The sequence below is a fragment of the Streptomyces sp. NPDC051172 genome, from assembly GCF_040682555.1.
In the GTDB taxonomy this organism is placed as follows: Bacteria; Actinomycetota; Actinomycetes; order Streptomycetales; family Streptomycetaceae; genus Streptomyces.
The window spans coordinates 123,901-172,626 of the sequence record NZ_JBFBBE010000008.1; the positions used below are offsets into that span (position 1 = coordinate 123,901).

General features: G+C 69.4%; 39 protein-coding genes (1 of these 39 only partly in view). 17 read left to right on the forward strand and 22 right to left on the reverse strand.

Features of this window, described 5'->3' with window-relative positions; translation table 11 throughout:
• Window positions 1–1,608 carry the 3' portion of an alpha/beta hydrolase gene (locus tag AB0N07_RS07050; RefSeq protein WP_365832888.1) on the forward strand. The gene continues 33 nt to the left of window position 1, outside the view, so the window shows 1,608 of its 1,641 coding nt (coding positions 34–1,641); its start codon lies beyond the left edge, outside the window; the stop codon is at window positions 1,606–1,608.
• 22 nt (window positions 1,609–1,630) lie between these two features.
• Here AB0N07_RS07050 and hemQ read toward each other — a convergent pair whose 3' ends face one another.
• Together hemQ and hemG are read right to left on the reverse strand one after the other, a co-directional pair.
• Window positions 1,631–2,362, reverse strand: coding sequence for a hydrogen peroxide-dependent heme synthase (gene hemQ / locus AB0N07_RS07055; protein ID WP_365832890.1), 732 nt, complete (start codon window positions 2,360–2,362; stop codon window positions 1,631–1,633).
• Between the two features lie 4 nt (window positions 2,363–2,366).
• Window positions 2,367–3,827, reverse strand: coding sequence for a protoporphyrinogen oxidase (gene hemG / locus AB0N07_RS07060; protein ID WP_365832892.1), 1,461 nt, complete (start codon window positions 3,825–3,827; stop codon window positions 2,367–2,369).
• Window positions 3,828–3,986: 159 nt separating this feature from the next.
• On the opposite strand from hemG, the gene AB0N07_RS07065 reads away from it, so the two are divergent.
• Window positions 3,987–4,952, forward strand: coding sequence for a DUF4349 domain-containing protein (locus AB0N07_RS07065; protein WP_365832895.1), 966 nt, complete (start codon window positions 3,987–3,989; stop codon window positions 4,950–4,952).
• A gap of 48 nt (window positions 4,953–5,000) precedes the next feature.
• Window positions 5,001–6,389, forward strand: coding sequence for an FAD-dependent oxidoreductase (locus tag AB0N07_RS07070; protein ID WP_365832897.1), 1,389 nt, complete (start codon window positions 5,001–5,003; stop codon window positions 6,387–6,389).
• A 16-nt stretch (window positions 6,390–6,405) separates the two neighbouring features.
• Here AB0N07_RS07070 and AB0N07_RS07075 read toward each other — a convergent pair whose 3' ends face one another.
• Window positions 6,406–6,726 carry a hypothetical protein gene (locus tag AB0N07_RS07075; protein WP_365832899.1) on the reverse strand — a complete coding sequence of 107 codons (321 nt, stop codon included), beginning with the start codon at window positions 6,724–6,726 and terminating at the stop codon, window positions 6,406–6,408.
• A 125-nt stretch (window positions 6,727–6,851) separates the two neighbouring features.
• Here AB0N07_RS07075 and AB0N07_RS07080 point away from each other — a divergent pair, with 125 nt between their 5' ends.
• Entirely contained in the window at window positions 6,852–7,676 is an 825-nt protein-coding gene (locus AB0N07_RS07080) for a rhomboid family intramembrane serine protease (protein WP_365832901.1), read from the forward strand.
• A 16-nt stretch (window positions 7,677–7,692) separates the two neighbouring features.
• On the opposite strand, the gene hemE is transcribed toward AB0N07_RS07080, so the two are convergent.
• A complete protein-coding gene (gene hemE / locus AB0N07_RS07085) occupies window positions 7,693–8,769 on the reverse strand; it encodes a uroporphyrinogen decarboxylase (RefSeq protein WP_365832903.1) in 1,077 nt (358 codons plus the stop codon).
• A gap of 126 nt (window positions 8,770–8,895) precedes the next feature.
• On the opposite strand from hemE, the gene AB0N07_RS07090 reads away from it, so the two are divergent.
• From AB0N07_RS07090 to AB0N07_RS07110, 5 genes are all read left to right on the forward strand, one after another.
• A complete protein-coding gene (locus tag AB0N07_RS07090) occupies window positions 8,896–9,564 on the forward strand; it encodes a DUF3000 domain-containing protein (protein ID WP_365832905.1) in 669 nt (222 codons plus the stop codon).
• 222 nt (window positions 9,565–9,786) lie between these two features.
• The gene (locus AB0N07_RS07095) at window positions 9,787–10,449 is read left to right on the forward strand and encodes a response regulator transcription factor (RefSeq protein ID WP_030939825.1); all 663 of its coding nucleotides are present in this window, start codon (window positions 9,787–9,789) and stop codon (window positions 10,447–10,449) included.
• Window positions 10,450–10,692: 243 nt separating this feature from the next.
• A complete protein-coding gene (locus tag AB0N07_RS07100) occupies window positions 10,693–12,009 on the forward strand; it encodes a ribonuclease D (protein WP_365832907.1) in 1,317 nt (438 codons plus the stop codon).
• Window positions 12,010–12,297: 288 nt separating this feature from the next.
• Window positions 12,298–13,524 carry an acetyl-CoA C-acyltransferase gene (locus AB0N07_RS07105; RefSeq protein WP_365832909.1) on the forward strand — a complete coding sequence of 409 codons (1,227 nt, stop codon included), beginning with the start codon at window positions 12,298–12,300 and terminating at the stop codon, window positions 13,522–13,524.
• The gene (locus tag AB0N07_RS07110) at window positions 13,521–15,647 is read left to right on the forward strand and encodes a 3-hydroxyacyl-CoA dehydrogenase NAD-binding domain-containing protein (protein WP_365832911.1); all 2,127 of its coding nucleotides are present in this window, start codon (window positions 13,521–13,523) and stop codon (window positions 15,645–15,647) included. Before AB0N07_RS07105 ends, AB0N07_RS07110 begins: the two co-directional genes overlap by 4 nt.
• Before the next feature lie 52 nt (window positions 15,648–15,699).
• On the opposite strand, the gene AB0N07_RS07115 is transcribed toward AB0N07_RS07110, so the two are convergent.
• Window positions 15,700–15,930: a hypothetical protein gene (locus AB0N07_RS07115; protein ID WP_365832914.1), complete on the reverse strand. Its 231-nt coding sequence runs from the start codon at window positions 15,928–15,930 to the stop codon at window positions 15,700–15,702.
• Window positions 15,931–15,993: 63 nt separating this feature from the next.
• Entirely contained in the window at window positions 15,994–17,010 is a 1,017-nt protein-coding gene (locus AB0N07_RS07120; RefSeq protein ID WP_365832916.1) for a hypothetical protein, read from the reverse strand.
• Between the two features lie 129 nt (window positions 17,011–17,139).
• On the opposite strand from AB0N07_RS07120, the gene AB0N07_RS07125 reads away from it, so the two are divergent.
• Window positions 17,140–18,063, forward strand: a complete 924-nt coding sequence (locus tag AB0N07_RS07125; RefSeq protein WP_365832918.1) for an NAD(P)-dependent oxidoreductase — start codon at window positions 17,140–17,142, stop codon at window positions 18,061–18,063.
• Window positions 18,060–18,434 (forward strand): NTP pyrophosphohydrolase, encoded by a 375-nt coding sequence (locus tag AB0N07_RS07130; protein ID WP_365832920.1) that lies wholly within the window; start codon window positions 18,060–18,062, stop codon window positions 18,432–18,434. Before AB0N07_RS07125 ends, AB0N07_RS07130 begins: the two co-directional genes overlap by 4 nt.
• A gap of 36 nt (window positions 18,435–18,470) precedes the next feature.
• Here the strand turns inward: AB0N07_RS07130 and AB0N07_RS07135 are convergent, their stop codons facing one another.
• The 7 genes from AB0N07_RS07135 to AB0N07_RS07165 all read right to left on the reverse strand — a co-directional run bounded on the left by AB0N07_RS07135 (window position 18,471) and on the right by AB0N07_RS07165 (window position 28,403).
• Window positions 18,471–19,967, reverse strand: a complete 1,497-nt coding sequence (locus AB0N07_RS07135) for an amino acid permease (RefSeq protein ID WP_365832922.1) — start codon at window positions 19,965–19,967, stop codon at window positions 18,471–18,473.
• Between the two features lie 147 nt (window positions 19,968–20,114).
• Window positions 20,115–22,043 carry a 1-deoxy-D-xylulose-5-phosphate synthase gene (dxs, locus tag AB0N07_RS07140; protein WP_365832924.1) on the reverse strand — a complete coding sequence of 643 codons (1,929 nt, stop codon included), beginning with the start codon at window positions 22,041–22,043 and terminating at the stop codon, window positions 20,115–20,117.
• 444 nt (window positions 22,044–22,487) lie between these two features.
• On the reverse strand, window positions 22,488–23,810 hold the full coding sequence (locus tag AB0N07_RS07145; protein ID WP_365832926.1) for a sugar ABC transporter permease: 1,323 nt from the start codon (window positions 23,808–23,810) through the stop codon (window positions 22,488–22,490).
• The gene (locus tag AB0N07_RS07150) at window positions 23,807–24,598 is read right to left on the reverse strand and encodes an ATP-binding cassette domain-containing protein (RefSeq protein ID WP_365832928.1); all 792 of its coding nucleotides are present in this window, start codon (window positions 24,596–24,598) and stop codon (window positions 23,807–23,809) included. Before AB0N07_RS07150 ends, AB0N07_RS07145 begins: the two co-directional genes overlap by 4 nt.
• A 252-nt stretch (window positions 24,599–24,850) precedes the next feature.
• Window positions 24,851–25,939, reverse strand: a complete 1,089-nt coding sequence (locus tag AB0N07_RS07155; RefSeq protein WP_365832930.1) for a substrate-binding domain-containing protein — start codon at window positions 25,937–25,939, stop codon at window positions 24,851–24,853.
• A 135-nt stretch (window positions 25,940–26,074) separates the two neighbouring features.
• Entirely contained in the window at window positions 26,075–27,274 is a 1,200-nt protein-coding gene (locus tag AB0N07_RS07160; protein ID WP_365832932.1) for an ROK family transcriptional regulator, read from the reverse strand.
• A gap of 205 nt (window positions 27,275–27,479) precedes the next feature.
• On the reverse strand, window positions 27,480–28,403 hold the full coding sequence (locus AB0N07_RS07165) for a carbohydrate ABC transporter permease (RefSeq protein ID WP_365832934.1): 924 nt from the start codon (window positions 28,401–28,403) through the stop codon (window positions 27,480–27,482).
• 149 nt (window positions 28,404–28,552) lie between these two features.
• Between AB0N07_RS07165 and AB0N07_RS07170 the strand changes: the two genes are divergently transcribed.
• Window positions 28,553–29,749, forward strand: coding sequence for an RNA-guided endonuclease TnpB family protein (locus AB0N07_RS07170; protein WP_365832936.1), 1,197 nt, complete (start codon window positions 28,553–28,555; stop codon window positions 29,747–29,749).
• Between the two features lie 38 nt (window positions 29,750–29,787).
• Here AB0N07_RS07170 and AB0N07_RS07175 read toward each other — a convergent pair whose 3' ends face one another.
• Together AB0N07_RS07175 and ngcE are read right to left on the reverse strand one after the other, a co-directional pair.
• Entirely contained in the window at window positions 29,788–30,714 is a 927-nt protein-coding gene (locus tag AB0N07_RS07175) for a sugar ABC transporter permease (protein ID WP_365832938.1), read from the reverse strand.
• 58 nt (window positions 30,715–30,772) lie between these two features.
• Window positions 30,773–32,227, reverse strand: coding sequence for an N-acetylglucosamine/diacetylchitobiose ABC transporter substrate-binding protein (gene ngcE, locus AB0N07_RS07180; RefSeq protein ID WP_365832940.1), 1,455 nt, complete (start codon window positions 32,225–32,227; stop codon window positions 30,773–30,775).
• 365 nt (window positions 32,228–32,592) lie between these two features.
• On the opposite strand from ngcE, the gene AB0N07_RS07185 reads away from it, so the two are divergent.
• Complete coding sequence (locus AB0N07_RS07185; RefSeq protein WP_365832942.1) at window positions 32,593–36,396, forward strand: GH92 family glycosyl hydrolase; 3,804 nt, start codon at window positions 32,593–32,595, stop codon at window positions 36,394–36,396.
• A gap of 211 nt (window positions 36,397–36,607) precedes the next feature.
• Here AB0N07_RS07185 and AB0N07_RS07190 read toward each other — a convergent pair whose 3' ends face one another.
• Window positions 36,608–37,681: a lytic polysaccharide monooxygenase gene (locus AB0N07_RS07190; protein WP_365832944.1), complete on the reverse strand. Its 1,074-nt coding sequence runs from the start codon at window positions 37,679–37,681 to the stop codon at window positions 36,608–36,610.
• A gap of 261 nt (window positions 37,682–37,942) precedes the next feature.
• On the opposite strand from AB0N07_RS07190, the gene AB0N07_RS07195 reads away from it, so the two are divergent.
• Window positions 37,943–38,551: a Uma2 family endonuclease gene (locus AB0N07_RS07195; RefSeq protein WP_365832946.1), complete on the forward strand. Its 609-nt coding sequence runs from the start codon at window positions 37,943–37,945 to the stop codon at window positions 38,549–38,551.
• A 10-nt stretch (window positions 38,552–38,561) separates the two neighbouring features.
• On the opposite strand, the gene AB0N07_RS07200 is transcribed toward AB0N07_RS07195, so the two are convergent.
• The 4 genes from AB0N07_RS07200 to acnA form a co-directional block, all read right to left on the reverse strand.
• Window positions 38,562–39,161, reverse strand: a complete 600-nt coding sequence (locus AB0N07_RS07200; RefSeq protein WP_365832948.1) for an HD domain-containing protein — start codon at window positions 39,159–39,161, stop codon at window positions 38,562–38,564.
• 141 nt (window positions 39,162–39,302) lie between these two features.
• Window positions 39,303–40,790: an ATP-binding protein gene (locus tag AB0N07_RS07205; protein ID WP_365832950.1), complete on the reverse strand. Its 1,488-nt coding sequence runs from the start codon at window positions 40,788–40,790 to the stop codon at window positions 39,303–39,305.
• The gene (locus AB0N07_RS07210; protein ID WP_365832953.1) at window positions 40,787–41,149 is read right to left on the reverse strand and encodes a hypothetical protein; all 363 of its coding nucleotides are present in this window, start codon (window positions 41,147–41,149) and stop codon (window positions 40,787–40,789) included. The genes AB0N07_RS07205 and AB0N07_RS07210 overlap by 4 nt, the downstream gene beginning before the upstream one ends.
• A 146-nt stretch (window positions 41,150–41,295) precedes the next feature.
• Window positions 41,296–44,013 carry an aconitate hydratase AcnA gene (gene acnA / locus AB0N07_RS07215; protein ID WP_365832955.1) on the reverse strand — a complete coding sequence of 906 codons (2,718 nt, stop codon included), beginning with the start codon at window positions 44,011–44,013 and terminating at the stop codon, window positions 41,296–41,298.
• 449 nt (window positions 44,014–44,462) lie between these two features.
• Here acnA and AB0N07_RS07220 point away from each other — a divergent pair, with 449 nt between their 5' ends.
• Window positions 44,463–45,992 (forward strand): UDP-N-acetylglucosamine 1-carboxyvinyltransferase, encoded by a 1,530-nt coding sequence (locus AB0N07_RS07220; RefSeq protein ID WP_365832957.1) that lies wholly within the window; start codon window positions 44,463–44,465, stop codon window positions 45,990–45,992.
• A 1-nt stretch (window position 45,993) separates the two neighbouring features.
• On the opposite strand, the gene AB0N07_RS07225 is transcribed toward AB0N07_RS07220, so the two are convergent.
• A complete protein-coding gene (locus AB0N07_RS07225; RefSeq protein WP_365832959.1) occupies window positions 45,994–46,686 on the reverse strand; it encodes a M24 family metallopeptidase in 693 nt (230 codons plus the stop codon).
• A 27-nt stretch (window positions 46,687–46,713) separates the two neighbouring features.
• Complete coding sequence (locus AB0N07_RS07230; RefSeq protein ID WP_365832962.1) at window positions 46,714–47,238, reverse strand: molybdopterin-dependent oxidoreductase; 525 nt, start codon at window positions 47,236–47,238, stop codon at window positions 46,714–46,716.
• A 138-nt stretch (window positions 47,239–47,376) separates the two neighbouring features.
• Between AB0N07_RS07230 and AB0N07_RS07235 the strand changes: the two genes are divergently transcribed.
• Window positions 47,377–47,763, forward strand: coding sequence for a helix-turn-helix transcriptional regulator (locus AB0N07_RS07235; RefSeq protein WP_365832964.1), 387 nt, complete (start codon window positions 47,377–47,379; stop codon window positions 47,761–47,763).
• A gap of 55 nt (window positions 47,764–47,818) precedes the next feature.
• Window positions 47,819–48,643: a molybdate ABC transporter substrate-binding protein gene (gene modA, locus AB0N07_RS07240; protein WP_365832966.1), complete on the forward strand. Its 825-nt coding sequence runs from the start codon at window positions 47,819–47,821 to the stop codon at window positions 48,641–48,643.
• Window positions 48,644–48,726 lie beyond the last annotated feature (83 nt).

Genomic DNA, 48,726 nt, shown 5'->3' on the forward strand with positions numbered 1-48,726 from the left:
TCACTGCTCCTGACCGCCCTCGCGGCCGCGCCGGCAGGCAGCACCCCTGTCGCCCCGGACGCGGCCGAGCTGCACGGCACGGCGGTGGCCGCCGCGCGCGCCAAGGCGGCCGGCATCGAGTTCGGGAAGTGCGCCGCCGCGCAGGACATGCCGGGCACCATGGAGTGCGGCACGGTGTCCGTCCCGCTCGACTACGCGCATCCGCGCGGCAAACAGATCAAGCTGACCGTCAGCCGGGTGACGGCCACGCACAAGGACCCCCGGAACAGCAAGCGGCGGGTGCCCCGGCAGGGCGCCCTGGTCTACAACCCCGGCGGGCCGGGCGGCGACGGCCTGTACTTCCCGCTCGTCGGGATGCTCCCGGGGTGGAAGCGGCTCGCGGCGGCCTACGACCTGGTCGGCTACTCCCCGCGCGGCGTCGGCAAGTCCTCGCCGCTGTCCTGCGAGGAGCCCAAGCTCTTCTTCAAGGCGCCCTCACAGGCACCGACGCACCCCTCGGAGGCGTACAAGCAGGAGCGCATCAAGGAGGCGAAGGCCTACGCCACGGGCTGCGCCAAGCGGTCCGGTGGCGGGCTGCAGTACTTCAACTCGCTCAACAACGCCCGTGACCTGGACGTCGTGCGGGCGGCGCTGGGCGAGGGGAAGCTGACGTTCATGGGTGCGTCGTACGGCACCTACTTCGGGGCGCTGTACGCGACGCTGTTCCCCTCGCACGTGCGGCGGATGGTGTTCGACTCGGCGGTGAACCCGGCTCCCGAGCAGATCTGGTATCGCAACAACCTCGACCAGTCGGCCGCGTTCGAGAAGCGCTGGGCGGACTTCCGGGAGTGGATCGCCCGGCACGACGACGTGTACGGGCTGGGGAAGACGGCCGACGAGGTGCAGGCCGGCTACGAGAAGGCGAGCGAGCAGCTGGCCGCGAAGCCGGCGGGCGGCAAGGTGGGACCGGCGGAACTGCAGGCGGCTTTCCTGTCGGCCGGGTACTACGACGACTACTGGGCGACCCGCGCGAAGGCGCTGTCGGCGTATCTGAAGGGCGATGCGAAGCCGCTGGTCGAGCAGGCCGGTCCGGCCACCGAGACGGCCGCCGAAGCGGAGAACACCAACGCGGTGTACACCGCCGTCGAGTGCAACGACGCGCCCTGGCCGACGGACTGGAAGGTCTGGGACCAGGACAACACACAGCTCGCGCGCATGGCGCCCTTCGAGACCTGGGACAACGCGTGGATGAACCTGCCGTGCGCCTACTGGCCGGCACCCCGGCAGCAGCCGCTCGATGTGCGGACCGGGCCGGGTGAGCTGCCGCCGACGCTGATCCTGGCCGCCGAGCGGGACGCGGCGACGCCGTACGACGGTGCCGTGGAGCTGCACCGCCGGCTGAACGGCTCGGTCCTGGTGACCGAGCGGGGGGCGGGCACGCACGGCATCGCGGGCGGCCCGAACCGGTGCATCAACGGCTACCTGGACGCGTATCTGCTGGAGGGCCGGCTGCCGGTGCAGGAGGCGTCCTGCGCCCCGCGCGCGGAGCCGAACCCGGCCGCGACGGACGGCCGGGCCCACCCGGTCCCCATCAAGGAGAACCTGAAGGGAAAGACCGCCCGTCCCTGACCACGCGACGACCGGGCGCCGCCTACGCCAGGCCCGCGACGAGTTCCGCGATGTCCTTGCGGCGTCCCGTGTAGAAGGGGACCTCCTCGCGGACGTGCATCCGGGCCTCGGAGGCGCGGAGGTGGCGCATGAGGTCGACGATGCGGTACAGCTCGTCGGCCTCGAAGGCCAGGATCCACTCGTAGTCGCCGAGGGAGAACGAGGCGACCGTGTTGGCACGCACGTCCGGGTAGCCGCGGGCCATCTTGCCGTGGTCGGCGAGCATGCGGCGGCGGTCCTCGTCGGGCAGCAGGTACCAGTCGTAGCTGCGCACGAAGGGGTAGACGCTGACGTAGTTGCGGGGCGTCTCGTCGGCGAGGAAGGCCGGGATGTGCGAGCGGTTGAACTCGGCGGGGCGGTGCAGCGCCATGTTCGACCAGACCGGCTCCAGGGCGCGGCCGAGCCTGGTGCGGCGGAAGAGGTTGTACGCCTCCTGCAGCTGGTCGCTGGTCTCCGCGTGCCACCAGATCATGAGGTCGGCGTCGGCGCGCAGGCCGGACACGTCGTACGTGCCGCGGATCGTCACGTCCTTGGCGGCGAGCTGGTCGAACAGCTCCTGGACCTCGTCGGCGTAGCCCGCGCGGTCCTCGGGCAGCACGTCCTTCAGCTTGAAGACTGACCACAGGGTGTAGCGGATGACCTCGTTGAGGTCCTTGGCCAGCTTGCCCTTGTTCGCGATGCGGTCCGGGGCGGTGGTGGGGGCGTCGTCACTCATGTCGCTATTCTCCCGCTCCGCCGTGCAGACTCTGCACCGGGTTGGCGGTGAGCTCCTCCACACCGCTCAGGTCCCCGCCGATCTGGTCGACGGCGGCGTACGCGCTCGCGATGCAGGCCGGGATGCCGACGCCGTCGTACGGGGCGCCGCAGACGGCGAGGCCCGGCAGCTTGGCCACGTGCTCGCGGATGCGGGCCACGCGCGCGTGGTGGCCGACGGGGTACTGGGGCAGGCCGTCGGTCCAGCGGGTGACGCGGGTTTCGAGGGGCGTGGCGTCAAGGCCGGTGGCCTCGCGCAGGTCGTGACGGGAGACGTCCACCAGGCCGGCATCCTCGCGCTGGAGGATCTCCGTCTCGCCGTACCGGCCGACGGATGTGCGCAGGACGACCGTCTCCGGGTTCTCCTCGGCGATCCAGCCCCACTTCTGGGAGGCGAACGTCGACGCCTTGATGGTGCGTCCGTCGACCGGCGGGACGAGGAAGCCGCTGCCCTGGGGGAGGGCGGTGTCGGTGCGGCGGTAGGCGAGGGAGACCAGGGCCATGGAGGCGTACTCGACGGCCGCGAGCTCGGTGGCGGCCTCCGGGGCCTCGGGACGCAGCAGGCCGGCGGCCGCGGGGGCGGGGACGGCCACGACGACGGCGTCCGCGTGCAGCACACGGTCTCCGGCGACGACACGCCAGCCGCCGGGGGCTTCGCGGCGCAGCTCGGTCACCGGCGTCCCGGTGAGGATCTCGCCGCCGCGCGCGCGGACCGAGTCCGCCACCGCGAGGGGCAGGCTGCCGATGCCGCCCCGGATGCCCATGAAGACGGGGCCGGTCTGCTGGGCGGCGGCCATCCTGGCCTGGAGCTCGCGGACGCCCTCCGTGAGCGAGTCGTGCGTCTTCGCGACCTGGTACAGCTGCGGGACCGCGGAGCGCAGCGAGATGCGGTACGCGTCGCCCGCGTAGACGCCGCCGAGGAGCGGTTCCACCAGGCGGTCGACGACCTCGCGGCCGAGCCGGGCCGCCACGTACTCCCCGACGGCGACGTCGTCGCCGACCTCCGTGCGCGGCAGGTCGGCGTCGCACTCGATGCGGGCCAGGCCCTCGTCGGACAGGACGCCGGTCAGCGCGGCGGCGGTGCCGGGGACGCCCATGACGTGGCCCTTGGGCATGGGGCGCAGGGCGCCGCGGGTCCAGATCGAGGCCGTCGCCGTGGCCGGCGGCTGCAGCCGGTCGTCGAGGCCCACCTCGCGGGCAAGAGCCACCGCTTCCGGTCTGCGCGCCAGCATCGACTCGGCGCCGAAGTCCACGCGGGCGCCCGCGATCTCGCCGGGCAGCAGCTTGCCGCCGACGCGGTCCGACGCCTCCAGCACGGTCACCCGCGCGCCCCGCTGCAACAGCCGGTGGGCCGCGGCCAGTCCGGCGATCCCGGCTCCGACGACGACGACCCGCCCGGTGCCCGTACGACTCTCCACTTCGCGCATGCCCTCAAGCGTCTCAGACCCCTCTGACAACCCGTCGGCGACCTGGTGTCCTTCACGAGTCCCGACCGTGACCGCATCGGGACCGTCCGGGTCCAACGTCCCGGCCCCTCACGGCGTCGAAGGAGCATCAGTCGTCACGACCCTCGGGGGTACACCCACATGCGCGCACGACGTCCGGTACGACCTGTCCCTGCCCTGGCCGCGATCCTGCTCGCCGCGGCGCTCGCGCTCACCGGATGCAGCGGGAGCAACTCCGATTCCGCGGGCAGCAGCACTGCCGAGAAGGCCGTCCGCAGCGACGGGAAGGCCGCCGCGCCGGGCGGCGAGAGGAACGCGAGCGGTGCCGGGGCCGGGCGGGCGCCGAAGCTCACCGCGAGCAGCATCATCCGCACCGCCTCGCTGACCGTGCAGGTCAAGGACGTACCGAAGGCACTCGACGAGGCCCGCACCACCACGGAGAACGCGGGCGGCTATGTCGGCGACGAGACCACCAGCCGCGACGAGAAGGGCCGCGAGCGCACCCGTGTCGTGCTGCGCGTGCCGGTCGACCAGTACGACAAGGTCCTCGCCGACCTCCAGGGTGCGGGCAAGCTCCTCGACCGCACCGCGAAGGCCGAGGACGTCACCGACCAGGTCGTCGACGTGGACAGCCGCATCAAGTCGCAGCGGGCCAGCGTCGCCCGGGTCCGGGAGCTGATGGACCGGGCCACCAGGCTCAGTGACGTGGTGGAGCTGGAGGGCGAGCTGAGCAACCGGGAGGCCGACCTGGAGGCGCTGCTCGCCCAGCAGGCGTCCCTGAAGGACCGCACGAGCCTCGCGACGATCACCCTGTCCCTCTCCCAGACGCCGGTGAAGGCGGCCGCGAAGGACGACGGTCCCGGGTTCGTGGACGCGCTGGCCGGCGGCTGGGGCGCGTTCGTGACGATGCTGCGATGGCTCGCGGTGGCGTTCGGCGCGGTGCTGCCGTTCGCCGCGGTGGCGGCCCTGATCGCACTGGTGTGGCTGCGGCTCGTCCGGCCCCGGCTGCCGCACCGCCCGGCCCCCGCACCCGCGACCGGCGCGCTGGGCCCGCTGCCGGCGGCCGCACCGCAGGCCCCGGGAGCGCGCGAGAACGGCCAGGACTGACCGGTGCCGGGTCCGGCCCGAAATGCCGCGCCCCCGTAGCGTGTTCGCATGGACATGAGCGCTGCGAGGGAACGACTGGTCGTGATCGGCGGCGACGCCGCGGGGATGTCCGCGGCGTCGCAGGCACGCCGCCTGAAGGGCCCCGACGAGCTGGAGGTCGTGGCGTTCGAGCGCGGCCACTTCACCTCGTTCTCGGCGTGCGGCATCCCGTACTGGGTGGGCGGCGACGTCGACGAACGGGACCAGCTGATCGCCCGCACCCCCGAGGAACACCGCGCGCGGGACATCGATCTGCGCATGCGGACCGAGGTCACCGAGATCGACGTGGCGGGCGGCCGGGTACGCGCGCGTGACGTCGATTCCGGCGACGAGTCCTGGACGTCCTACGACAAACTCGTGATCGCGACCGGTGCCCGCCCGATCCGCCCGGACATGCCGGGAGCCGACGCCCCCGGTGTGCACGGCGTGCAGACACTGGACGACGGCCAGGCGCTCATCGACTCGCTCACGCGCACGCGTGGCCGTGGCGCGGTGGTCGTCGGGGCGGGCTACATCGGCGTGGAGATGGCGGAGGCGCTCATCAACCGCGGCTACGAGGTGACCGTCGTCAACCGCGGCAGCGAGCCGATGTCCACGCTCGATCCGGACATGGGCCGCCTGGTGCACGAGGCCATGGAGGGCATGGGCATCACCATGGTCGACGACGCCGAGGTCACCAAGGTGCACACCGGCGAGGACGGCCGGGTGCGGGCGGTGGCCACGGAGGACGCCGAGTACCCGGCGGACGTGGTGATCCTGGGCATCGGCGTACGCCCGGAGACGGCACTGGCCAAGGCGGCCGGGCTGCCCCTCGGCGCCCACGGCGGCCTGCTCACCGACCTGTCGATGCGGGTGCGCGGGCACGAGAACATCTGGGCCGGCGGCGACTGCGTGGAGGTCCTCGACCTGGTCTCGGGCCAGGAGCGCCACATCGCCCTCGGCACCCACGCCAACAAGCACGGCCAGGTCATCGGCACCAACGTCGGCGGCGGCTACGCCACTTTCCCGGGCGTCGTCGGCACCGCGGTATCGAAGGTCTGCGACCTGGAGATCGCCCGCACGGGCCTGCGCGAGAAGGACGCACGCAGGGTCGGACTGCAGTTCGAGACGGTCACCATCGAGTCCACCAGCCGCGCCGGCTACTACCCGAACGCCTCCCCGATGACGGTGAAGATGCTCGCCGAGCGGCGGACCGGCCGCCTGCTCGGCGTGCAGATCGTCGGCCGCGAGGGCGCCGGCAAGCGAGTGGACATCGCAGCGGTCGCCCTCACGGCCGGCATGACGGTGGAGCAAATGACAGCCCTGGACCTGGGCTACGCCCCACCGTTCAGCCCGGTCTGGGACCCGGTACTCGTAGCCGCCCGCAAGGCATCAAAGGCGGTACGGCAAGGCTCTTAGGGGCACGGCGAAACCCCTACGCCGAACCATTGATCCGTTCAATGGCCTGCCGCGCCTGCTCCGCCGGAGGCCGCGGCGGCAACGAGGACACCGAAGCCGTAGGAGCGACAGCCGCAGGCTGCTCCCCCGCCGGCTTGGCATGCGCAGCACTGCGTACGGACCGCAGCCGGTGACTCACCGCCTCGTCCAGCGTCACCGGCCGCTGCATCTGCGAAGCCAGCCGTCCGGCCTCCTGGCCGAGCCGGGCGACGTCCTCCCACGGCAACCTCACCACCAGGGAGATCTCCGCCTCCCCGTCGGGCGTGGCGTGCATCGGAGGAGTAACTCGGTCGTTCATCGCCTGTTCCTCACGTCGTCCCCGCGACCCGCCTTCCCCGTGCCGCGGGCGGTTGAGGAGACATACGCACGCGCGCGTGGCCGCGTTCACCGATTCACACAGCCCACTGGGGGCACTACTTCCTTGTGGTCATACCCGTCCATGACGTGAACCCGGTGCGCCGCACCCCCTGGGTGACGTACGCGCTGATCGCCGCGAACGTGTACGTCTTCCTGTCCACGCCCGGCCTCGCCGGTTCCGTGGCGGGCGACAGCAGCCTGTCCCAGCTGTGCCATCTGCAGGCGTTCCTGGACCACTACGCGGCCGTACCGCGGGAGTTGATCCACCATCAGATGCCCCGGCTGGTCCCCACCGGCGACACCGGGGTGGGCGCGCACGGAGCGGGCTGTGTGGTGGCCCCGCCGAATTACCACAAGTCGCCGCCCGTGTCCGTCTTCACCGCGATGTTCCTGCACGGCAGCTGGCTGCACCTGCTCGGCAACATGCTCTTCCTGCTGATCTTCGGCAACAACGTCGAGGACCGGATGGGGCACATCAGGTACGCGCTGTTCTACGTCGTCTGCGGCTACGCGGCGTCGTACGGCTTCGCGCTGGCCAACACAGACTCCTCCGACCCGCTGATCGGTGCTTCGGGAGCCATCGCCGGGGTCCTGGGCGCCTATCTGGTGCTGTATCCGAAGGCCAGGGTCTGGATCCTCGTGCCGTTCCTGCTCTTCCTGCCGCTGAGACTGCCGGCCTGGCTGGTGCTGGGCTTCTGGTTCGTGCTGCAGGCCCTGTACTCCTCCGGCGCGGGCGTCTCCACCGCGGGGACGGTGGCGTACGCGGCGCACGTCGTCGGCTTCCTCGTCGGCATGCTGCTCGCCTGGCCGCTCAAACCGGGCACGCCCCCGCCGCCGGAACCGCGCGGCCTGGTGTTCGGCAGGCGGGCTCGGCCCCGGCACACGTGGTGAGCTGTCGAAAAGAGGTCTAGCGGGCCGTCTGTGTGTGCACGTACTCCACGAGCCGGGTCAGCGCGTCCGGGTCGGTGGACGGCATGACGCCGTGGCCGAGGTTGAACACGTGGCCCTCGAGGCCCGCGGCCGATTCGAGGACCTCGCGGGTCTTGGCCTCGACAGCCTCCGTGGAGGCGAACAGGACGGTCGGGTCGAGGTTGCCCTGGAGGGCCTTGCCGGGGCCGACCCGGCGGGCCGCCTCGTCGAGCGGGACACGGAAGTCGACGCCCACGACGTCCGCGCCCGCCTCACCCATCAGCTGCAGCAGCTCGCCCGTGCCGACACCGAAGTGGATGCGCGGGACGCCGTACCCGGCGACGGAGTCGAGGACCTTCGCGGAGGCGGGCAGCACCGAGCGGCGGTAGTCGGCCGGGGCGAGGGCGCCGGCCCACGAGTCGAAGAGCTGGACGGCCGAGGCGCCCGCCTCGATCTGCACCTTCAGGAACGAGGACGTGATCTCCGCGAGGCGGTCGAGCAGCTCGGCCCAGAGCTCGGGGTCGCCGTACATCATCGCCTTGGCGTTCTCGTACGTGCGCGACGGGCCGCCCTCGACGAGGTAGCTCGCAAGAGTGAAAGGCGCGCCGGCGAAACCGATGAGGGGGGTCGAGCCGAGCTCACGCGTCAGCAGGCCGATCGCCTCGGTGACGTACGAGACGTCCTCGGGGGTGAGGTCGCGCAGCTGGGCCAGGTCGGCACGGGTGCGGATCGGGTGCGCGACGACCGGGCCGACGCCGGGCTTGATGTCGAGATCGACGCCGATGGCCTTGAGCGGGACGACGATGTCGCTGAAGTAGATCGCCGCGTCCACGCCGTGCCGGCGCACCGGCTGGAGGGTGATCTCCGTGATGAGTTCGGGGCGGGTACAGGACTCGAGCATCGGGATGCCCTCGCGCACCTTGCGGTACTCGGGCAGGGAGCGCCCGGCCTGTCGCATGAACCACACGGGCGTGTGCGGCACGGGCTCGCGCCTGCACGCCTTGAGGAAGGCCGATTCGTACGTCGCTGCCGGAGGTGTCCGGTCGTGGCCCGCGGGGCTCTCGTTCGCACTCACGACCGCAAGTCTCGCACGGCGCCCGAGGCGCTACGGCCGGGGTTCATGAGGCACTATCCGGACATGCGGACCCCGCACGGGTGTCCCTCCCTGCACGAAGCCCCCGTTCCCCTTAATCTTCCCCGCATGGCTGCGGCTCAGGGACGACTGTCGGACGGCGCTGACGGAATGGACGACACCAAGGAGGGGGATCGGAATGGCGGCGGTACGCCTCCGTTGCCCTTCCGGGCTGCCGTCGACGCGCTGAGGACCGCGCGGCTGCGGCCGCAGATCGAGATCGAGCCGGCTCCGGCGCCGAAGCGGCTCGCGCCCTTCGCGTACGCGTTGGAGGCGACCGTCGTCGACGGCGACCAGGACCTGGCCGACGGCCGCCTGGTGCTGCTGTACGAACCGGACGGGCACGACGCCTGGCGGGGCGCCTTCCGGCTGGTGACGCTGGTACGTGCGGAGCTGGAGCCGGAGATGGCCGCCGACCCGCTGCTGCCGGACGTGTGCTGGTCCTGGCTGACCGGCGCGCTGCAGGCGCGCAGTCTGTCGTACGGCGAAGCGAGCGGCACCGTCACCCGGGCCAGCTCGCACTACTTCGGCGGTCTGGCGGAGCGCCCGGCGGCCTCGCAGATCGAGATCCGCGCCTCCTGGACGCCCCGCGAGGGCCTGGGCGGGGTCCCGGACACGGCGTCCCACCTGGCCTCCTGGTGCGATCTGCTGGCCCAGGTCGCGGGCCTGCCGCCGGCCGGTCCGGGTGATGCGTCGGTCGTGACGCTGCCGCAGCGGCGGGACCCGCAGGCACGCTGACCGGCACCTCGGCCGTCACCTTGACCGTCACTTTGTCGATACGGCCACTTTCGGTCACGAACAGGGTCGCGAACGAACCGATTCGTTCATCACGCGATCGATCGCGTGTCCGAATTGCACTAATTGATACTCACTAAATCGTGATCTTTCCCTAAAGGACTTCGGGTTTGGTGCCGAAGACGACTGTGACCTTGAAAGCCGTCCCGCACCCCAGGAGGCCTGGTGTCCGTTCTCCTCGAGCAGCCCGCAAGCCTGGTCGCCTACCGCCCGAACAAGCCGACCGCCATGGTGGTCGTGGCCGATCCCCGCGTCCGCTCCACCGTGACCCGCCACCTGTGGGCGCTCGGTGTGCGTGACGTCATCGAGGCCTCGTCCATCGCGGAGGCTCGTCCCCGCATCGGCAACCCCCGCGACATCTGCGTCGCCGACGTCCACCTGCCCGACGGCTCCGGCCTCACCATCCTCTCGGAGACCCGCGCGGCGGGCTGGCCCAACGGCCTCGCCCTGTCGGCCGCCGACGACATCGGTGCCGTGCGCAACGCCCTCGCGGGCGGCGTCAAGGGCTATGTCGTCACCGGCACCCGTACCAACGTCGGGCTCCCCACCCGGCCGGGCGCCGCCCCCATCGGATCCGCCGCCGCGCGCATGCACCGCCGCCCCCCGGGTGCCCCGAGTCACCCGGGTGGCTACCGCGAGCTCTCCGGCCGCGAGGTCGAGGTGCTGCGACTGGTCGCGGAGGGCCAGTCGAACAAGGCGATCGGCGTTTCGATGGGCCTGTCCGCACTGACCGTCAAGAGCCACCTCGCCCGCATCGCCCGCAAGCTCGGCACGGGCGACCGCGCCGGGATGGTCGCCGTGGCCCTGCGGACCGGCATCATCCACTGACCCGCACGTCTCCGCCCCTTACCCCTCCCCCTTACCCCCTCTCCCTTCTCCCTCTCCCCGCCTCTCTCCCCGTACATCTCTGCCATTCACGGACGTGAACAGGATCGGCCGCTGTTTCTCCGCCCGTGTCCCACCTGTCGTGAACCGGATCTTTCACCGACCTGACTGGTTTACGACCCCCAGGCGCCCGTCGACGGAACGTTACGTCGGCGGGCGCTGTCCATACACAGATACCCTTGACACGTGACCGACGCCCAAGAGACCGCAGCAGACAGCTCACTGCGAACCACCGGAGGCGCCCCTCCGGAAGACGGCGGAACATCTGTTACGGGGGCGCCGAAAACGGAGTCGAGCCCGGAACCCGGCCCGGAACCGATCCCTTTGCTCGAGCCGCGCGAGGGCATTCCACCCGTGATCGCCGACGCGGACGCGCTCGCCGAGGTGGTCGCCGCCTTCGCGGCCGGTTCCGGACCCGTCGCCGTCGACGCCGAGCGCGCGTCCGGCTACCGCTACGGACAGCGCGCCTATCTCGTGCAGCTGCGCCGCGAGGGCGCCGGGACCGCGCTGATCGATCCCGTGGCCTGTCCCGATCTCTCCGGCCTCGGTGAGGCGCTCTCCGGCGTCGAGTGGGTGCTGCACGCGGCCACTCAGGATCTGCCGTGTCTGCGCGAGATAGGCATGGTGCCGACCCGGCTGTTCGACACCGAGCTCGCGGGACGTCTCGCCGGGTTCCCCAGGGTGGGCCTCGGCGCCATGGTCGAGAACGTCCTCGGCTTCGTACTCGAAAAGGGCCACTCCGCCGTCGACTGGTCGACCCGCCCGCTGCCCGAGCCCTGGCTGCGGTATGCGGCGCTGGACGTCGAGCTGCTGGTGGATCTGCGCGACGCGCTGGAGAAGGAGCTGGACCGGCAGGGCAAGCTGGAGTGGGCCCGACAGGAGTTCGACGCGATCGCCTCGGCTCCGCCGCCGGAGCCCCGCAAGGACCCCTGGCGGCGTACCTCCGGGATGCACAAGGTGCGGCGGCGCCGGCAGCTCGCCGTGGTGCGGGAGCTGTGGCAGACGCGGGACCGGATCGCCCAACGGCGGGACGTGTCACCGGGCAAGGTGCTCGGGGACGCCGCCATTGTGGAAGCGGCGCTCTCCCTTCCGAGCAACGTCCACGCGCTGGCCGCCCTGAACGGGTTCGGGAACCGGATGGGGCGGCGGCAACTGGAGCAGTGGCAGGCTGCGGTGGATCGTGCGAAGGCCCTGGCGGAGGCGCAGCTGCCGGCGCCGGGGCAGCCGGTGACCGGGCCGCCGCCGCCGCGCGCGTGGGCCGACAAGGACCCGGCTGCCGCGGCTCGTCTGTCGGCGGCCCGGGCGGCGGTGTCCGCCCTGGCCGAGCAGCTGAACATGCCCCAGGAGAACCTGATCAGCCCGGACACGGTGCGGCGGGTGTGCTGGGAGCCGCCGAAGGTCGTCGACGCGGACTCGGTCGGTGCGACGCTCGCAGCTCTCGGCGCGCGGGCCTGGCAGGTCGAGCAGGTGACACCGGTGTTGGTCGCCGCGTTGTCCGCCTAGGAACACCTCGCCTGGTCGCTCCCCTCCTCGTGATGGCTCTCGAAGCGGAAACAGCGGTGTCGAGATCACGCCAAGATCCTGGGGCGGCATGCAGGCGTTGGCATGCCGTACCCAGGCCGGTACTCACTCCATGTGGCTCGACAGCACCCCAGGAGTGTGACGTTCACCGCTCCAGCCGTCAGGGGTGTGCAGGCACGTTACCCGCAAGTAGCATGGGCCTGAGCGCGCGCTCAGCGCTTGCGCTTGCGCCGTGCAGCAGTGCCATCCCGCATCTGGAGGAGAGCCATCGTGCCTCGTACCGTCAGGGACGTCGTCTTCGTCGACGGCGTCCGTACCCCGTTCGGCAAGGCGGGCCCGAAGGGCATCTACCACGAGACCCGCGCCGACGACCTCGTCGTGAAGGCGATCCGGGAGCTGCTGCGCCGCAACCCCGGTCTCGACCCCAAGAAGATCGACGAGGTCGCCATCGCCGCGACCACGCAGATCGGTGACCAGGGTCTCACCCTCGGTCGTACGGCCGGCATTCTCGCGGGTCTCCCGCAGTCGGTCCCCGGCTACTCCATCGACCGCATGTGTGCCGGTGCGCTGACCGCCGTGACGACCACCGCCGGCTCCATCGCCTTCGGTGCGTACGACGCCGTCATCGCCGGTGGTGTCGAGCACATGGGCCGCCACCCGATGGGCGAGGGCGTGGACCCGAACCCGCGCTTCGTCAGCGAGAAGCTGGTCGACGAGTCCGCGCTGTTCATGGGCATGACCGCGGAGAACCTGCACGACCGCTACCCGACGATCACCAAGCAGCGCGCCGACGAGTACGCCGTGCGCTCGCAGGAGAAGGCCGCCAAGGCGTACGCCAACGGCAAGATCCAGCAGGACCTGGTGCCGATCTCGGTGCGACGGACCAACCCGGAGGCCGGTGAGACCGGCTGGGGTCTGGTCACCGCCGACGAGCCGATGCGTCCCGGCACCACCCTGGAGAACCTCTCCGGTCTGAAGACGCCGTTCCGTGTTCACGGGCGGGTCACCGCCGGTAACGCGGCCGGTCTGAACGACGGTGCGACCGCCTCGATCATCGCCTCCGAGGACTTCGCCCGCGAGCACAACCTGCCGGTCAAGATGCGTCTCGTCTCGTACGCCTTCGCGGGCGTCGAGCCGGAGGTCATGGGCTACGGTCCGATCCCGGCGACCGAGAAGGCTCTCGCCAAGGCCGGTCTGTCGATCGAGGACATCAACCTCTTCGAGATCAACGAGGCCTTCGCCGTCCAGGTGCTCGCCTTCCTGGAGCACTACGGCATCGCCGACGACGACGCCCGCGTCAACCAGTACGGCGGCGCGATCGCGTACGGCCACCCGCTGGCCTCCTCCGGCGTCCGTCTGATGACGCAGCTGGCCCGCCAGTTCGAGGAGCAGCCGGAGGTCCGCTACGGCCTCACCACCATGTGTGTCGGCTTCGGCATGGGCGCCACGGTGATCTGGGAGAACCCGAACCACAAGGACGCCGGAGGCAACAAGTGAGCACCACCGAACTCCTGAAGGGCGCGGCCGAGCTGTTCCCCGACGAGGTCGTGACGTCCGCGCACGTACGCCACCTCGACCTGCCGTTCGGCGCCGGGCGCTTCGCCCTGATCACGCTGGACAACGGCTTCGACCACACCAAGCCGACCACCTTCGGCCCGGCCTCGCTGGCGAACCTCAACACCGCCATCGACCAGGTCGAGAAGGAGGCCGCGGCCGGCGAGATCGTCGGCGTCGGCATCACCGGCAAGCCGTTCATCTTCGCGGTCGGCGCCGACCTCAAGGGTGTCGAGCTCCTCAAGGAGCACAAGGACGCGCTCGCCATCGGCAAGGGCGGCCACGAGGTCTTCAAGCGCCTCTCCGGCATCGCGGTGCCGACCTTCGCGTACTACAACGGTGCCGCGATGGGCGGTGGCGTCGAGGTCGGTCTGCACTGCAAGTACCGGACCGTCAGCAAGGCGCTCCCGGCGTTCTCGCTGCCCGAGGTCTTCCTGGGTCTGGTCCCGGGCTGGGGCGGCTGCACGATCCTGCCGAACCTGATCGGTGCCGACAAGGCCGTCTCGGTGATCATCGAGAACAGCCTCAACCAGAACAAGCAGCTCAAGGGCCAGCAGGTCTTCGACCTCGGTATCGCGGACGCGATCTTCGAGGGTGCGGACTTCCTGGAGCAGTCGCTGATCTGGACCGCTCAGGTACTGAAGGGCGACGTCGAGGTCGAGCGTCCGGTGATCGACCGCGGTGAGGCCTGGGACCAGGCCGTCGCCAAGGGCCGGTTCATCGCGGACTCCAAGGTGCACGGCGCCGCTCCGGCCGCCTACCGCGCCCTCGACATCATCGCCGCCGCCAAGAACGGCGACCTGCAGCAGGGCTACGACGCCGAGGACAAGGCCCTCGCCGACCTCATCATGGGTGGCGAACTGCGTGCCGGTATCTACGCCTTCAACCTGGTGCAGAAGCGCGGCAAGCGTCCCGCCGGTGCTCCGGACAAGAACCTGGCGCGACCGGTCACCAAGGTCGGCGTCGTCGGCGCGGGCCTGATGGCCTCGCAGCTCGCGCTGCTCTTCCTGCGCCGCCTGGAGGTGCCGGTCGTGCTGACCGACATCGACCAGGAACGCGTCGACAAGGGTGTGGGCTACGTCCACGCCGAGATCGACAAGCTGCTCGGCAAGGGCCGTATCAACCAGGACAAGGCCAACCGCCTCAAGGCCCTGGTCACCGGTGTGCTGGACAAGGCCGAGGGCTTCGCTGACGCGGACTTCATCATCGAGGCCGTGTTCGAGGAGATCGGCGTCAAGCAGCAGGTGTTCGCGGAGGTCGAGGCGGTCGCCCCGGCGCACGCGATCCTGGCGACGAACACCTCCTCCCTCTCCGTCACGGAGATGGCGTCGAAGCTGAAGAACCCCGAGCGGGTCGTGGGCTTCCACTTCTTCAACCCGGTCGCGATCCTCCCGCTGCTCGAGATCGTGCGCGGCGAGCAGACCGACGACGCGTCGCTGGCCACCGCCTTCGCCGTCGCCAAGAAGCTGAAGAAGACCGCGGTGCTGGTGAAGGACGCCCCGGCGTTCGTCGTCAACCGCATCCTCACCCGCTTCATGGGCGAGATCCAGAACGTCATCGACGAGGGCACGCCGGTCGAGGTCGCCGAGAAGGCCGTCGAGCCGCTCGGTCTGCCGATGTCCCCGCTGGTGCTCCTGGAGCTGGTCGGCCCCGCGATCGGTCTGCACGTCTCGGAGACCCTCAACCGGGCCTTCCCGGACCGCTTCACGGTCTCCCCGAACCTCGCGGCCGTCGTCAAGGCGGGCAAGCGCGGCTTCTACGTCTACGACTCCGGCAAGCCGGAGCTGGACCCCGAGGTCGCCGCGCTGCTGAAGCAGGGCGATGTCGTCCTGACCGAGGAGCAGGTCCGTGACCGTGTCCTCGACGCCGTCGCCCAGGAGATCGGGCTCATGCTCGACGAGGGCGTCGTCGCCGAGGCCCAGGACATCGACCTCTGCCTGATCACGGGCGCCGGCTGGCCCTTCCACCTGGGCGGCATCACGCCGTACCTGGACCGCGAGGGTGTCTCGGAGCGCGTGAACCGCAAGACGTTCCTGGCTCCTGGCCTGGCGTCGGTTCCGGCGTAACACTCAGGCGCATGTGAAGAGGCCCCCGCTTCAGGCGGGGGCCCTCTTTGCTTCACCGCGGCGCTGCGACCGCGACGACCCGCGCGCCCGTCGCGTCGTACGCCAACGCCGGGGCGTGGGCGAGGCGGCCGCGGTGCCGGCGCCGGACCGTGTGCTTGCCCGGTACGTACAACTCACCCGTGCCGCGCTCGGTGATCACGGCCGCCCGGTCGGGGTTCTCCAGGCTCTGCCAGCCACTGAAGCCGTTGCCGCCGGGGTCCTGCACGGTGCGGAAGACGTCCACGGTGGCCCCGCCGCCCCGTCTCCTCGGGTGGAGTGACGGCCGTGTGCACGCCCTTCGCCCGGCTCACACCTCCCGCCAGGCCTCCAGCGCCAGTCCCGGCTCGTCCTTGCGGCGGGTGAGCTGCAGCTGTCCGGTGGATGGGGACGACGTTGCCGCCACCACGCGGCCGTCCTCGTCCAACGCGAGGGACACCGTGGCGTCCGCGGGCAGGGCCGGGCCCGACTCGGTCCACCAGGCACCGGCCGACTCCTGCTCGGTCGGGTATGCGGCGAAGGCGACCCGGCCGCTCGCCGAGCGCTGCGCGAGCAAGGTGCAGTCGTGACCGTCGAGTTCGCAGCGCACCGCGGAGACGGGGCCGGGCCCGGCGGAGGGCAGCAGCGTGACGGGTTTGGCGCCGGGGCGCCAGGCGCACAGGTCGCCCGACTCGTCGGTGTAGAAGAGGGTCGTACCCTCCGGCGAGGTGGCCAGCGCACGCAGGGTGTCCGGGCGGACCTGCGCCTCCAACGCCTCCTCCAGGGAGGGCTGCGCGCCCGCCTCCTCCTGCCGCCAGTGCACGATGCCGCCGGGGACGGCCGCGTACACCTCGACGCGCCCCGACACCCCCGTCACCGCCGCCAACTCCCCTTGTACGTCACGCCCCTTGAGGTCCCGCCAGGGTTCCCAGCCGCCCTTCTCCTTCTGCGCGACCATGCTCACCCCGCCACCGTTGTTGCGGACGAAGACATGGGCGCGGCCCTCGGCGTCGACCGCGACGGCCGGCGGGCCGGTGCGGGATCCCTTCTTGTTCGGGTGCCCGAGCGGCGCCCAGTCGAGGGCGGCGAGCCGAGGCCGGAAGTGGGTGGAGTGCACGAGGCCCGCCTCGCCGGACACGGTGGGCCGCCAGGAGACCAGATGGGCGTACGAGTCGCTGCCCTGTCCGACCGCGGATGACGGGTGCAGCATCTGCTCGCCGCCGACCCGGTGCGCGGCCGTCCAGGGGCCGCCGGGTGAGCGCTCCGCACGGCACAGCAGGGCGTCGTCCGTGGGGAGGTAGACACTGAGCCGGCCGTCACGGCCGCGTAGGAGCCAGTCGCCGTTCACCGCTTCACTCTAAGCGGGGCGACACGCGGGCCGCGGCCCGGCCCCTGCGTCCTCGTACGTGCGGCCGGGCGCCGAGCGGGCAGGCTGTTCCTGAGCAACCACAGCAACAGTGAGAAGGAAGCCGACCTCATGACCGACCAGCTCACCGTGGGCGTCCTCGGCACCGGCATCATGGGCGCCGCCATGGCCCGCAACCTCGCCCGCGCCGGCCACCTGGTCCGCGCCTGGAACCGCACCCGCGCCAAGGCCGAGCCGCTCGCCGCCGACGGAGCACACATCGCCGACACGCCCGCCGAAGCCGTCCAGGGCGCCGATGTCGTCCTGACCATGCTCTACGACGGTCCGGCCACCCTGGACGTCATGCGCCAGGCGGCCCCCGCGCTGCGCCCCGGTGCCGCCTGGGTGCAGTCGACCACGGCCGGCATCGAGGCGATCGCCGGACTCGCCGCGTTCGCCGACGAGCACGGCCTCGTCTTCTACGACGCCCCGGTGCTCGGCACCCGCCAGCCCGCGGAGGCCGGGCAGCTGACCGTGCTGGCCGCCGGGCCCGCCGAGGGCCGGGGCGCGGTGGAGCCGGTGTTCGACGCGGTCGGCGCCCGCACGCTGTGGGCCGGGGACGACGCCGGCAGCGCGACCCGGCTCAAGCTGGTCGCCAACAGCTGGGTCCTCGCGGCGACCGCGGCGACCGGCGAGGTGCTCGCCCTGTCCCAGGCCCTGGACGTCGACCCGCAGAAGTTCTTCGACCTGATCGCGGGCGGCCCGCTCGACATGGGCTATCTCAAGGCCAAGGCGGGGCTGGTCCTGAACGACCGGCTGTCCCCGGCCCAGTTCGCGGTGGCCACGGCCGCCAAGGACGCCCGTCTGATCGTTGAGGCCGGGCGGGAGAACGGCGTCCGTCTGGATGTCGCCGCCGCCACGGCCGAACGCATGGAGCGGGCCGCCGCGCAGGGACACGGCGACGAGGACATGGCCGCGGCGTACTTCGCCAGCTTCGACGAGAAGCCGGTGGACCGAGCGGCCGGCAGCGGCGGCTGTGCGAACCTTTCCGCATGAGTGAGAGCGACCCCCTGCTCGTGATCGTGGATGCCGCGAACGTCGTCGGGTCGGTGCCCGACGGCTGGTGGCGTGACCGGCGGGGGGCCGCGGAACGCCTCCGCGACCGGCTCGCGGCCGACGGTCTCCCCGGTCGCTCCGGTCCCGTGGAGATCGTCCTCGTGGTGGAGGGGGCGGCGCGCGGAGTGGAGACGGTGCCCGGCGTCCGGGTGGAGTCGGCGCCGGGCAGCGGGGACGACCACATGGTCGACCTGGTCGCCGGGGCGGAGGGCCGCCCGGTCCTGGTGGTGACCGCCGACCGGGAACTGCGGCGCAGGGTTCAGGAGTTGGGGGCGGAGGTCTCGGGACCCCGTACCGTCAGGCCTGCGTGACGACGGAGGTGGCTGCCCCCTCCCGGCCCGGCGGCCTCAGGACCTCGCCGGCGCTGTCTGCTCGCCGCGCGCAAGACGGCTGTGGGAACGGCCGTACAGGAAGTACACGACGAAGCCGATCACCATCCAGATGGCGAACCGGAGCCAGGTCTCGGCCGGCAGGTTCAGCATCAGCCACAGCGAGGCGCACACCGACATGATCGGGATGACCGGGACCCACGGGGTACGGAAGGCGCGGTGCAGGTCGGGGCGGGTGTTGCGGAGGATGATCACGCCGATCGCGACGACGACGAAGGCGAAGAGCGTACCGATGTTCACCAGTTCCGCCAGTTCGCTGAGGCTGGTGAAGCCGGCGACGATCGCGATGATCACGCCGAGCAGGATGGTCGGCCGGTGCGGGGTCCTGAACCGCGGGTGGACGTGCGAGAAGAAGGTCGGCAGCAGTCCGTCGCGGCTCATCGCGAAGAAGACCCGGGTCTGCCCGAGCAGCAGGATCATGCAGACCGTCGTCAGGCCGACGGCGGCGCCGAAGCTGATGAAGCCCGCGAACCAGGGGTGCCCGGTGGCCTTGAAGGCGTCGGCGAGCGGGGCGCTCACGGACAGCTTGGTGTAGTGCTCCATCCCTGTGACGACGATCGAGACGGCGACATACAGGACCGTGCAGATGACGAGCGAGCCGAGGATGCCGCGCGGCATGTCGCGTTGCGGGTTCCTCGTCTCCTCGGCGGCCGTGGCGACGACGTCGAAACCGATGAACGCGAAGAAGACGACGGACGCGGCGGTGAAGATGCCCATCACACCGAAGTTGGAGGGCGCCCAGCCGAACATCAGCTGGATGAGCGGGGCCTTGAGGCTCCCGCCCGCCTCCACCGTCTGCGACTTCGGGATGAACGGCTTGTAGTTGTCGCCCTTGACGAAGAAGAGGCCCGCGACGATCACGGTGAGGACGACGGCCACCTTGACGGCGACGACGACGGAGGTGACCCGCGCGGAGAGCTTCGTGCCCACCACGAGGATCGCGGTCAGCACCAGGACCAGGGCGGCGGCGAGGATGTCGAAGCCGAAGCCGTGCGCCCCCTCCCTGCCGCTCAGCGCCTCGGGCAGATGCCAGCCGGCGTTGTCGAGGAGCGAGGCGATGTACCCGGACCAGCCGACGGCCACCACCGCCGTACCGAGCGCGAACTCCAGGACCAGGTCCCAGCCGATGATCCAGGCGGGCAGTTCGCCCAGGGAGGCGTACGAGAAGGTGTACGCCGAGCCGGCCACCGGGACCGTGGAGGCGAACTCGGCGTAGCAGAGCGCGGCGAGCCCGCAGGCGACGCCGGCCGCGACGAAGGCCAGGGCGACGGCGGGGCCCGCGTTGTTCTTTGCCACCGTGCCGGTGAGGACGAAGATGCCAGTGCCGATGATGACGCCGACGCCGAAGACCGTCAGATCGAGCGCGGAGAGGGATTTCTTCAGCGCGTGCTCGGGTTCCTCGGTATCGAGGATGGACTGCTCGACCTTCTTCGTCCGGAAGAGGGTGCTGCTCACGGGCTTACCTCCCACGCTTCGTCGTCCTCGACATGATCGAGAGGGGGCGTACTGCGTATGCCCCGGCGCGGGCGGATTCACGCAGATGGGCCGCTTTCACCACCCCTGGCGGTGGCGGAAGCGGCCCATCCGGTCGTGTCGGGCAGGTCAGTCGCGCGCGGGCTCCACCGAGTCGACGTCCGCCGCCTCACGGTCGAATCGGCCGTCCAGCTTGGAGACCAGGCCGGTGACCTGGCGGGCGATGTCGGGGGCGGTGAGCCCGACCTCCGTCATGACCTCGGCGCGGGAGGCGTGGTCGAGGAAGCGCGGCGGGATGCCGAAGTCGCGCAGCGGTACGTCGACGCCCGCGTCGCGCAGGGACTGCGCGATCGACGAACCGACGCCGCCGACACGGGAGTTGTCCTCGACGGTGACGACCACGCGGTGCCGCTCCGCGAGCGGCGCCATGGCCTCGTCGACGGGCTTGACCCAGCGCGGGTCGACGACGGTGGTGGAGATGCCCTGCTTGTCGAGCAGGGAGGCGATCTCCAGGCACATCGGAGCCAGGGCGCCCACGGAGACGAGCAGCACGTCCGGGGTGTCCGTGCCGGGCTCGCGAAGGACGTCCATGCCGCCCACCCGTCCCACGGCGGGTACGGCGGGGCCGACGGCGCCCTTGGAGAAGCGCACCACGGTCGGCGCGTCCTTGACCTCGACGGCCTCCCGCAGTTGGGCGCGCACCTGGTCGGCGTCGCGCGGCGCGGCGAGCCTGAGCCCCGGCACCACCTGCAGGATCGACATGTCCCACATGCCGTTGTGGGAGGCGCCGTCGGTGCCGGTGATGCCGGCCCGGTCCAGGACGAAGGTGACACCGCACTTGTGCAGCGCGACGTCCATCAGGACCTGGTCGAAGGCCCGGTTCAGGAAGGTGGCGTACACGGCGAAGACGGGGTGCAGTCCGCCGGTGGCGAGGCCCGCCGCGGAGACGGCCGCGTGCTGCTCGGCGATGCCGACGTCGTAGATCCGGTTCGGGAAGGCGTCCGCGAACTTCTTCAGGCCGACCGGCTGCAGCATCGCCGCGGTGATGGCGACGATGTCCTTGCGTTCCCGGCCGAGCCGGACCATCTCGTCGCCGAAGACGGACGTCCAGTCGGCACCGGAGGCCTTGACGGGCAGGCCGGTGTCCGGGTGGATCGGGCCGATGCCGTGGAAGCGGTCGGCCTCGTCCTGGAGGGCGGGCTGGTAGCCGCGGCCCTTCTCGGTGAGGCAGTGCACGATCACCGGGCCGCCGAACCGCTTGGCCCGCGCGAGGGCGGACTCCAGTGCCTCGATGTCGTGTCCGTCGATGGGACCGACGTACTTCAGACCGAGGTCCTCGAACATGCCCTGGGGGGCGATGAAGTCCTTGAGGCCCTTCTTCGCGCCGTGCAGGGTCTCGTAGAGCGGCCTGCCGACGACGGGCGTGCGCTCCAGCAGGTCCTTGCCGCGGGCCAGGAACCGCTCGTACCCGTCGGTCGTACGAAGAGTCGCGAGGTGGTTCGCGAGACCGCCGATGGTCGGTGCGTACGAGCGCTCGTTGTCGTTGACGACGATGACGAGCGGGCGGTCCTTGGCGTCGGCGATGTTGTTGAGGGCCTCCCAGGCCATGCCGCCGGTCAGGGCGCCGTCACCGATCACGGCGACCACATGGTCGTCGCGCTCCAGGATCTGGTTGGCCTTGGCGAGGCCGTCGGCCCAGCCGAGCACCGTGGAGGCGTGGCTGTTCTCGATGACGTCGTGCTCGGACTCGGCCTGCGAGGGGTAGCCGGACAGGCCGCCCTTCTGCTTCAGCTTCGAGAAGTCCTGGCGGCCGGTGAGCAGTTTGTGCACATAGGACTGGTGGCCCGTGTCCCACAGCACCTTGTCCTTCGGGGATTCGAAGACGCGGTGCAGGGCAATGGTGAGCTCGACGACGCCCAGGTTGGGGCCGAGGTGGCCGCCGGTCTTGGAGACGGCGTCGACGAGGAAGGTCCGGATCTCCTCTGCCAGCTGGTCCAGCTGCTCCAGGCTGAGCCGGTCCAGATCGCGCGGTCCCCTGATGCGGGTCAGCAGCGGCACCCGTGCCTCCTTGCAGTAGAGCTGTTGCCGGGCTCGTCGAGTCTAATGTTCCGCCCGTGCGGCGGACGCCCGGGCGGTGCGTGATAGGTCACGCGATGGGCTGTACCCAAGATCCCCGGGGCCTATGACACGACAATGCCCGGCACCAATGAGGTACCGGGCACCAGGAGCGCCCCGTCAGGGGCGCGGGGCTGTATCGATTTGCGGCTACCGCCGCGCGGGCGCGACCAGCCACACACGCCGACAAGAGGGGCCGCCTGCGGCCTCTTCAAGGGCGCGGGGCTGTATCGATTTGCGGCTACCGCCGCGCGGGCGCGACCAGCCACACACGCCGACAAGAGGGGCCGCTTGCGGCCCCTTCGGGGGCGCGGGGAACTGCGCGACCAGCCACAACGGACCGGCACCCGCAATACCACCGCACCCCGACGGCGCGACCGCGGAGCGCTACGCGCGACCGGCAGCCTTCTGGCTCCTACGGCTGACGGAGTCGATGACCACCGCACCGAGCAGAACCGCACCCGTGATCATGTACTGGATGGACGTGTTCATGTTGAGCAGGTCAAGCCCGGTCTGGATCGACTGGATGACCAGCATGCCCAGCAGCGCGGACCAGACCGAACCCCGCCCGCCGAACAGCGACGTACCACCGATGACGGCCGCCGCGATGGCGAGCATCAGGGTGTTGCCGCCACCGGCGGTCAGCGTCGCGCTCGCGGTCTGGCCGGCGAAGAACATGCCGCCGATCGCCGCGAACATGCCGGAGATGGCGAACACGGTGATGCGGACCACCGGCACGCTGATACCGGCACGGCGGGCCGCCTCGATGCCGCCGCCGACCGCGAAGACCTTGCGGCCGAAGGTGGTGCGCCGCAGCACGAAGTCGACGATCACGAGGCAGGCGAGGAAGATCACCAGGGCGTTGGAGACACCGGCGGCGTTGTTCAGCACCGCCGCGGCCGCGAAGGAGGCCACGGCGAGCAGAGCCACCCGCACCAGGATCTCGCTGGTGGGACGGAAGGGCACACCGGCCGCCCGGCGGCGGCGCTGCTCGTTGAACTGACCCACCAGCGCCAGGACGACACCGAGGCCGGCCAGCAGATAGGCGCCGACGATGGCCTGGTCCATGAAGAAGGAGTTCTGGCCGAACAGGTGCACCGGGCCGGTGTCGGCCGGGATGTTGATGGTGCCGCTGGAGCCCAGCAGCCACAGCATCAGACCGTTCCAGCCGAGGAAGCCGGCGAGTGTCACCACGAAGGCCGGGACGCCGATCCTGGCGAAGAAGAAGCCGTGCAGTGCACCGATGCCGATACCGGTCAGGATCGTCAGGACCAGCGCGAGCCAGTCGTTCATCCCGTGCTCGACCACGAACACGGCGAAGACGGTCGAGGCCAGGCCGCTGACCGAGCCGACGGAGAGGTCGATCTCGCCGAGCAGCAGCACGAACACCAGGCCGATGGCGAGCATGCCGGTGGCCGACAGGTAGTAGCTGATGTTGGAGAGGTTGTCCGCGCTGAGGAAGCGGTCGTTCTTCAGCTGGAAGATGGTCCAGATGATGATCAGGCCGATGACGACCGGCAGCGAGCCCAGCTCGCCGCCCTTCACCTTGCGCTTGAACTCGGTGAGGTAGCCCTTGAAGCCCTCTTCGCGGACCAGCAGCCGCGGGTCGACGACGGCGACCGGAGCGGCCGTCGGGTCGTCGGCCGGGGCCACGGTCTCCTGCTGTTCCGGCGCGCTGTCCGTCTTGGAAACCTTGGACGTGTCGCTCACTGTGCCGCCTCCGTGCTGCGACGCCCCGCACGACGGGTCACGGCATTTTCCGTGGCTCCGGTGATCGCGGCGATGATCTCTTCGTGACTGGTGTCCTTCACGGAGAAGGAACCGTTGTTCCTGCCCAGGCGAAGGACGGCGACGGTGTCCGCGACGGCCTTCACGTCGGCCATGTTGTGGCTGATGAGGATGACGGCGAGGTTCTGCTCGCGCAGCCGCTCGACCAGGTCGAGGACCTGGGCGGTCTGCTCGACGCCGAGGGCGGCGGTGGGCTCGTCGAGGATGACGACCTTGGGCTCGCCGATCAGGGCGCGGGCGATGGCGACGACCTGACGCTGGCCACCGGAGAGGCTGGCGATCGGGATGCGCACGCTCGGGATCCGGATGGAGAGCGTGCTCAGCAGCTCGCGGGCCTTCTTCTCCATCGACACCTCGTCGATGACGCCGCGGTGCAGCAGCTCGCGTCCGAGGTAGAGGTTGCCGACCACGTCAAGGTTGTCGCACAGGGCGAGGTCCTGGTAGACGGTCGCGACGCCGAGTCCCTGGGCGTCGTGCGGCTTGTTGATGCTGACCGGCCGGCCCTCCCACTCGATGACGCCGTCATCGATGGGGTGGACTCCGGCGATCGTCTTGACCAGGGTCGACTTCCCTGCGCCGTTGTCGCCGACCAGGGCGACGACTTCTCCGGCGTGGACCTCCAGTTCGACATCGGTGAGGGCCTGAACCGCACCGAATCGCTTGGAGACTCCGCGCAACGCCAGCACGGGCGTAGCGGACACGTGAACCATCTCCTTCGCCGCCTGACCGGCGGGGATGCCGCGCTTGGGGTAGTGCGCGGAGAGGTGTGCGAAGACGCACGAGGTTTACAGGATGAACATGCGCGAATCCGCTGCCCTTGGCAACGGTTCCGTCCGGTGCCCGTCCCGGTAGCGGGGTATGAAAGCCGGGACGGGCACCGGACAGGTCTCGCGGGACCGCCGCGGGGCGGTCACGGCTGCGGTGACTGCCCAGGGGTCCGGGCAGTCACTCGGGCTGCTTGCCTACTGGAGGCCGGCGGCCTTGCAGGCGCTGGCGTAGGCGCTGGTGCAGATCTGCTGGACGGTGTACAGACCGTCCTTGACGACCGTGTCCTTGATGTTGGCCTTGGTGACCGAGACCGGGGTCAGCAGCTGGGAGGGCACCTTGTCACCGGAGCCGCTGGTCAGCGTCGTGGTGGTGAGGGAGGAGATGCTCTTGCCCTGGGCCAGGTCGACAGCGAGCGTCGCGGCGCCCTCGGCCTCCGGCTTGTAGGCCTTGTAGACGGTGCTGGACTGGCTGCCGGCGAGGATCCGCTGGATGGCGGCGAGCTCCGCGTCCTGACCGGTCAGCGGGATACCGGAGATGCCTGCGCCCTTGAGGGTGTTGGCGATGCCACCGGCCATGCTGTCGTTGGCGGAGTAGACACCCGCGATGTTCTTGGCACCGAGCTGGGTGATGGCCGCGGACATCTTCTGGGCGGCGACCGTGTCCTTCCAGAGGCCGGACTGCTCGTAGGCGATGTTGACCTTGCCGTCGAGGGCCTGGTGCGCGCCCTTCTTGAACTGCGCGGCGTTCGGGTCGGCGTCGTCACCGTTGATCATGACGACCTTGGAGCTCTTGGACGCCTTCGAGCCCAGCGAGGTGAGCAGCGCCTGGCCCTGCAGGGCGCCGACCTTGACGTTGTCGAAGGAGATGTACGCGGAGACCGGGCCCTGCGCGAGACGGTCGTACGCGACGACCTTGATGCCCTTGTTCACCGCGGTCTGGATGGAGGACTTGATGGCCGCGGAGTCCTGGGCGCTGATCACGATGACCTTGACACCCTTGGTGATCATGCTGCTGACCTGCTGCGCCTGCTTGGCCGCGTCGGCGTTGGCGTTGGCGTACTGCACGGAGCAGCCGGAGCAGAGGGCCTTGACCTTGGCCTCGAAGAGCGGCCGGTCGAACTGCTCGTAGCGGGTCTGGGTGTTGTCGGGAAGAAGCAGGCCGATCGACGTGTTGCCGCCCGAGGTGCCGCCCGAGGACTTCTTGTTGTTGTCGCCGGCCTTACCACAAGCGGCCACAGCCAGAGCCATCGAGACCGCGGTCGTACCGATCACGACCTTACGCATCGTTGAGTTCATTTTGGGGGTGCCTCCCTGACAGGGCCGCAACGCTGCGGCCGAGGTGGCTGGAAGTCAACTCGGCCACACGTGCGACGTCAAGAAGTAAATACTTAACGAGATGGCAACGGCGTCATGCGTTCTCTAAGTGAAGGCAGGTGTCGCAGTCGACAGAGTGCCATCCAAAAGGGTCGAATCGCCCATCTCGCTGAGTGCGAGAGCGAGCGCTCCGAGCACCTCCGCACGGCCCCCAAGTGCCCCTGGGAGAACGGACAGTTGGCGTGCCGCACTGGGGATGGCATAGCGGCCGACCGACTCCCTGATCGGCCCGAGCACCAGCTCACCGGCCTCGGCGAGATCACCACCCAGGACCACCCGGCTCGGGTTCAGCAGATTGCAGAGATTGGCAACTCCGGAACCGATGTGACGGCCGACGTCGGCGATCACCCGACGGCAGCCCGGGTCCCCGTCCCTGGCCAGCCGCACGACGCCTTCCATCGTGAGGTCGGTGCCGTGGCTCGACTGGAGCAACGGAAGCACATAGCGCGCTGCCGCAAAGGTTTCCAGGCATCCCCGGTTACCGCAGCGGCAGACAGGGCCGGATTCGTCGAGTGTAATATGTCCGATTTCTCCTGCGGTGCCACCGGGACCCCGGTAGATCGTCCCGTTGATCACCAGACCCGCGCCGACACCGCTCGCGACCTTGATGTACGCCAGGTCCCTGACCCCCCGGCCACTGCCCCAGACCAGCTCGCCGAGGGCGCCGAGGTTGGCGTCGTTGTCCACGTGCACGGGCACGCCGAGCCGCCCCCGCAGCTCCTCGGCGGGCTTTGTACCGATCCAGCCGGGCAGGATCGCGGACGAGCCGAGGGTGCCGGACTCGACGTCGATCGGACCGGGCACGCCGAGGCCCACGCCCGCGACTTTGGACCGGTCGACACCCGTTGCTGCAATCAGGCGATTGACCAGCTCTTCCGCCCGGTCGAAGCCCTGCGCCGAGGAGGCGTCCACGTCCAACGGCTCGGACTCCTCGGCCAGCACCTGGTGGGCGAGGTTCCCGACCGCGACGCGCAAATGCGTGTGCCCGAAGTCCACGCCGATGACGATCCCGGCGTCACCGCTGAGAGAGACGCTGCGGGCCCTTCGGCCGCCCGCCGATGTGGGCGTGACCTCGACCGTTCCGCCGTCCTTGAGCTCGCGGACGATATTGGAGACCGTTGCCGCGGACAGCCCTGTGGTCCTCGCGATCTCCGCCTGCGTGAGCGACCCGGCCAGCCGGACGGCCCGTACGACCCGCTCCAGGTTGGCTCGGTGCAGTGACGACTGCGACCCCGGAGTCTCCACGACGACCTCCTGCGCGCGGGACCGCTTCGATGAGGCCCCGTCTATGTCCAACTAGTGAACTCTAAGCTGAGCCGTTCGGGTCGCCTCCCGTCAAGAGGTTGAACTGTTTCCGGGTCGTTGAACACACCCGGACGCACGCGCACAGACGCGTGCGCGCCGTTCCCCCGAGCCGCGGGGAACGGCGCGCACGCCGAGCGTGGGAGCGCTACTTCAGCGCGCCTGCCGTCAGCCCCTGAACCACCTGCCGCTGGAAGACGATGTACGCCGCGAGCACCGGCAGCATCGCCATCACCAGGCCGGCGAAGAGCCCTGACCAGTCGCCCTTGTACCCCTGACTGGCCGCCAGCTGCACCAGCCCCTGGGTCAGCACGCGCTTGTCCGGGTCGGTGTTGAGCACCGTCGGCAGCATGTACTGGTTCCACTGCCCGAGGAAGTTGAAGATCCCCACGCTGATCAGGCCGGGCTTGGCCATCGGCAGCATGATCTGGAAGAACGTCCGGCTGTGCGAGGCCCCGTCGACGAAGGCCGCCTCCGCGACCGAGGTCGGCAGGGTGCGGAAGAACGCCGTCAGGAAGAAGACCGTGAACGGCAGCGAGTAGGCGATGTAGACCAGGATCAGGCCGTGGATGGTGTTCAGCAGACCCATGTTGTTCACGACGTAGAACAACGGGACCAGCGCCAGCATGATCGGGAAGCTCATGCCGCCGATGAAGAGGAAGTAGATGAAGCGGTTGCCCGGGAAGTCGAACCGGGCGAGCACGTACGCCGCCATCGAGCCGAGCACCAGCGTGCCGATGAGCGAACCGCCCACCACCAGGATGGTGTTGAGGAAGTAGTCGCTCATGTTGGCGTCGGTCCAGGCCCGCGCCCAGTTGTCGAAGTGCAGCTTGTCCGGCAGCGCCCAGGGCGAGCTGAAGATGGAGCTGTCGTCCTTGAAGGAGGTCATCACCGCCCACAGCAGCGGCATGACGACCATGAACGCCCACAGGACGAGCATCCCGTGGGAGAAGACGTTGAGGACGTTGCCTTCCTTCTTCTCCTTCGCGGGCGCGGCGGAGGGGACGTCGACCTTGGAGACGGAGGCACCGGACTCGGCTGGTACGGAGGCGGGGGTATCGGTCGTCTTCATCGGGGTTCCTCCGTGGACACCTTGGCCTTCAGGCCGGGGGGAAATGTACTCCCGCGGAGCAGGACAGGGGCAGCCGGATCGCCGCCAGGACGACGCCGCGTCCACCAACGGGGAACCGGCTCACAAGTTGACATGATATTTTGTGAGCCATGACCACTCACGTGAAGCGGGCGTTCAAGTACCGCTTCTATCCGACCGATGCGCAGGCGGCCGAGCTGTCGCGCACGTTCGGGTGCGTGCGGAAGGTCTACAACCTCGCGCTCGCGGCACGCACCGAGGCGTGGGCGCTGCGCCAGGAACGGATCAACTACAACGCGACGTCGGCGATGCTGACGGCATGGAAGAAGACCGAGGAACTCGCGTTCCTCAACGACGTCTCCTCCGTTCCGCTCCAGCAGTGCCTGAGACACTTGCAGGCTGCGTTCACCCACTTCTTCGCCAAGCGGGCCAAGTACCCACGGTTCAAGTCGAAGAAGAAGTCCCGCAAGTCGGCCGAGTACACGTCCAGCGCGTTCCGCTTCCGGGACGGGGAGCTGATCCTGGCCAAGATGACGGAACCGCTCGACGTTGTATGGTCCCGCCCCCTCCCAGAAGGCGCGTCGCCGTCCATGGTGACCGTGTCCCAGGACGGCGCGGGCCGCTGGTACGTGTCCCTGCTGTGCGAGGATCCGTCCGTCAAGCCGCTCCCGGGCGTCGGCACGGTTGTCGGGGTGGACGCCGGGCTCGACCACTTGCTGACCCTGTCGACCGGGGAGAAGATCACCAATCTCCGGCACGAGCGGCGCGACCGCTCCCGTCTGGCCAAGGCCCAGCGGGAGCATGCCCGCAAGGCCAAGGGCAGCAACAACCGGAAGAAGGCGCGCCGGAAGGTCGCCAAGATTCACGCCGCGATCGCCGATCGTAGACGTGACCACCTGCATCAGATCACCACCCGACTCGTTCGTGAAAACCAAACGATCGTGATCGAGGACCTCACCGTTCGGAACCTGCTGAAGAACGGCCATCTCGCCCGTGCCATCTCCGATGCGGCGTGGAGCGAGTTCAGGAGCCTGCTGGAGTACAAGGCCGAGTGGTACGGCCGCGAAGTGATCGCGGTCGACCGCTGGTTCCCCTCCACCAAGCTCTGCTCCACCTGCGGCAGCTTGCAGAGCAAGATGCCGCTCAACGTCCGTACCTGGACGTGCGACAACTGTGGCACGACCCACGACCGGGACGTGAACGCAGCGAAGAACCTCTTGGCCGCCGGGCTGGCGGTGTCGGCCTGTGGAGCCGGTGTAAGACCTCAACGGAGCACTCCGGGCGGGCAGTCGGCGACGAAGCAGGAAATCCCACGGCGCGAGCCGTAGGAATCCCCCGCCGACAGGCGGGGGAGGAAGTCAACTGATCAGTACTCCAGCCGCTCGCGCCGGCCCAGCCGCATCACGATCGCCGCGAAGGCCAGCGTGACGATGAGCAGGGCGACGCCGATGGTGGTCGCGTAGGCGGCCTGTCCGTCACGGAACGCCTTCTGGTACACGTACAGGACCATGACGGTGGTCGAGTAGTCGGGACCGCCGGGCCCGGTCGTCATGATCTGTACGACCGCGAACGACTCGGCTCCCAGCGCGAGGATTCCCATGTAGACCCAGCCGGACTGCACGGTGTCCCACAGCAGGGGCAGGGTGATCCGGAAGAACGTGCTGACGCGGCTCGCCCCGTCCAGCAGCGCGGCCTCGTACAGGTCCGCCGGAATGGAGGCCATACCGGCGGAGAAGAGGACCACGAAGAAGCCGACCGAGGACCAGACCAGCACCGCCATCACGCACCACAGGGCCAGGCTCGGGTCGCCCAGCCAGAGCGGCTGGACGCTGTCGAGCCCGATTCCCCGCAGCAGCGAGTTGATCGCGCCGCTGTCCGGGTTGTACGCGAAGGCGAACAGCAGGGCGACGATCGCGATCGAGAGCACCTGCGGGAAGAAGTAGACGATTTTGTAGAAGGACGAACCGCGGACACCGGAAATCACCGGGCCGCCCCGCCTCCTCCGCCCGCCCACATTGATCATGAAGGCGAAGAACAACGCCAGACTGATCGTCACCACCGGCAGCACCAACGCGAACAACAGGCTGTGCTGCAACGACTTCCAGAAGATCTCGTCGTCGAGCAGCCTTTTGTAGTTGTCGAGGCCGACCATCTTGAATTCGGGGCTCAGGCCGGTCCAGTCCGTGAACGAGTAGTAGATGGACTGGATGAACGGCCAGACGACGAACAGCGCATAAAGCCCCAGGGGCAGCGCCAGAAACCCCACGATGAACCGGTACTTGCCGTGCTGCATTACTACCTACCCCGATCTCTGGGCGGGTGCTGCCTGTGCTGCCGCTGGTGACGGGCCCTCACTGGTGCTTGTAGTGCTTGATCGACGTGTCCTTGGCGGCCGCGTCGGCGAAGCCCTGGATCTTCTTGATGGCTTCGGCCGGGGTGATACGGCCGGCCATCATCTCACCGAGGCCCGCCACACCGATCTGCTCCTTCTGCAACTGGACGTACCAGTCCTGGAGCCGCGGATTGAGCACGTTGTTACCGGCCAGCTTCAGCGCCGCGACACCGGACTTCAGGCCCGGGGTCAGGGAGATCCCGGTGGTGCCGCCGTTGAACGCGGTCAGCGACTTGACCTTGGTGGTGAAGTTCTTCGAGGAGGCCTCGCTGAGCATGATGCGCAGCTGCTCCATACCGCCCTCGGGGTTCGCCGCCTTGGCCGGGACGATGAAGGGCTCGCCGCCGGAGGCCCAGATCGTACCGAAGGGCATCTTGTCGGAGCTGTCGATACCGGTGGGCGCGGAGACCGCCAGGTTGAAGTCGGCGGGGATGACGTTCGCCGACTCGTTCTCCACCCAGGAGCCGTTCGGGATGAACAGCGCCTTGCCCTTGGCCCACGCGGTCTGCGACTGGATGTGGTCGAGGCCGGGGGTGCCCTGGAGGATGTAGCCCTTCTTGTAGAGCTCGTAGTAGGCGTCGAAACACGCCTTGACGGCCGGGTGCTTCCAGGCGTTCGGCTCGAGGTTGTCGATGGCGTCGAGGACCTCGCGGCCGCCGACCTTGCCGATCATCGGGTAGAGCGAGAAGGGGATGTAGTACGGGTACTTGCCCGCGTACGTCCAGCCCGCCATGCCCTTCTTCTTGGCCTTCTCGCACACGGCGAGCATCTCGTCCCAGGTCTTCGGGTACTGCGCGTCGAGCGAGTCCAGCGCCTTCTGCGAGTACCAGACGCCGTACACCGTGTAGGCGTAGTACATGATCCAGACCGGGTTGCCGTCGAACTGGCCCATCTCCACGATGCCGGGGCGCAGCGTGTCGCGGACCTTCTTGTTCGGGTCGTCGTAGGACGGGGCGTCAAGGAGCGGGGTGAGGTCGGAGAGCTGGTTCTTGCCGACCAGGACGCCCATGTCCATCTGCTCGGCGCCGGAGTTGTCGATGAGGTCCGGCGGGGTGCCCTGGTTGAAGCGGGGCTGGAGCGTGGACTGGATCTTCTGGGTGGCGGAGAACTTCACCTTCACCTTGGGGAAGTTCTTCTCGTAGATCTTCACGGCGTCCTGGGCGTACTCCTTGCCGAAGCCGCCGTCGAACAGGACGAACTCCATACCCGCGGTCTCGTTCACGCCCAGCGGGTTCTTGGCGGTCTTCTTGCCCGCCTTGGCCTTGCTCTCGTTGCCGCCGCCGCCACTGCTCGCGCAGGCCGACAGGAAACTCATCGTGGGTACGGAGATCAGTCCGAGCGCAGCGGACCGCTTGATCAGATCGCGGCGGCCGACACCCGCGTTGCCGGTGTTCTCGGCAGAAGTGGATCCCATGCTCAAGTCCTCGCCTTCTCCAGGACTCAGGCGGTGAACCGGATCCTCCCCGGCACCGCGGTCAGGTCAGCAGGGTCGTGCAGGAAGTGCGGATGGTGAAGAACGGATCGGGTGAATCGCCGACAGGTATAGTCCACTTCCCGCCAACGGAGCAAGATCGAATGCAAGGTTGGCCAATGGTCTTATCCGAGTTGAGACCTCCAGGAAATATGAGGCGCCTGTGGCCACCTTGCCGGAAAAATCCGCGACATACGCCCCGAATGCCACAGTCAACACCCTTGACATCACTGAGCACTTGACCCACTACTGGTCTCTGCGCGTCGCAGTTGACAACGTTGTCCAGAGCGCAGGGAGGGTGCTGGCGTATGCGGCACAGAGCTCGGCACAGATGGGGTCCGGCGGTCGTGGTCACGGCCGCCTTTGTCATGGCGGTGGGCTCGCAGGGGGCGGCGGTCGCCCTGCCCGACGCGCCGCCCAAGGCCGACCGGGAGTTCGCGTCCTCCTTCGAGGCGGGTGATCCGGCCCCGGACTGGCTCAACACCGTGGACACCGCGGCGGACGGCAGCAAGCGGGCCTCCGGTGTCGACGGCGGCTACAGCACCGGCATCCCGGGCAATGTCACCGACCATGTCACGGACGTGCGCGCCAGCGCCGAGAACACGGACGGCGGCGAGGTGAAGGAGAACCTCGTGGACGGCGAGTCCGGCACCAAGTGGCTGACCTTCGCGCCCACCGGCTGGGTCGAGTTCGACCTGGACAAGCCGATCAAGCTGGTTACATACGCGCTGACCTCGGCCAATGACGTGGCCGAGCGCGATCCGAGGGACTGGAGCCTGCAGGGCTCCACGGACGGCAAGGACTGGAAGACCGTCGACACCCGCTCCGGCGAGTCCTTCTCCGAGCGCTTCCAGACCAGGTCGTACGACCTCGCCGAGCCGGCCGAGTACCAGCACTTCCGGCTCGACATCACGAAGAACAACGGCGCGGACATCCTGCAGCTGGCCGATGTGCAGTTCTCCACGGGCGGCAGCGGCGGCCCCGTCCCGCAGGACATGCTCTCGCTGGTGGACCGCGGCCCGAGCGGATCGCCCACCGCGAAGGCGGGCGCCGGGTTCACCGGAAAGAGAGCCCTGCGTTACGCCGGACGGCACACCGGCGACGGGCGGGCGTACTCGTACAACAAGGTCTTCGACGTGAACGTGGCCGTCGGCCGGAACACCCGGCTGTCGTACCGGATCTTCCCGTCGATGGCGGACGGGGACCGCGACTACGACGCCACGAACGTGTCGGTGGATCTCGCCTTCACGGACGGCACCTATCTGAGCGATCTCGGCGCGAGGGACCAGCACGGGTTCACGCTGTCGCCGCAGGGCCAGGGCGCCTCGAAGGCCCTCTACGTCAACCAGTGGAACAACGTGGATTCGCAGATCGGGTCGGTCGCGGCCGGAAGGACGGTCGACCGGATCCTGGTGGCGTACGACTCCCCCAGGGGCCCGGCGAAGTTCCGCGGCTGGCTGGACGACATTGCGATCAGGCCGGTCGCGCCGGAGCCGCCGAAGGCCCATCTGTCCGACTACGCGCTCACCACCCGCGGCACCAACTCCAGCGGCGGCTTCTCGCGCGGCAACAACCTTCCCGCGACCGCCCTGCCGCACGGCTTCAACTTCTGGACGCCGGTGACCAACGCGTCCTCGCTGAGCTGGCTGTACGACTATGCGCGTGCGAACAACGACGACAACCTGCCGACGATCCAGGCGTTCAGTGCCAGTCACGAGCCGAGCCCGTGGATGGGCGACCGGCAGACCTTCCAGGTGATGCCGTCCGCCGCGCCGGGCGCCCCGGACACCGGCCGTCAGGCCCGTGAGCTGGCCTTCCGGCACGAGAACGAGACCGCGCGGCCGTACTACTACGGGGTGCGGTTCGAGAACGGCCTGAAGGCCGAGATGGCCCCCACCGACCATGCGGCGGCGCTCCGGTTCACCTACCCCGGCGACGACGCGAGCGTGATCTTCGACAATGTGACGGAGCAGGCAGGGCTCACCCTCGACAAGGACAACGGGATCGTCACCGGCTACTCGGACGTGAAGTCCGGGCTGTCGACCGGCGCGACCCGGCTGTTCGTGTACGGCGTCTTCGACAAGAAGGTGACGGACGGCTCGTCGAGCGGGGTCAAGGGCTATCTGCGCTTCGCCGCCGGCGAGGACCACACGGTCACCCTCCGCCTCGCCACCTCGCTCATCAGCATCGACCAGGCCAAGGACAACCTCGGTCAGGAGATCCCGGACGGCACGTCCTTCGACGCGGTGAAGAACCGCGCCCAGCGGATCTGGGACCGCCTGCTCGGCAAGGTCGAGGTCGAGGGCGCGACGCCGGACCAGCTGACCACGCTGTACTCGTCCATGTACCGGCTGTACCTGTACCCCAACTCCGGCTTCGAGAAGGTCGGTTCGGCGTACCAGTACGCCTCCCCGTTCTCGCCGATGCCCAGCCAGGACACACCGACGCACACCGGCGCGAAGATCGTGGACGGCAAGGTGTACGTCAACAACGGCTTCTGGGACACCTACCGGACGACCTGGCCGGCGTACTCACTGCTGACGCCCGGTCAGGCGGGCGAGATGGTGGACGGGTTCGTGCAGCAGTACAAGGACGGCGGCTGGACCTCGCGCTGGTCCTCCCCCGGATACGCGGATCTGATGACCGGCACCTCCTCTGACGTGGCGTTCGCGGACGCGTATGTCAAGGGCGTGAAGTTCGACGCGAAGGCGGCGTACGAAGCGGCCGTGAAGAACGCGACGGTCGTCCCGCCGATGTCGGGCGTGGGCCGCAAGGGCATGGCGACCTCGCCCTTCCTCGGCTACACCACGACCTCCACCAACGAGGGCTTCTCGTGGGCGATGGACGGCTACAACAACGACTACGGCATCGCCCGGATGGGCCAGGCCCTCTACGCGAAGACCGGTGAGGAGCGGTACAAGGAGGAGTCCGAGTACTTCCTCAACCGCGCTCAGGACTATGTCAACCTCTACGACAAGTCGGCCGACTTCTTCCAGGGCCGAAACGACCGGGGCGACTGGCGACTCGACGCGTCCAAGTACGACCCACGGGTGTGGGGCTACGACTACACCGAGAGCAACGGCTGGGGTTACGCCTTCACCGTCCCGCAGGACACCCGGGGCCTGGCGAACCTGTACGGCGGCAGGGGCGCGCTGGCCAAGAAGCTGGACCGGTTCTTCTCGACCCCGGAGACGGCCGACCCGCAGTTCGCCGGGTCCTACGGCGGCGTCATCCACGAGATGACCGAGGCCCGGGACACCCGGATGGGCATGCTCGGGCAGTCCAACCAGCCCGCCCACCACATCCCCTATCTGTACGACGCGGCCGGACAGCCGTGGAAGACGCAGGAGAAGGTGCGCGAGATCCTCTCGCGGCTCTACACCGGCAGCGAGATCGGCCAGGGCTACCACGGCGACGAGGACAACGGCGAGCAGTCGGGCTGGTACCTCTTCTCGGCCCTCGGCTTCTACCCGCTCGTCATGGGCAGCGGTGAGTACACCATCGGCTCCCCGCTGTTCACCAAGGCCACCGTGCATCTGGAGAACGGCCACGACCTGGTGGTCAAGGCGCCCGGGAACAGCCGCAGGAACATCTACGTCCAGGGCGTGCGCTTCAACGGGCGGGCGTGGAACTCGACTTCGCTCCCCCACTCGCTGCTCTCCAAGGGCGGGGTCCTGGAGTTCGACATGAGCGCGAAGCCCTCGTCCTGGGGCACGGGCAGGAACGCGGCACCCGTGTCGATCACCCAGGACGACAAGGTGCCGACGCCGCGTGCGGACGTGCTGAAGGGCGAGGGGCCGCTGTTCGACGACACCTCGGCTACGGAAGCCACCGTCACATCAGTGGACCTTCCGGTGTCCGGGCCGGTCAAGGGCCTTCAGTACACGCTGACTTCGTCCGCCGACCACACGAAGGCGCCGACTGGCTGGACGCTTCAGGGATCGGACGACGACGGCACCACCTGGCGGACCCTCGACAAACGGTCCGGCGAGTCCTTCGCCTGGGACCGGCAGACACGCGCGTTCACGGTGGGCTCTCCGGGGACGTACGGAAAGTACCGGCTGGTGCTGGACGGCGAGGCGGTGGTGTCGGAAGTCGAACTGCTGGCCTGAATAGCAGTGTTGCGGGCCTGACCGCGTCAACTGGTTTGACAGAGTTGTCGGTTGACGCGGTACTGTCTTGTGTAGACCACGCGACAACGTTGTCGTCGCATTTCTGTGTCGCCACAGGCCAACACTCCCCGGGCAGGTACTCCCCCGGCCTGCACCGGCTCGCGGACCCGGTGGACGACCCATCGCCACCGGGTCCGCCCTGAGCGGCGGTTCAGCCGACCCGGCAGGGCAGGCTCGTCGCCGTATCACCGCCGTCGCCCGTTACGACGTATCCGAAGGTCGTGCTCTTCCCCGGATCCAGCGAACCGTTCCAGTCGGCGTTGTGGACCATCACGTCCTGGCTCTCGTAGGTCGCGTTGCCGTTCCACAGACTGTCGACCTTCTGGCCGCCCGGCAGCGTCCAGTCGACCATCCAGCCCAGCATCGGGACGTCGCCGGTGTTGGTGACGGTCACCTCGGACTGGTAGCCGCCGTTCCAGCTGTTGGTGGTCCTGCGGACGGCCTCGCACTTGCCCGGTACGGGGTCGGTCGGGTTGCCGGGGTCGTGGATGCCCGTGACCTCGCCGTTGCCGCCGTCGAAGACGACGTCGGAGCAGGAGTAGAAGGTCTCCGCGCTGTCCGAGCGCTGCCAGACCATGTAGATGATGTGGCGGCCCGACTTGCCGGTGGGCAGTTGCCCCGTCCAGGAGTAGTTGGCCTCGACCGTGCCCGGGGTGCCGTTGAGGGGCGGGTGGTCGACGGTGAGGAAGGGCTTGTCCTCGATGTCGTCCCAGGTGAGGGGCTTGGTCGGGTCGAAGCCGTCCTTGGTGATGTAGACGTGGAACCAACCCGGGTGCGCCGCCCAGGCGTTGTACGAGAAGTCGACGGTCGCGCCCGAGGTGAGATGGGTGAGCGGCCAGTCGTTGCGCGGGAGGTTGAACCCGGTGAAGCCGGGGTTGCCGCCGCTGCACAGCTGACCGTCCGGGACGAAGCCGCGGGTGCGGCCTGCGCCGTCGGAGCGCAGCACGGAGAACCAGTTGTAGAACGGCGTGGTCCCGCTGACCTGTTGGGCCGCCTTGCAGGCCGGGTTGACCGGTTTGATCTCACCGGTGCTGGTGAGGCCGTCCCGCCAGCACAGGAAGGTGCGGCTGCCGGGTTTCATCGGGGTGCCGTGGGCTTGCGCCTTGCCGCCTGCCGTGACGACGAGGGCGAAGGCGGGGATGGCGGCGAGGAGCGAGACGAGAACGAAGAAGAGAGCCCTGGTCGTTAATCGGCGCGCCGGTCGGCGCGAGCTTGTCAGGATCATGACATACAAATCCTTCGAGTACGGCCGGGTGAATGCGGGGTGCGGGTGTGGACGGGGTGGGGGCGCCACAGAGCGGCGGGTTCCGGTCCGTCGCCCTGCATGGGAGCGCTCCCACCCCGTCTGTTGCGGAAGGTAGCGCTGTGGGGCGTGGTTGTAAACGGTTATGGCGCGCGTCAATGGCGCGCCGTGGCATCGCCGCTTCGGGTGGCGGCGCCTTCGTACGTACGATCACTCCGCGTATCGGCGTCCACACTGGCGTCCATGGGAGCAGTGATGACCACACCCCAGCAGGCCACCGAGGACACCTGGATGTTCCCGCCGGCAGACGGCTGGACCTTCGACCAGGTCAAGGACTTGGAGCTGCCCTTCGACTGGGAACTCGTGGATGGACGGATCGTGGTTCGAGGACGGACCAGGTACTGGCATAACCGTGTACGGGACAAGATCGTGGCCGCCCTGGAGGCGGCACGTACCCAGCCGTACGAGGTCGTGGCCGAGCAGTGCGTGATGGTGGACGACCAGAACACGCCCAAGCCCGACGTGATCGTCTTCGATCCACGGAAGCTGGACTTCTTCGAGCTCGAGTGTGTCCCGGTGGGGAAGGTGTCGCTCGTCGTGGAAGTCGTCTCCCCCGGCTCCCGCCAGGACGACCGCGTACGCAAACCCGCGCTCTTCGCCGCACACAGGGTCCCGTACTACTGGCGCGTGGAACTGGACCGGGACCAGAAGCTCGCGGTGCACGAGTACTGGCTCAACGCGGACACCCTCTCTTACTTCCTCGCGCCGTCCCATCCCGTGCACCACGACAAGCTCGTCACCGAACTGCCGTATCCCGTGGAGATCGACCTCGACGGGTTCCTCGGGTTCTGATCCCGCCGTCTCAGCGCACTCGCTCCACCGGATACGCCGCCTGGAAGGCCAGTCGCGCGTCGGCGTCCTGGCCGATGGCCGTGAGCAGGTCGTCGAAGGACAGGAACTCCTCCCAGACCGTCCGGCCGCTCGCTTCCGCGAGACGGGCGACGACCAGGTCCTCCAGCTCCTGGACGCGCTTGCCCTTCCAGATCTTGTCGGCGACGCTGACCAGCAGATCTTCGAGGTCGATGTCCGGACGGGTCCAGGTGGCGTGCGTCGCCGCGAACCGGGCCCACTCCGGGGCGATGCCATGGGCCAGCAGCAGCTTGCGCCCGGCAGCCTCGTGAGAGGAGCCGGGGCCCGACAGCTCGGCGGGGTGGGCCGTCTTGCCGATGTCGTGCGTGGCCGCCCCGAACAGCGCGGCATCGCGGTCCAGTCGGATCGACGGATGCTCCCGCGCCATCCAGTCCAGGAGTTGGTGCGCCACGTCGTGGACGGCTCTGAGATGGGCCGCCAGGCGGGGCGGCGCGTCCAAGCCGCCCAGGAGCTGGGCCACTTGGTCGGGCAGCGGGCGCAGGGGCGGCTCACCGCGGTCGTGGAGCGCGCGTCCGAGTAGCCCTCTGCTCATCTTCCGCACCTCATTCCGGCCTCGACATCACGGTGGCAGCGTTTCATGTCCTCGCCGGAGTGCGTGACCTCTTCATGTCGGCATTGTGCAGCGCCTCGATGATTTCCGGTGGCAAGGTGGATGTCCGCGCTTCGCGAGCTGTCACCTGGAGGCGACGGCTGTCGCCTGTTCCCTGGACGTGACGCCCGCCGGCGGTAGCTCGATGGTGAACTCGGAGCATCCCGGGGCGCTCTCCACGGTGCTGCGGCCCCCGTGCGCCGAGACGATGGACTCCACTATCGCCAGCCCCAGTCCCGACCCTCCGTCCGCCCCCGCCGTCCGGGTACGGGACATGTCCTCGCGGGTGAACCGCTCGAAAACCCTCGGCAGCAACTCGGCCGGGATACCGGGCCCGTTGTCCCGCACCCGGACGACGCACCGCTGTGGCGTCGCCTCCACCTCCGCGACCACCGTGGTGCCCGCGGGTGTGTGCACACGGGCGTTGGCCAGCAGGTTGACCACCACCTGGTGGAGGCGGGCCTCGTCGCCGGTGACCAGGGCCGGGGTCTCGGCGAGAGTGAGGGCGAGTTGCCAGTCGTGGCCGCTGTCCGACGCTCGTGCTTCCCAGAGGGCCTCCGCGACCACGGCCGCGAGGTCGACCTCGGCCGACTGGAGCGGCCGGCCCTCGTCGAGGCGGGCAAGCAGCAGCAGGTCCTCGACCAGGCCTGTCATACGGGCCGACTCCGCCGAGACGCGGCGCCAGGCGAGCACCGGCTCGATGCGGTCCGTGCCGCGGTTCATCAGTTCCGCGTAGCCCGCGATGGACGCGAGGGGGGTGCGCAGTTCGTGGCTCGCGTCGGCCAGGAAGCGGCGCATCCGCTCCTCGCTGCGCCGGCGTTCGGCGCGGGAGGTCTCGACGTGGTCGATCATCCGGTTGAGGGCGGCGCCGACCTGGCCGACCTCGTCGGCCGGGTCGGCATCCCGGGCGGTGACACGGGTGAGGCCGGTGACATCGCCGCGGCCGAGCGGGGAGCGGCAGACCTCGACCGCGGTGGCGGCGACCCGGCCGAGGGGGCGCAGCTGGCGTCGTATGACCACGGCGCAGACGATGCACGCGGCGGCAAGGCCGGTGGCCGCGACGAGCGCCTCGGCCTCGACCAGTCCGTCGATCATGTGCTGTACGTCGTCCATGGGGAGTCCGGCGAGGACGCGGACCCCGGCCGAGTCGAGCCCGGCGACCCGGTAGGTGCCGAGGCCGGGCACGGTGACGGTGTGCTTGGAGCCGTTGGGCGCGATGCCCTTCAGCGCGGCGCGCTGGGGGGTCGTCAGGTTCTGCGGCGGGGCGTCCTGGCTGACGATCGCCGCCGAGAGGACCGTGCCGTGGTCGTCGAGGCGGGCGGCGATCATGCCGACGGGGTGACCGTTCTCGGTGAGGAAGGAGAGGTTCGCCCTGTCGTCCCGGTGCAGAGCGGCCCCGCCCAGGCTGCGCTCGGCGGCATTGCTGACGCGTCCGTCCAACTCGCCCATGAGGAAGGCCCGTTGGACCACGGCGGTGGTGAACGTCGTCGCCGCACACACGACGACGAGGGTGGCTCCGACGAAGAGCAGCAGCCGGGCGCGCAGGGAGCGTGCGACCGGGCGGGCGGTCATCTGCCGTCCTCCGCGGACCTGATGGAGTACCCCGTCCCCCGCACGCTGTGGATCACCGGCAGGTCGCACTCCCTGGCCGTGAGCCGGATCGGCCGGCCTGCGCGGTGCACCTCGCGGGTCTCCCGGGTCGGCACGAGGTCGCCGAGGACGCGTACGGAGTGGTCGGCGCCGCTCCGGAGGCCGTCGATGCGGTGCTCCACCGCGTCGCGGGCGGGCCGCAGTGCGCTGCGGTCGACGGCGGCCGGGTGGAGCCGCCGGCCCGCCTCGGTGGCGGCGGGCGGCGCTTCGGTGAGCGTGGGCTCGTCGTCGACGACGAGGACGCGGACCCGGTCGGTCCGGGACACGGAGGTGCCTGACATGTCTCGATACTGTCCCGGTCCGCTGAGGGAACCCTGTGTTCCACCTGAGGGTGGGTGATGACCTGGGTTTCCCCGGCCGGGACCGCGGCGAGGGCCGCACCCCCGGCGTACCGGGGATGCGGCCCTCGACTGCCCTGCTGCGCCGCTTACTTGCGGATCAGGCTGCGCAGCACGTACTGCATGATGCCGCCGTTGCGGTAGTAGTCGGCCTCACCGGGAGTGTCGATGCGCACGACCGCGTCGAACTCGACGCCCGAGTCGGTGGTGACCTTGACCGTGCGCGGCGTGGTGCCGTTGTTGAGCTCCTCGACGCCGGTGAAGGAGAACGTCTCCTCGCCGGTCAGACCGAGCGTCTCTGCCGACTGGCCCTCCGGGAACTGGAGCGGCAGGACGCCCATGCCGATGAGGTTCGAGCGGTGGATGCGCTCGTACGACTCGGCGATGACGGCCTTGACGCCGAGCAGCGCGGTGCCCTTGGCGGCCCAGTCGCGGGACGAGCCGGAGCCGTACTCCTTGCCGGCCAGGATGGCCAGCGGGATGCCCTGCTCGATGTAGTTGCGGGATGCGTCGTAGATGAAGGAGACCGGACCGCCGTCCTGCGTGAAGTCGCGGGTGTAGCCGCCCTCGGTGCCCGGCGCGATCTGGTTGCGCAGGCGGATGTTGGCGAACGTGCCGCGGATCATGACCTCGTGGTTGCCGCGGCGGGAGCCGTAGCTGTTGAAGTCGCGGCGCTCGACGCCGTGCTCCGTGAGGTACTTGCCGGCCGGGGTGTCGGCCTTGATCGCGCCGGCCGGCGAGATGTGGTCGGTGGTGACCGAGTCGCCCAGCTTGGCGAGGACGCGGGCGCCGGAGATGTCGGAGACCGGCGACGGCTCCAGCTCCATGCCCTCGAAGTACGGGGGCTTGCGGACGTAGGTCGACTCGGCGTCCCACTCGAAGGTGTTGCCGGTCGGGATCGGCAGCGCCTGCCACTGGGCGTCGCCCGCGAAGACGTCCTGGTAGGACTTGTTGAACATGTCCTCGCCGATGGCGTTGGCCACGACGTCGTTGACCTCGGCCTCGGAGGGCCAGATGTCCTTCAGGAAGACCGGGTTGCCGTCCTGGTCGGTGCCCAGGGCGTCCCGCGTGATGTCCACCTTCATGGAGCCCGCGATGGCGTACGCGACGACCAGCGGCGGGGAGGCCAGGTAGTTCATCTTGACGTCGGGGTTGATCCGGCCCTCGAAGTTGCGGTTGCCGGAGAGGACCGAGGTGACCGCGAGGTCGTGGTCGTTGACCGCCTTGGAGACCTCCTCCGGCAGCGGGCCGGAGTTGCCGATGCAGGTGGTGCAGCCGTAACCGACCAGGTTGAAGCCGACCTTGTCCAGGTACGGCGTCAGACCGGCCTTGTCGAAGTAGTCGGTGACGACCTTCGAACCCGGGGCCAGGGTGGTCTTGACCCACGGCTTGCGGGTCAGGCCCTTCTCCACGGCCTTCTTCGCGACGAGCGCGGCGGCGACCATGACGTACGGGTTGGAGGTGTTGGTGCAGGAGGTGATCGCGGCGACCGTGACGGCGCCGTGGTCGATCTCGTACGTCGAGCCGTCGGGGGCGGTGACGGTGACCGGGTTGGACGGGGCACCGTTCGGGGCGACGGCCGGGGCGTCGGAGGCCGGGAAGGACTCCTTGCCGGACTCGTCCACGGAGTCGACGTAGTTGAGGACGTCGGACTTGAACTGCTGGGCCGCGTTGGCGAGGACGATACGGTCCTGCGGGCGCTTCGGGCCGGCGATGGAGGGGACGACCGTGGAGAGGTCGAGTTCCAGCTTCTCGGAGAAGTCCGGCTCGGCCTTCGGGTCCAGCCAGAGGCCCTGCTCCTTGGCGTACGCCTCGACGAGCGCGACCTGCTGGTCGGAGCGGCCGGTCAGGCGCAGGTAGTTCAGGGTCTCGTCGTCGATCGGGAAGATCGCGGCGGTGGAGCCGAACTCCGGCGACATGTTGCCGATGGTGGCGCGGTTGGCGAGGCTCGTGGCCGACACACCCTCGCCGTAGAACTCGACGAACTTGCCGACCACACCGTGCTTGCGGAGCATCTCGGTGATGGTGAGCACCAGGTCGGTGGCGGTGGTGCCGGGCTGCAGCTCACCGGTGAGCTTGAAGCCGACGACGCGCGGGATGAGCATGGAGACCGGCTGGCCGAGCATCGCGGCCTCGGCCTCGATGCCGCCGACGCCCCAGCCCAGCACGCCGAGGCCGTTGACCATCGTGGTGTGCGAGTCGGTGCCGACGAGGGTGTCGGGGTACGCCTGGCCACCCCGGACCATGACGGTACGCGCGAGGTGCTCGATGTTGACCTGGTGGACGATGCCGGTGCCGGGCGGGACGACCTTGAACTCGTCGAAGGCGGTCTGGCCCCAGCGCAGGAACTGGTAGCGCTCCTTGTTGCGGCCGTACTCCAGCTCGACGTTCTGCTTGAAGGCGTCGTTCGTGCCGAACTTGTCGGCGATGACGGAGTGGTCGATGACCAGCTCGGCCGGGGCCAGCGGGTTGATCTTCGCCGGGTCGCCGCCGAGCTCCTTGACGGCCTCACGCATGGTGGCGAGGTCGACGACACAGGGCACGCCGGTGAAGTCCTGCATGATCACGCGGGCGGGCGTGAACTGGATCTCCTGGCTGGGCTGCGCCTGGGAGTCCCAGCCGCCGAGGGCGCGGATGTGGTCGGCGGTGATGTTCGCGCCGTCCTCCGTGCGGAGCAGGTTCTCCAGCAGGACCTTGAGGCTGTACGGCAGTCGGGCCGAGCCCTCCACCTTGTCCAGCCGGAAGATCTCGTACGACTCGTCGCCCACCTGCAGCGTGCTGCGGGCGTCGAAGCTGTTCGCCGACACGACAGTCTCCTTCATTGATGTGCGCGTACTCACCACGATCCTGCCGCCACGGCATCTGGGCCGATCCGCTAAGGTAAGGCTAAGTTAGGTAACCCTTACCGGGGCGTGGCGGCTGCGGTGCTTCTCGGCAGATATCTCGATGTCGAGATAACTCTAGTACATGGGGCCGGGATGGTCATGCCCGGCCTCCTCACGGCCGCACCCCGACGACTCCGCCCGCCGCGCCGACACGACCGGGCCCGCCAGGCGATTATCCGGCGGAAGGGGACATTTGGCGCGGGCGCCCATCGGTGCGCCGAGCCCGGGTACCCGGCCCGCCACGGGGAAGTCCGTCCGACGTGAAGGGAGGCGCTCGCCCACCGGCCTCCCATGAGGCGACGTTGACGGCCCGTCACCCGAATGGACCCCCATCACGCGCCTCATCTCATATCTGAGATAACCTCAACCCCATGGCAGACGACTACCTCGTACGCATCGGCAAACTCATCCGTGACGCCCGGCAACATCGCGGCTGGACACAGGCCCAGCTCGCGGAGGCGCTCGGCACCAGCCAGAGTGCCGTCAACCGCATCGAGCGCGGTAACCAGAACATCAGCCTTGAGATGATCGCTCGAATCGGTGAAGCCCTGGAGAGCGAAATCGTCTCGTTGGGCTATGCGGGGCCGATGCATCTGCGGGTGGTCGGCGGCCGCCGGCTGTCCGGAGCCATCGACGTCAAGACGAGCAAGAACGCGTGTGTCGCGCTGCTCTGCGCCTCCCTGCTCAACAAGGGCCGCACGGTGCTGCGCCGGGTGGCGCGGATCGAGGAGGTGTACAGGCTCCTGGAGGTGCTGGGCTCCATCGGTGTGCGCACGCGCTGGATCAACGACGGCGTGGACCTGGAGATCGTGCCGCCCGCCGAGCTGGACATGGCGGCGATCGACGCCGACGCGGCCGTACGGACGCGGTCCATCATCATGTTCTTCGGCCCGCTGCTGCACCGTATGGACCACTTCAAGCTGCCGTACGCGGGCGGTTGCGACCTGGGCACGCGGACCATCGAGCCGCACATGATCGCGCTGCGCCGGTTCGGCCTCGACATCACCGCCACCGAGGGCCAGTACCACGCCCTGGTGGACCGGACGACGCGGCCCGACCGGCCGATCGTGCTGACCGAGCGCGGGGACACCGTCACCGAGAACGCGCTGCTGGCCGCCGCCCGTCACGACGGCGTCAGCGTCATCCGCAACGCGTCCTCCAACTACATGGTCCAGGACCTGTGCTTCTTCCTGGAGGCGCTGGGCGTACGGGTCGAGGGCATCGGCAGTACGACGCTGACCGTGCACGGCGTGCCCGACATCGACGTCGACGTCGACTACTCCCCCTCCGAGGACCCGGTGGAGGCGATGAGCCTGCTGGCCGCCGCGGTCGTCACGGAGTCGGAGCTGACCGTGCGGCGCGTGCCGATCGAGTTCCTGGAGATCGAGCTCGCGGTGCTGGAGGAGATGGGGCTCGACCACGACCGTACGCCCGAGTACTTCGCGGACAACGGCCGTACGCGGCTGGTGGACCTCACCGTGCGGCCCTCCAAGCTGGAGGCGCCGATCGACAAGATCCACCCGATGCCGTTCCCCGGCCTGAACATCGACAACGTCCCGTTCTTCGCGGCCATCGCGGCCGTGGCGCAGGGCAAGACGCTGATCCACGACTGGGTCTACGACAACCGCGCGATCTACCTGACGGACCTCAACCGCCTCGGCGGCCGCCTCCAACTCCTCGACCCGCACCGGGTGCTGGTCGAGGGCCCGACCCGCTGGCGCGCCGCCGAGATGATGTGCCCGCCCGCCCTGCGGCCCGCCGTGGTCGTCCTGCTGGCGATGATGGCGGCCGACGGCACGTCCGTACTGCGCAACGTGTACGTCATCAACCGGGGTTACGAGGATCTCGCGGAGCGGCTGAACTCGGTCGGGGCGCAGATCGAGATCTTCCGGGACATCTGAGTCAGAGGGTGAGCAGTTCCTCGTAGAAGCCGCCGAACTCCCGTCGCCGGTCGATGAGATGGATCTCCAGGATCCAGTGGCAGGTGCGCCCCGCCCTGTCGGTGCGGCGCAGTGGGGTGTCGTTGGCGGGGGTGATGTACGACTCCACGTCCGCTCCGTCGATCCGTTCGTGGGGGAACTCGCCGACCGGATGCCCGGCGTGCCAGCCGCCCAGCTCCCACCCGGCGCCCGCCGCCAGCCGCTCCACCTCGGCGTGGAGCTGCCGGCCGGTGACGTCGGGATCGGCCTCGAAGAAGCGGCGGCCCGCGGCGAAGATCTTCGGCAGGTCGCCGCGGAGTCGCTGCTTGACCGGGTCGTCGCCGAGGACGAAGGTCCGGCCGAAGTCGGCCTCGTACTCCTCGAAGATCGGCCCGAAGTCGGCGAACACGATGTCGTCCGCGCCGATCACCCGGTCCGGCGGATTCTCCCTGTACGGCATCAGCGTGTTGGGGCCGGAGCGCACGATCCGCTTGTGCCAGTGCCGGGTCGTGCCGAACAGCTCGTTCGCCAGGTCCCGGATCCGGTCGCTGACCGCCCGCTCCCCCTGCCCGGGCGCGACCAGCCCGCGCTCCTCGATCTCCTTGAAGAGCCGCACGGCCTTCGCCTGGGCGTCCAGCAAACGCGCCGCACGCGTGGGTTCGTCATCGTCCGCCATGGGGCCGAACATAGTTACCCGGATCGTTCACGGCAACGATTGCCGAGAGGCGGGCTCCTCCGGTCGCCGTCGGGTCCACGCGGTGTATCCGCCGTCCACGTGTATGGCGTCGATGCCGCTGACGTAGCGGGCGCCGCAGCGGTCCTGAGGCAGGACGAGCTGGGCACCGGCGCGGTCGAGCGGGGTGTCGTCGAGGGCGACCGCGAGCAGGACGGGGGCGCGGCCGAAGTCGGGGTCGATCTCGGCCCAGGAGAGCAGGGCGTGGTGGCCGTCGATGCCGTGTACGGCGATGAGGAAGCGGAGGCGGTCCTTGCGGCGGGCGGGATCGAAGACGGGCCCCGCGTCCATGAGGACGTCGTGCAGGAGCGGGCCCGTGAAGGTGTGCTGCCGGCTGCCACTGGTCGCGCACTCGAAGGCGGCCTCGGCGCGGTGCTGGGGCCAGGCGAGCAGGTCGGGCACCGTCAGCCGGGCCGGTCGGTCCAGGTCGCCGGTGAGGACGAGTTCCGCCGCGGGTCCGGCGGCCGTACGGTCAGCTGCGAGGGTCTGACTCACGGGCTACCACCTCCCGCATGACCGTACCCGAACCACCCTCCCGTACAAACGCACATGCCATGCCAGCAGATCACTGTTCCGGCTCATGCGATGCGACAGCAGACTTTCGCCTTGCATCTGCGGCAGTATCATCGGCGCATGCACACCTACCGGATCGGGGATGCCGCCGCCTTACTCGGCGTCAGCCCCGACACCGTGCGGCGTCTGGTCGACGCGGGGAAGTTGACCGCCGAACGCGACGAGCTGGGCCACCGGATCATCCCCGGGCCGGCTCTTGCGGCCCACGCCCGCGAGACACACCGGGCGGAACGGGAGTCCACCGGCTCCTCGGCCCGCAACCGGTTCTCCGGCATCGTCACCGACGTGATCCTCGGGGACGTCTCCGCGCAGGTGGAGATCCAGGCCGGACCGTTCCGGGTGGTGGCCATGGTCAGCCGCGAGTCGGCTGAGGAGCTGAAGCTGGAGCCCGGTGTTCCGGCGGTTGCCGTGATCAAGTCGACCAACGTGGTCGTCGAGAGACCGTAGAGAAGGTCGCAAGACCGTAGCTGGGTCCGTCAGGACCTCAAGGAGTGGACCCGTGATGACCCGTTCCGTGCCTCGGACCCGTCGGATGCTGCAGGTGACCGGTGTGAGCGCCGCCGCGCTGCTGGCCCTGAGTGCCTGTTCGTCCTCCGACTCGAACTCCACCAAGTCCGACACCTCGGCCTCGGCGTCCTCGTCGCCGAAGCTGTCGGGCACGGTGACCGTGTTCGCCGCCGCCTCGCTCAAGGAGAGCTTCACGACGCTGGGCAAGGAGTTCGAGAAGGCCCACCCGGGTACGAAGGTGACCTTCAGCTTCGGTGGCAGCGACACCCTCGCCGCGCAGATCACCGGCGGCGCCCCGGCCGACGTCTTCGCCGCGGCGAGCCCCAGGACGATGAAGATCGTGACGTCCAAGGGCGACGCGGTGGGCACGCCGGCCACCTTCGTCCGCAACCAGCTGGAGATCGCCACCCTGCCGGGCAACCCCGACAAGGTCGCCTCCCTCAAGGACCTCACCAAGTCCTCGCTGAAGGTCGTGCTGTGCGACAAGACGGTGCCGTGCGGCGCCGCCGCCCAGAAGGCGCTCGACACGAGCAAGCTGAAGCTCACCCCGGTCTCCTACGAGCAGGACGTCAAGTCCGCCCTCAACAAGGTCGTGTTGAAGGAGGCCGACGCCGCGGTCGTCTACAAGACCGATGTGCAGGCGGCGGGCAGCAAGGTGCAGGGCGTGGAGTTCCCCGAGTCCGCCGGCGCCATCAACGACTACCCGATCACCCTGCTCAAGGACGCGCCCAACGCCGCGGCGGCCAAGGCGTTCATCGCCCTGGTGCAGTCCGCCGAGGGCCGGCAGGTCCTGACCGGGGCCGGGTTCCTCAAGCCGTGACCGCTCCCTCCCCGGACAAGGCCGGCGCCGCGGACACCCTGACCGGTGGCCCGCGGCGCCGCCGTGTCCTCTGGGGGGGTGCT

Excerpts from the sequence above, each read along its gene's own strand:
- hemQ (WP_365832890.1), bottom strand. The coding sequence starts at position 2,362 with ATGAGTGACGACGCCCCCACCACCGCCCCGGACCGCATCGCGAACAAG.
- hemG (WP_365832892.1), bottom strand. The coding sequence starts at position 3,827 with ATGCGCGAAGTGGAGAGTCGTACGGGCACCGGGCGGGTCGTCGTCGTC.
- AB0N07_RS07065 (WP_365832895.1), top strand. The coding sequence starts at position 3,987 with ATGCGCGCACGACGTCCGGTACGACCTGTCCCTGCCCTGGCCGCGATC.
- AB0N07_RS07070 (WP_365832897.1), top strand. The coding sequence starts at position 5,001 with ATGGACATGAGCGCTGCGAGGGAACGACTGGTCGTGATCGGCGGCGAC.
- AB0N07_RS07075 (WP_365832899.1), bottom strand. The coding sequence starts at position 6,726 with ATGAACGACCGAGTTACTCCTCCGATGCACGCCACGCCCGACGGGGAG.
- AB0N07_RS07090 (WP_365832905.1), top strand. The coding sequence starts at position 8,896 with ATGGCTGCGGCTCAGGGACGACTGTCGGACGGCGCTGACGGAATGGAC.
- AB0N07_RS07125 (WP_365832918.1), top strand. The coding sequence starts at position 17,140 with ATGACCGACCAGCTCACCGTGGGCGTCCTCGGCACCGGCATCATGGGC.
- AB0N07_RS07130 (WP_365832920.1), top strand. The coding sequence starts at position 18,060 with ATGAGTGAGAGCGACCCCCTGCTCGTGATCGTGGATGCCGCGAACGTC.
- AB0N07_RS07150 (WP_365832928.1), bottom strand. The coding sequence starts at position 24,598 with ATGGTTCACGTGTCCGCTACGCCCGTGCTGGCGTTGCGCGGAGTCTCC.
- AB0N07_RS07155 (WP_365832930.1), bottom strand. The coding sequence starts at position 25,939 with ATGCGTAAGGTCGTGATCGGTACGACCGCGGTCTCGATGGCTCTGGCT.
- AB0N07_RS07165 (WP_365832934.1), bottom strand. The coding sequence starts at position 28,403 with ATGAAGACGACCGATACCCCCGCCTCCGTACCAGCCGAGTCCGGTGCC.
- AB0N07_RS07170 (WP_365832936.1), top strand. The coding sequence starts at position 28,553 with ATGACCACTCACGTGAAGCGGGCGTTCAAGTACCGCTTCTATCCGACC.
- AB0N07_RS07175 (WP_365832938.1), bottom strand. The coding sequence starts at position 30,714 with ATGCAGCACGGCAAGTACCGGTTCATCGTGGGGTTTCTGGCGCTGCCC.
- ngcE (WP_365832940.1), bottom strand. The coding sequence starts at position 32,227 with ATGGGATCCACTTCTGCCGAGAACACCGGCAACGCGGGTGTCGGCCGC.
- AB0N07_RS07185 (WP_365832942.1), top strand. The coding sequence starts at position 32,593 with ATGCGGCACAGAGCTCGGCACAGATGGGGTCCGGCGGTCGTGGTCACG.
- AB0N07_RS07190 (WP_365832944.1), bottom strand. The coding sequence starts at position 37,681 with ATGATCCTGACAAGCTCGCGCCGACCGGCGCGCCGATTAACGACCAGG.
- AB0N07_RS07195 (WP_365832946.1), top strand. The coding sequence starts at position 37,943 with ATGGGAGCAGTGATGACCACACCCCAGCAGGCCACCGAGGACACCTGG.
- AB0N07_RS07200 (WP_365832948.1), bottom strand. The coding sequence starts at position 39,161 with ATGAGCAGAGGGCTACTCGGACGCGCGCTCCACGACCGCGGTGAGCCG.
- AB0N07_RS07205 (WP_365832950.1), bottom strand. The coding sequence starts at position 40,790 with ATGACCGCCCGCCCGGTCGCACGCTCCCTGCGCGCCCGGCTGCTGCTC.
- AB0N07_RS07210 (WP_365832953.1), bottom strand. The coding sequence starts at position 41,149 with ATGTCAGGCACCTCCGTGTCCCGGACCGACCGGGTCCGCGTCCTCGTC.
- AB0N07_RS07220 (WP_365832957.1), top strand. The coding sequence starts at position 44,463 with ATGGCAGACGACTACCTCGTACGCATCGGCAAACTCATCCGTGACGCC.
- AB0N07_RS07225 (WP_365832959.1), bottom strand. The coding sequence starts at position 46,686 with ATGGCGGACGATGACGAACCCACGCGTGCGGCGCGTTTGCTGGACGCC.
- AB0N07_RS07235 (WP_365832964.1), top strand. The coding sequence starts at position 47,377 with ATGCACACCTACCGGATCGGGGATGCCGCCGCCTTACTCGGCGTCAGC.
- modA (WP_365832966.1), top strand. The coding sequence starts at position 47,819 with ATGACCCGTTCCGTGCCTCGGACCCGTCGGATGCTGCAGGTGACCGGT.